General features: G+C 67.6%; 57 protein-coding genes and 1 pseudogene (1 of these 58 cut by a window edge). 30 read left to right on the forward strand and 28 right to left on the reverse strand.

The window, feature by feature from the left end; translation table 11 throughout:
• A pseudogene (locus tag KQ305_RS07325) lies at positions 1–295 on the forward strand (DUF4912 domain-containing protein); the annotation flags it as partial.
• A gap of 24 nt (positions 296–319) precedes the next feature.
• On the opposite strand, the gene KQ305_RS07330 reads toward KQ305_RS07325, so the two are convergent.
• On the reverse strand, positions 320–1,870 hold the full coding sequence (locus KQ305_RS07330) for a bifunctional aminoglycoside phosphotransferase/ATP-binding protein (RefSeq protein ID WP_259724944.1): 1,551 nt from the start codon (positions 1,868–1,870) through the stop codon (positions 320–322).
• On the reverse strand, positions 1,836–2,348 hold the full coding sequence (locus KQ305_RS07335; protein ID WP_259724760.1) for a tryptophan-rich sensory protein: 513 nt from the start codon (positions 2,346–2,348) through the stop codon (positions 1,836–1,838). Before KQ305_RS07335 ends, KQ305_RS07330 begins: the two co-directional genes overlap by 35 nt.
• A 132-nt stretch (positions 2,349–2,480) precedes the next feature.
• Here KQ305_RS07335 and KQ305_RS07340 point away from each other — a divergent pair, with 132 nt between their 5' ends.
• Positions 2,481–2,642, forward strand: coding sequence for a hypothetical protein (locus KQ305_RS07340; RefSeq protein ID WP_259724761.1), 162 nt, complete (start codon positions 2,481–2,483; stop codon positions 2,640–2,642).
• On the opposite strand, the gene KQ305_RS07345 is transcribed toward KQ305_RS07340, so the two are convergent.
• The gene (locus KQ305_RS07345; RefSeq protein ID WP_259724762.1) at positions 2,576–3,052 is read right to left on the reverse strand and encodes a hypothetical protein; all 477 of its coding nucleotides are present in this window, start codon (positions 3,050–3,052) and stop codon (positions 2,576–2,578) included. The two genes, KQ305_RS07340 and KQ305_RS07345, sit on opposite strands and share 67 nt — an antisense overlap.
• Here KQ305_RS07345 and KQ305_RS07350 point away from each other — a divergent pair.
• Positions 3,051–3,272, forward strand: coding sequence for a hypothetical protein (locus KQ305_RS07350; RefSeq protein WP_259724957.1), 222 nt, complete (start codon positions 3,051–3,053; stop codon positions 3,270–3,272). The genes KQ305_RS07345 and KQ305_RS07350 overlap by 2 nt on opposite strands.
• A 13-nt stretch (positions 3,273–3,285) precedes the next feature.
• On the opposite strand, the gene KQ305_RS07355 is transcribed toward KQ305_RS07350, so the two are convergent.
• The 4 genes from KQ305_RS07355 to KQ305_RS07370 all read right to left on the reverse strand — a co-directional run bounded on the left by KQ305_RS07355 (position 3,286) and on the right by KQ305_RS07370 (position 5,205).
• The gene (locus tag KQ305_RS07355; protein WP_259724763.1) at positions 3,286–3,663 is read right to left on the reverse strand and encodes a hypothetical protein; all 378 of its coding nucleotides are present in this window, start codon (positions 3,661–3,663) and stop codon (positions 3,286–3,288) included.
• Positions 3,664–3,673: 10 nt separating this feature from the next.
• Entirely contained in the window at positions 3,674–3,919 is a 246-nt protein-coding gene (locus KQ305_RS07360) for a hypothetical protein (protein ID WP_259724764.1), read from the reverse strand.
• 79 nt (positions 3,920–3,998) lie between these two features.
• Positions 3,999–4,631: a DUF4335 domain-containing protein gene (locus KQ305_RS07365; protein WP_259724765.1), complete on the reverse strand. Its 633-nt coding sequence runs from the start codon at positions 4,629–4,631 to the stop codon at positions 3,999–4,001.
• A 19-nt stretch (positions 4,632–4,650) separates the two neighbouring features.
• Positions 4,651–5,205: a DUF3038 domain-containing protein gene (locus tag KQ305_RS07370; RefSeq protein ID WP_259724766.1), complete on the reverse strand. Its 555-nt coding sequence runs from the start codon at positions 5,203–5,205 to the stop codon at positions 4,651–4,653.
• Positions 5,206–5,272: 67 nt separating this feature from the next.
• Here KQ305_RS07370 and KQ305_RS07375 point away from each other — a divergent pair, with 67 nt between their 5' ends.
• On the forward strand, positions 5,273–5,812 hold the full coding sequence (locus tag KQ305_RS07375) for an adenine phosphoribosyltransferase (protein ID WP_259724945.1): 540 nt from the start codon (positions 5,273–5,275) through the stop codon (positions 5,810–5,812).
• A 3-nt stretch (positions 5,813–5,815) separates the two neighbouring features.
• On the opposite strand, the gene KQ305_RS07380 is transcribed toward KQ305_RS07375, so the two are convergent.
• From KQ305_RS07380 to dapB, 5 genes are all read right to left on the reverse strand, one after another.
• Positions 5,816–6,028: a DUF2949 domain-containing protein gene (locus tag KQ305_RS07380; RefSeq protein ID WP_259724767.1), complete on the reverse strand. Its 213-nt coding sequence runs from the start codon at positions 6,026–6,028 to the stop codon at positions 5,816–5,818.
• A complete protein-coding gene (locus KQ305_RS07385) occupies positions 5,949–7,193 on the reverse strand; it encodes an FAD-dependent monooxygenase (protein ID WP_259724768.1) in 1,245 nt (414 codons plus the stop codon). Before KQ305_RS07385 ends, KQ305_RS07380 begins: the two co-directional genes overlap by 80 nt.
• Positions 7,194–7,247: 54 nt before the next feature.
• Positions 7,248–7,505, reverse strand: a complete 258-nt coding sequence (locus KQ305_RS07390; protein WP_259724769.1) for a high light inducible protein — start codon at positions 7,503–7,505, stop codon at positions 7,248–7,250.
• Between the two features lie 65 nt (positions 7,506–7,570).
• The gene (locus tag KQ305_RS07395) at positions 7,571–8,218 is read right to left on the reverse strand and encodes a hypothetical protein (protein WP_259724770.1); all 648 of its coding nucleotides are present in this window, start codon (positions 8,216–8,218) and stop codon (positions 7,571–7,573) included.
• Positions 8,219–8,252: 34 nt separating this feature from the next.
• Entirely contained in the window at positions 8,253–9,119 is an 867-nt protein-coding gene (gene dapB, locus KQ305_RS07400; RefSeq protein ID WP_259724771.1) for a 4-hydroxy-tetrahydrodipicolinate reductase, read from the reverse strand.
• Between the two features lie 137 nt (positions 9,120–9,256).
• Between dapB and KQ305_RS07405 the strand changes: the two genes are divergently transcribed.
• Both KQ305_RS07405 and KQ305_RS07410 read left to right on the forward strand, forming a co-directional pair.
• Complete coding sequence (locus KQ305_RS07405; protein WP_259724772.1) at positions 9,257–13,279, forward strand: magnesium chelatase subunit H; 4,023 nt, start codon at positions 9,257–9,259, stop codon at positions 13,277–13,279.
• 445 nt (positions 13,280–13,724) lie between these two features.
• Positions 13,725–13,922: a CsbD family protein gene (locus KQ305_RS07410; protein ID WP_259724773.1), complete on the forward strand. Its 198-nt coding sequence runs from the start codon at positions 13,725–13,727 to the stop codon at positions 13,920–13,922.
• Between the two features lie 205 nt (positions 13,923–14,127).
• Here the strand turns inward: KQ305_RS07410 and pstS are convergent, their stop codons facing one another.
• A complete protein-coding gene (gene pstS / locus KQ305_RS07415) occupies positions 14,128–15,135 on the reverse strand; it encodes a phosphate ABC transporter substrate-binding protein PstS (protein WP_259724774.1) in 1,008 nt (335 codons plus the stop codon).
• 142 nt (positions 15,136–15,277) lie between these two features.
• On the opposite strand from pstS, the gene KQ305_RS07420 reads away from it, so the two are divergent.
• The 3 genes from KQ305_RS07420 (at position 15,278) to feoB (ending at position 17,949) form a co-directional block, all read left to right on the forward strand.
• Positions 15,278–15,454 carry a hypothetical protein gene (locus KQ305_RS07420; protein ID WP_259724775.1) on the forward strand — a complete coding sequence of 59 codons (177 nt, stop codon included), beginning with the start codon at positions 15,278–15,280 and terminating at the stop codon, positions 15,452–15,454.
• A 178-nt stretch (positions 15,455–15,632) separates the two neighbouring features.
• The gene (locus tag KQ305_RS07425; RefSeq protein ID WP_259724776.1) at positions 15,633–16,064 is read left to right on the forward strand and encodes a ferritin-like domain-containing protein; all 432 of its coding nucleotides are present in this window, start codon (positions 15,633–15,635) and stop codon (positions 16,062–16,064) included.
• Between the two features lie 97 nt (positions 16,065–16,161).
• Positions 16,162–17,949, forward strand: a complete 1,788-nt coding sequence (feoB, locus tag KQ305_RS07430) for a ferrous iron transport protein B (protein ID WP_399231030.1) — start codon at positions 16,162–16,164, stop codon at positions 17,947–17,949.
• Between the two features lie 38 nt (positions 17,950–17,987).
• Here feoB and KQ305_RS07435 read toward each other — a convergent pair whose 3' ends face one another.
• From KQ305_RS07435 to KQ305_RS07445, 3 genes are all read right to left on the reverse strand, one after another.
• A complete protein-coding gene (locus KQ305_RS07435) occupies positions 17,988–18,221 on the reverse strand; it encodes a FeoA family protein (RefSeq protein ID WP_259724778.1) in 234 nt (77 codons plus the stop codon).
• Positions 18,222–18,340: 119 nt separating this feature from the next.
• Entirely contained in the window at positions 18,341–19,450 is a 1,110-nt protein-coding gene (locus KQ305_RS07440; RefSeq protein ID WP_259724779.1) for a UDP-2,3-diacylglucosamine diphosphatase, read from the reverse strand.
• Positions 19,451–19,682: 232 nt separating this feature from the next.
• Positions 19,683–20,699 (reverse strand): substrate-binding domain-containing protein, encoded by a 1,017-nt coding sequence (locus KQ305_RS07445; protein ID WP_259724780.1) that lies wholly within the window; start codon positions 20,697–20,699, stop codon positions 19,683–19,685.
• A gap of 15 nt (positions 20,700–20,714) precedes the next feature.
• Here KQ305_RS07445 and KQ305_RS07450 point away from each other — a divergent pair, with 15 nt between their 5' ends.
• Positions 20,715–22,499, forward strand: a complete 1,785-nt coding sequence (locus KQ305_RS07450) for a VWA domain-containing protein (RefSeq protein ID WP_259724781.1) — start codon at positions 20,715–20,717, stop codon at positions 22,497–22,499.
• Complete coding sequence (locus tag KQ305_RS07455; protein WP_259724782.1) at positions 22,499–23,260, forward strand: hypothetical protein; 762 nt, start codon at positions 22,499–22,501, stop codon at positions 23,258–23,260. Before KQ305_RS07450 ends, KQ305_RS07455 begins: the two co-directional genes overlap by 1 nt.
• Here the strand turns inward: KQ305_RS07455 and KQ305_RS07460 are convergent.
• Both KQ305_RS07460 and KQ305_RS07465 read right to left on the reverse strand, forming a co-directional pair.
• Positions 23,224–25,446 carry a PhoX family phosphatase gene (locus KQ305_RS07460; protein WP_259724783.1) on the reverse strand — a complete coding sequence of 741 codons (2,223 nt, stop codon included), beginning with the start codon at positions 25,444–25,446 and terminating at the stop codon, positions 23,224–23,226. The two genes, KQ305_RS07455 and KQ305_RS07460, sit on opposite strands and share 37 nt — an antisense overlap.
• Complete coding sequence (locus KQ305_RS07465; protein WP_259724784.1) at positions 25,443–26,453, reverse strand: esterase-like activity of phytase family protein; 1,011 nt, start codon at positions 26,451–26,453, stop codon at positions 25,443–25,445. The genes KQ305_RS07460 and KQ305_RS07465 overlap by 4 nt, the downstream gene beginning before the upstream one ends.
• Before the next feature lie 90 nt (positions 26,454–26,543).
• On the opposite strand from KQ305_RS07465, the gene KQ305_RS07470 reads away from it, so the two are divergent.
• The 4 genes from KQ305_RS07470 (at position 26,544) to KQ305_RS07485 (ending at position 29,591) form a co-directional block, all read left to right on the forward strand.
• Positions 26,544–27,353: an NYN domain-containing protein gene (locus tag KQ305_RS07470; RefSeq protein ID WP_259724785.1), complete on the forward strand. Its 810-nt coding sequence runs from the start codon at positions 26,544–26,546 to the stop codon at positions 27,351–27,353.
• A 9-nt stretch (positions 27,354–27,362) separates the two neighbouring features.
• The gene (locus KQ305_RS07475; protein ID WP_259724786.1) at positions 27,363–28,337 is read left to right on the forward strand and encodes a magnesium transporter; all 975 of its coding nucleotides are present in this window, start codon (positions 27,363–27,365) and stop codon (positions 28,335–28,337) included.
• Positions 28,338–28,361: 24 nt separating this feature from the next.
• Entirely contained in the window at positions 28,362–29,195 is an 834-nt protein-coding gene (locus KQ305_RS07480) for a PhzF family phenazine biosynthesis protein (protein WP_259724787.1), read from the forward strand.
• A gap of 111 nt (positions 29,196–29,306) precedes the next feature.
• A complete protein-coding gene (locus KQ305_RS07485; protein WP_259724788.1) occupies positions 29,307–29,591 on the forward strand; it encodes a gamma-glutamylcyclotransferase in 285 nt (94 codons plus the stop codon).
• Positions 29,592–29,824: 233 nt separating this feature from the next.
• Here the strand turns inward: KQ305_RS07485 and KQ305_RS07490 are convergent, their stop codons facing one another.
• Together KQ305_RS07490 and KQ305_RS07495 are read right to left on the reverse strand one after the other, a co-directional pair.
• Positions 29,825–32,014, reverse strand: coding sequence for a glycosyltransferase (locus tag KQ305_RS07490; protein WP_259724789.1), 2,190 nt, complete (start codon positions 32,012–32,014; stop codon positions 29,825–29,827).
• Positions 32,011–33,285, reverse strand: coding sequence for an HlyD family secretion protein (locus tag KQ305_RS07495; protein ID WP_259724790.1), 1,275 nt, complete (start codon positions 33,283–33,285; stop codon positions 32,011–32,013). Before KQ305_RS07495 ends, KQ305_RS07490 begins: the two co-directional genes overlap by 4 nt.
• A gap of 533 nt (positions 33,286–33,818) precedes the next feature.
• On the opposite strand from KQ305_RS07495, the gene KQ305_RS07500 reads away from it, so the two are divergent.
• Entirely contained in the window at positions 33,819–34,478 is a 660-nt protein-coding gene (locus KQ305_RS07500; RefSeq protein WP_259724791.1) for a gamma-glutamylcyclotransferase, read from the forward strand.
• Here KQ305_RS07500 and KQ305_RS07505 read toward each other — a convergent pair.
• Positions 34,475–36,610, reverse strand: coding sequence for a 4Fe-4S binding protein (locus tag KQ305_RS07505; protein ID WP_259724792.1), 2,136 nt, complete (start codon positions 36,608–36,610; stop codon positions 34,475–34,477). The genes KQ305_RS07500 and KQ305_RS07505 overlap by 4 nt on opposite strands.
• 110 nt (positions 36,611–36,720) lie before the next feature.
• On the opposite strand from KQ305_RS07505, the gene pdeM reads away from it, so the two are divergent.
• Positions 36,721–37,401, forward strand: coding sequence for a ligase-associated DNA damage response endonuclease PdeM (gene pdeM, locus KQ305_RS07510; protein WP_259724793.1), 681 nt, complete (start codon positions 36,721–36,723; stop codon positions 37,399–37,401).
• 10 nt (positions 37,402–37,411) lie between these two features.
• Here pdeM and KQ305_RS07515 read toward each other — a convergent pair whose 3' ends face one another.
• Positions 37,412–37,879, reverse strand: a complete 468-nt coding sequence (locus tag KQ305_RS07515) for a CBS domain-containing protein (RefSeq protein WP_259724794.1) — start codon at positions 37,877–37,879, stop codon at positions 37,412–37,414.
• A gap of 30 nt (positions 37,880–37,909) precedes the next feature.
• Between KQ305_RS07515 and KQ305_RS07520 the strand changes: the two genes are divergently transcribed.
• Positions 37,910–38,461, forward strand: coding sequence for a CDP-alcohol phosphatidyltransferase family protein (locus KQ305_RS07520; RefSeq protein WP_259724795.1), 552 nt, complete (start codon positions 37,910–37,912; stop codon positions 38,459–38,461).
• A 50-nt stretch (positions 38,462–38,511) separates the two neighbouring features.
• Here the strand turns inward: KQ305_RS07520 and KQ305_RS07525 are convergent, their stop codons facing one another.
• The 4 genes from KQ305_RS07525 to KQ305_RS07540 form a co-directional block, all read right to left on the reverse strand.
• On the reverse strand, positions 38,512–39,204 hold the full coding sequence (locus KQ305_RS07525; RefSeq protein ID WP_259724946.1) for a VanW family protein: 693 nt from the start codon (positions 39,202–39,204) through the stop codon (positions 38,512–38,514).
• A gap of 234 nt (positions 39,205–39,438) precedes the next feature.
• A complete protein-coding gene (locus KQ305_RS07530) occupies positions 39,439–40,356 on the reverse strand; it encodes an NAD-dependent epimerase/dehydratase family protein (protein WP_259724796.1) in 918 nt (305 codons plus the stop codon).
• Between the two features lie 43 nt (positions 40,357–40,399).
• On the reverse strand, positions 40,400–41,149 hold the full coding sequence (locus KQ305_RS07535) for a hypothetical protein (RefSeq protein ID WP_259724797.1): 750 nt from the start codon (positions 41,147–41,149) through the stop codon (positions 40,400–40,402).
• Positions 41,150–41,238: 89 nt separating this feature from the next.
• Complete coding sequence (locus tag KQ305_RS07540) at positions 41,239–41,472, reverse strand: hypothetical protein (protein WP_259724798.1); 234 nt, start codon at positions 41,470–41,472, stop codon at positions 41,239–41,241.
• A gap of 67 nt (positions 41,473–41,539) precedes the next feature.
• Here KQ305_RS07540 and hisA point away from each other — a divergent pair, with 67 nt between their 5' ends.
• The 6 genes from hisA to KQ305_RS07570 all read left to right on the forward strand — a co-directional run bounded on the left by hisA (position 41,540) and on the right by KQ305_RS07570 (position 47,348).
• Positions 41,540–42,301, forward strand: a complete 762-nt coding sequence (hisA, locus tag KQ305_RS07545) for a 1-(5-phosphoribosyl)-5-[(5-phosphoribosylamino)methylideneamino]imidazole-4-carboxamide isomerase (protein WP_259724799.1) — start codon at positions 41,540–41,542, stop codon at positions 42,299–42,301.
• A 212-nt stretch (positions 42,302–42,513) separates the two neighbouring features.
• Positions 42,514–42,903 (forward strand): Fur family transcriptional regulator, encoded by a 390-nt coding sequence (locus KQ305_RS07550; RefSeq protein WP_259724947.1) that lies wholly within the window; start codon positions 42,514–42,516, stop codon positions 42,901–42,903.
• Positions 42,904–42,929: 26 nt separating this feature from the next.
• A complete protein-coding gene (locus tag KQ305_RS07555; RefSeq protein WP_259724800.1) occupies positions 42,930–44,606 on the forward strand; it encodes a DUF3685 domain-containing protein in 1,677 nt (558 codons plus the stop codon).
• A gap of 22 nt (positions 44,607–44,628) precedes the next feature.
• Positions 44,629–45,222 carry a thylakoid membrane photosystem I accumulation factor gene (locus tag KQ305_RS07560; RefSeq protein ID WP_399230936.1) on the forward strand — a complete coding sequence of 198 codons (594 nt, stop codon included), beginning with the start codon at positions 44,629–44,631 and terminating at the stop codon, positions 45,220–45,222.
• Positions 45,219–46,601, forward strand: a complete 1,383-nt coding sequence (gene fumC / locus KQ305_RS07565) for a class II fumarate hydratase (RefSeq protein ID WP_259724949.1) — start codon at positions 45,219–45,221, stop codon at positions 46,599–46,601. The genes KQ305_RS07560 and fumC overlap by 4 nt, the downstream gene beginning before the upstream one ends.
• Before the next feature lie 324 nt (positions 46,602–46,925).
• On the forward strand, positions 46,926–47,348 hold the full coding sequence (locus tag KQ305_RS07570) for a type IV pilin protein (RefSeq protein ID WP_259724801.1): 423 nt from the start codon (positions 46,926–46,928) through the stop codon (positions 47,346–47,348).
• Positions 47,349–47,397: 49 nt separating this feature from the next.
• Here KQ305_RS07570 and KQ305_RS07575 read toward each other — a convergent pair whose 3' ends face one another.
• On the reverse strand, positions 47,398–48,777 hold the full coding sequence (locus KQ305_RS07575) for a PhoH family protein (protein WP_259724802.1): 1,380 nt from the start codon (positions 48,775–48,777) through the stop codon (positions 47,398–47,400).
• A gap of 85 nt (positions 48,778–48,862) precedes the next feature.
• Here KQ305_RS07575 and KQ305_RS07580 point away from each other — a divergent pair, with 85 nt between their 5' ends.
• The 6 genes from KQ305_RS07580 to proB all read left to right on the forward strand — a co-directional run bounded on the left by KQ305_RS07580 (position 48,863) and on the right by proB (position 53,992).
• Positions 48,863–50,041, forward strand: coding sequence for a F420-0:Gamma-glutamyl ligase (locus tag KQ305_RS07580; RefSeq protein WP_259724803.1), 1,179 nt, complete (start codon positions 48,863–48,865; stop codon positions 50,039–50,041).
• Positions 50,042–50,138: 97 nt separating this feature from the next.
• Positions 50,139–51,245 carry a hypothetical protein gene (locus KQ305_RS07585; RefSeq protein WP_259724804.1) on the forward strand — a complete coding sequence of 369 codons (1,107 nt, stop codon included), beginning with the start codon at positions 50,139–50,141 and terminating at the stop codon, positions 51,243–51,245.
• Positions 51,246–51,764, forward strand: coding sequence for a Holliday junction resolvase RuvX (gene ruvX / locus KQ305_RS07590; RefSeq protein ID WP_259724805.1), 519 nt, complete (start codon positions 51,246–51,248; stop codon positions 51,762–51,764). It abuts the gene before it with no gap.
• Positions 51,765–51,783: 19 nt separating this feature from the next.
• Entirely contained in the window at positions 51,784–52,332 is a 549-nt protein-coding gene (locus tag KQ305_RS07595) for a DUF3727 domain-containing protein (RefSeq protein ID WP_259724806.1), read from the forward strand.
• Positions 52,332–52,841 carry a YqeG family HAD IIIA-type phosphatase gene (locus tag KQ305_RS07600; protein WP_259724807.1) on the forward strand — a complete coding sequence of 170 codons (510 nt, stop codon included), beginning with the start codon at positions 52,332–52,334 and terminating at the stop codon, positions 52,839–52,841. Before KQ305_RS07595 ends, KQ305_RS07600 begins: the two co-directional genes overlap by 1 nt.
• The gene (proB, locus tag KQ305_RS07605) at positions 52,841–53,992 is read left to right on the forward strand and encodes a glutamate 5-kinase (protein WP_259724808.1); all 1,152 of its coding nucleotides are present in this window, start codon (positions 52,841–52,843) and stop codon (positions 53,990–53,992) included. The genes KQ305_RS07600 and proB overlap by 1 nt, the downstream gene beginning before the upstream one ends.
• Here proB and KQ305_RS07610 read toward each other — a convergent pair.
• Positions 53,977–54,355, reverse strand: the 3' end of a protein-coding gene (locus KQ305_RS07610) for a hypothetical protein (RefSeq protein WP_259724809.1). It continues 860 nt past the right edge of the window; 379 of the gene's 1,239 nt are visible here — the last part of the coding sequence; its start codon lies off the right edge, out of view; it ends in the stop codon at positions 53,977–53,979. The two genes, proB and KQ305_RS07610, sit on opposite strands and share 16 nt — an antisense overlap.

Here is a 54,355-nt window from a genome sequence, read left to right on the forward strand (position 1 = left end):
GGGTGGGGTGGGCTCCCGGCAGCGGTCCTTCTGGCTGGTGGCCGATGCCGAGCTGATTGTGTATGGCGCCACCGATCCGGCCGCCCGCCTCAGCATCGGCGGAGAAGAGGTGCCCCTGTCGGCCGATGGCACCTTCCGGGTGCAGGTGCCCTTCCGCGACGGCCAGCAGCTCTATCCGATCGAGGCCCTGGCCGCCGATGGGGAGCAGAAGCGCAGCATCACCATGGAGTTCCGTCGCTCGACGCCGGAGGCCAACGTCAACACCAGGGAAGCCTCCGTCGCCGAGTGGTTCTAGGCCTCAGGACGGGGTCTCTCGGCCTCAGGACGGGGGGCGTCCCAAGCGCTCTGCCACAGCGGCGATCAGTCCCTGAGGTGTCAGCTCTGCCGAGACCTCCAGACAACGGCCCCGTTCATGCCCGTCCAGCGGCTCCATCCCCCTGAACTGGGCTTCCAGCACGGCCCCATCCGCGTCGGAGGGGTCGCCGCCCCGTTCCCGCCGCTCCACGAGGCGCCGCTGGGCCTGCTCCTGGGAGCTGGAGCAAGCCAGGATCAGGAAGGGAACGCCGTTCCGGCAGGCCAGGTCCTCCATCCGCTGGCGCTGATGGCGGAGCAGGAAAGTGGCATCCACCACCACCGACAGCCCCGCCACGAGAATTCGCCCCACCTGCTCGGGCAGATGCTTGTCGTAGAGCATGGCGCTCACGTCCTGGCGGTAGGGATCGCCTCGAAGCGGTGGGGCTTCGCCCTGTCCCCAGGTGCCGAAGAGTCGCTTGCGCTCCACGTCGGAACGCAGATGGATCCACCCCTGCCGGTGGCAGAGCTGGCGGGCCCGGTGGCTCTTGCCACTGCCGGACACCCCGTGGGTGATCACCAGGGCGGGGGCAGGGGTGGCGGTGGCACGGCTGGCGCCCAGGAGATAGCGCTCCAGGTCCTTTTGAAGCACAACCGACGCGTGGGCGCCCAGGGTCTGCTGGCGCAGGCGCAGGGCACAGACCTTGGCCCGCACCAGGGAGCGGTAGATCCGATACCAGCGCCAGGTGAGCAGTCCGGCGTAGTCGCCGCAGTGGCCGAGCCAGCGGTTGAGCAGCACCGCGCCGAGATCCGGCCGGTCGCGATGCTCCAGATCCATGACCAGAAAGGCCAGGTCGCTGATCACATCGATCCAGCGCAGTTCCGGGCTGAATTCCAGACAGTCGAAGACCCGGAGACGCTCCCCCTCCAGCAGCATGTTGCCGAGGTGCAGATCCCCGTGGCACTCACGGATGCGGCCCTGGCTTCGGCGCCGGTCGAAGCTGGGCCGAAGCAGCTCGAACTGGTCGTCGGTCCAGTGCCGCAGGGCCGCGACGTCCTGCAAAGCAACCAGGCCGCAGGCCTCGAGCACGTCCAGGTTGGCCGCAGCCGGCAGCTTCACCAGTTCGGCTGCCCCATAGGGATCGTTGGGGCCGGCCACCGCGGCTCCGGCATGGAACACCGCCAGATCATCCGCCAGCCCTTCGAGCTGGGCGTCGGTGAGGCCTTGGCGCTCGAGCACGGCGCCCAGCAGGGCGCTCTGGGGAAACTGGCGCATGCGAACAGCCAGCTCAATGGCAGGACCAGAGCCCCGCAACGTGGCCCGCTCGGGCGGGCCATGGATGGCACTGAGCCCGAGGTAGATGTCCGGAGCCAGCCGGCGGTTCAGCCTGAGCTCCTCCTGGCAGAACCAGCGGCGTCGCTCGGGGGTGGAGAAATCGACGAAGCCCAGATTCACCGGCTTCTTGATCTTGTAGGCAAAGGTTCCGGTCAGCAGGATCCAGGAAATGTGGGTTTCCAGGCACTCGACCCGTTCGACCGGATGGTCATAGGCGCCGGGATGGAGCAGGGCCGCGATCATTGGGTCCACGGCCGCTCCGCTGCTTCCTGCGGTTCAATCCAATCATCTGCAAGGTGATGAGAGCTTCCACAGGGGTCCACACCAGCACAGGCACCAGCAGCCCCGCCGCCAGGGGGGAGGAGGGCCGCACGATCAAAGCCAGGACCAGGGTGACCATCCAGCTCAAGAGCCAGAAGGGAAGACCGGCGACCAGGTTGCGCAGACGGCAGATCACCAGGTGATCGATGCGCAGCAGCACCAGCAGGGCCGCGTAGGCCGCCATCCAGCGCCAATCGCCGCTCTTGAGCCAGATGGAGAGCGCCGAGAAGTAGTAGCTGACACTGATCACGAACCAGGCGGCCGGGATCCAAGGCTCCATGCTGATCCAGCGTGGCCATTTGAGGGCGCGATACCAGGCGAAATCCCGCTCCGAAGGATTGATGACCAGCGTCACCACCAGAAGGGTGATCAGGATCAGTAGCCAGGGGGGCACGGGCATCTGCAGACAGAGGCATTATTGGCTGCTGCCGGGGACCCGTCCATGGCGTGGGATGTCGGTTCGTCGCTCAGATGGATCAGATCGCCCGTCGCTCCTACGTTTGAAGGGTCCAACGAGCTTGATGGAGGCCCCATGCATACCCACGACCTCGACAACCACGACAACCTTTACGCCGACGAAGGCACGATGGTGATCGGCGAGACCCGGGCGGATGCCCAGAGCCATGCCTACTGGGCCGTGGGGGCCATCGCCTTGATGGTGGTGGGACTGGGAGTGGCCCTGGTCATTTCCTGAGCACCCAGGAAGCGCTCCCGAAAACAGGGCAGGGGGACGGGTTCACAGAGTCGGATCCAGTCGCCGACTCCCCGTTGCCGCTGCCAGGCGGAGATCCGCAGCGGGCTGGCGGCTCCCCAGCGGCAGACCAGCAGGTAACGATGCCCCCAGGCCTGGGGCCAGGCCATGGGGGCCTCCCTGGCCCAGGGCCAGTGGCCCGGATCCAGCGGCTCCAGATCCCGATGGCGGCGCAGCAGGGCCGGCAGCAGGTGGCCGGCAGGCATCGTCGGGGCGCAGCCGTGCAGGCGCCTGGCCAGGGCGGGTGGATCGCCCCGGTTGGGGAGGATCAGATGCACTCCCCCCCAGCCGGGAAAGCCCAGGCAGGAGAGAAGGGCGCTGGAACCTGGTCCGGAAGCGGTGCCGGGAGCCATGGAGAGACGGATCGCTGACACGCCTCCAGTGCCACCGCCCGTCACGAAACGGCCCACCGGGGGGCCGCACTGGCAGGATCGGCAGGAAGGAATCAACTCCCCTGCCGCCATGTTCGAGAACCGCGAACGGCCCGCCTGGGTCAACTGGCTGATCCTGGCGATCTTCCTGTTGTCGTCCTGGCAGCTGGCCGGGTTCTGGTTTCAGCAGCTGCATCATTGAGGCCGAAGCGCCTTCAGGAGGGGCGACGGGGCCTGGCTGTGACGCCTCGCACCAGCCGGACGCCGCCGCCGACCAGCAGCAACAGAGCCATCAGGGCGAGCAGGGCCACCACGATCACGCTGCCCAGTTGAAGAACTCCCATGCTGAGCCGGCTCAGCCCACCGATCAGGTTGGCGATGGCGTTGCTGACCAGGAGCAGGGCATCAAGCCGTTCCGGAAGTCGCATCAGCCCGACCAGGATCAGGCTTCCCGCCACGATCAGCAGCAGGCCTGCCACCACTTGACGCCATCGGGAGGTTGGACGACGGCGGCGACTGCGCAGCTCCAGGCCCTTCCCTGGCGTCGGTCCCCTCGGTGTCGGCAGATGCAGCGGATAGGGGGTGCGGGGCATGGCTGGGGTGTCAGGGCTCCAGCGGATAGCCGGCACCCCGCATCCACCGCTCGAATTCCATCAGCACCAGCTCGTTGGGGCAATCGATCAGGGACAGGTCGTTGACCGTGCAGTCGCCCTGACCGCCGTGGTGGAGGGTGAGATGGAATTGGGAACCGCTCAATCCGCAGACTTCCGGATCGCTGCGCACCACCACATCAAGGGCTGCTCCCAGCCGTGCGACCCGGCGGCGCAGTTCCGACCAGGTCAAGCCCATTGCATGGCAGTGGAGAAGGTGGATGATCGTCCCCAGTGTGACCAGAGCAGGGGCGAAGTCAACAGCCCGGAGGCTGGGGTCAGGGGCGCGGGGCTTCCGGAGCGGCCTGGGGGGCCGGGGCCGGTGGCGTTGGTGCCGGCGGCACAGCGGGCGGGGGCAGCAGCAGCACCAGAGCCGCCGAGACCGCCAGGGCCGCTGCCCCGCCCAGGGGGGCCGTCAGCCGGCGATGCAGGGGGATTCGCTCCAGCAGTTCTCTGGGTCCGAGGGGCTCGGGCTCGGGAATCTCCAGGGGTAGCTGGACACGGGGATCGAGGCGCAGCAGATCCAGCACCCGCACCAGATCCGCCAGTTCCGCATCATCGAGATGCATCTCCAGAGGGGGTGTGTCGGGTTGGCTGCTGCGCAGCAGCAGCCGGTGGCCGCCCTCGTGGTGGGGGCCGATGTCGACGGGCTCGCCCGCCACGCTGAAGTCGCGGCGCACGCCACTGATCAGATGACGGGCGTAGGGCAGGACCACCTGCATCAGGGCCTGCAGGTGCTCCCGCCGCCCCTCGAGCAGGGGCCGGCCCACCCACTGCAGACTCCAGCCCGTGATGATGCCAAGGGCCGCACCGCTCTGGCCGATGGAGACATCAGGGAGGCCTTCCACCTGCAGTCGGCAGCTGAGCTGATCGAAGACGAGGCTCTGCTTCATCACGGAACTCTGAACCATGGGTGTCACGGGGGAGGCCTCAGGCGACCGCGTCCATCAGGCTGGCCTTGATGCGCTCGAAGCCTCCGTGGCCGGCGCAGAGGCTGAGGCCCTGGACCAGTTGCAGACGCTGGGCGGCCCCATCGGTGGGATCGAGCAGCTTCTGCACGCCGCTGCGGCGGGGATTCATGCGTTCCTGGACCAGTTCCCCCAGGCGCCCCTGGAACAGGGCCCAGCGCTCGCTTGCCACCGCCTCCGGCTCGCTGCTGGAGAGAAGGGAGCGCAGCATCGGGTAGAGGCGATCGGCCATGACGCACAGAATGCGAATCAGGGCATCGGTTTCGTCAACGGGCACCTCGCCGCGCCGACAGGTGCGCCGCAGGGGGTTGTGGCAGCGCCGCTTCCAGAGCTCCACCCGGTTGGGGAAGAGAGCGCCGTAGCCGAGTTGTTCGCTCATCCAGACCATCGCCTCGCCGCCGTTGAGGTCGAGTGCCTCCATGCAGAGCAGCATGAGATCGAGCCGCTCCAGTCCCCTGCGAGGCAGGGGGCGGGAGGGGCGGTCCGGGCTTGCCGCTTCCGAAGTGTCCTTGGCCATGACTGCGATGATGCCAGCGGCGCCGTCCATCCGTCACGTCGCCGGTACCGGTCCCTTCACCAGCACGATGCCCAGCAGCCCTTCATCGATCGATCTGCGCACCTGGGTCCGGGACATTCCCGACTTTCCGAAGCCGGGCATTCTCTTCCGTGACCTCACCCCCCTGATGCGGGATCCCGAGGGCTGGGGCGAGGCCATCCGCCTGCTGGGCCTGCTCTGCGAGCGGGTGCAGCCGGACCTGATCGTGGGCATCGAATCCCGTGGCTTCATCGTCGGCACCGCCCTGGCCACCGTCGTCGGCGTCGGCTTCGTGCCGGTGCGCAAGCCCGGCAAGCTGCCCGGCGAGGTGATCGGGGTGGACTACAGCCTCGAATACGGCACCGACCGGCTGGAGATCCACAGTGATGCCCTCGGCGAAGGCCGGCGGGTGCTGATCGTGGATGACCTGCTGGCCACCGGCGGCACCGCCGCAGCCTGCGCCGAGCTGGTGCTCAAGGCCGGAGGAGAGCTGTGCGGCTTTGGCTTTCTGGTGGAACTGGCGGCCCTGGAGGGCCGCAGCCGGTTGCCGCAGGAGCAGCCGATCGAGTCGCTGATCATCTACAGCTGAACCTCAGCCCTGCTGGTCCTGCCAGGTGAGGACGGTGTCGAACTGCTCGATGCTGATCAGACCGAAACGCCAGAGCACGGCAGGAAGCGGCGCCTGCTCGAGCTGAGACTGCTTGATTCCCAGCTCGAGCGCGTTCTCACTCAGGCCGAGCTGATGGCGCAGGAAGCGCACCATGGCCGGAGAGGGCAGGGGCTGGGGAGAGCTGCTGATCACCATCCGCCCATGCTGGGAGCGTCTGGCGCAGGCGGCAAGGCCCCTCGGTCATGACCCGCAGGGCCAGGGCCCGGCTCCAGCCGATGCGCGACAGGGCTTCGAAGGCCAGGCTTCTCAGGGGCATCAACAGGGGCTGACGATTGGAGAAGAGCCGCACCAGCAGGTCGGTGGCCAGCAGGGTGAGCAGCAGATCGGGCCAGCGCCGGCGCCCATAGGCGGCACCGAGGCGGCGCGGATGCAGGGTTCCCCGAGCGGCCCGCTCGGCGAGCTGATGCAGCACCGCCACGTCCCGCCAACAGAGATTCAACCCCTGGCCGCCCACCGGATGGCAGCGGTGGGCGCTTTCCCCCACCAGCACCGTGCGGCCGCGATGCAAGCGCCGAGCCAGCTGCAGGGCCACCGGAAAGCTGCGGGGCCTCGCCAGCAGGGCCTCGGGCTGGAGTTCGTCTGGGAGGGCTCCCGCCAGCCGATCGAGGAAGGCAGGGTCGCTGAGGGCTTCAAGCTGCCGGCAGCGGGCCGTGGGCGCACTCCAGACCAGCTGAAAGCGACGCTCGCCGAGGGGAAGCACCGCAAAAGGCCCCTCCGGACGCAGCAGCTCCCAGGCTTCATCGTCGTTGCCGCCACCCATCTCCACCTGCACGGTGAGGCACGATTGGGCGTAGCGGTGGCTCCACTGGCGGATCCCCAGGGACCGCCGGGTGGGGGAGTCGGGCCCATCGGCGGCCACCAGCAGATCGGGATCGGCCAGTTCGGGTTCGGCGGTGGCGACCGGCCCCTCCATCCCGAGCGCCAGGCCAATGGCGGTGTGCTGGCCCAGGCGCCGCAGCAGCAAGGCCATCAGGGGCTGGTGGCAGCCGATCCAGCCCACCGCGTCGGCGTCCCCCAGGTCGGTCGGCTCGAAGATCACACGGTGTGCCGTCGCCAGGTCCTGCAGCCGCAGGCGACGGAAGGGGACCAGCTGGGCCCGCAGCTCGCCCCAGAGACCCAGGCGCTCCAGCAACGCACGGCTGGAATGGGTGAAGGCGTAGGCCCGCTCACGACCCTGCAGCGCCTCGGGGGAGAGGGGATCGTGCAGGCTGACGCGCCAACCGGCCTGCGCCAGGGCCAGGGCCGTCAGGGCGCCGGTGGGGCCGGCTCCGTTGATCCGGGCGTGGAGCGAAGGGCGCATGGCCACAAAAAAGCCGCAACAGAAAGTCTGCTGCGGCGATGGGGGTTGCTGTGATCAGCCGATGCCGAGCAGGCCGCGGGTGAAGGCTTCGCCGCCCAGGGCAAATTCGGTGGCGAGCAGGGCAATGAAGCCGAGCATGGCCATGCGGCCGTTGAGCTTCTCGGCGCGCTCGTGGAAGCCCCAGCCGCTCTCGGCGCTCACCACTTCCATGCGGGGCTCGGTGGCGAAGGCGTTGAGGCGGCCACCGTCTTCGGTGGTGACGGTGGCTCCGCGGATGGCGGAACGATCGAGGGCGGTGGGGGTGGCGGCCATGGGAGGACTCCTTGAGAAGTGTTACGTGAATTGTAACGCAATGTTTCGGATCCGTCCAGCTTCCCTCACCCCAGGCGCCTCAGGCAGAGCTCCTCAAAGGCCGGCCGCAGCAGGTAGGGGTACTCGCCGACCCACTGCTTCAGCTGCGGCAGCCAGCCATCCGAGAGGGCACCGATGCGGGAGAAGTCCTTGCGTTCGCTCAGCACCAGGCAGCGGATCACCATCCCTGGCCGGATCAGCTCATGCTTCTTTTCGAGGGGGAAGCGGATCTGGCCCAGGTAGCCCTCGTCGTCCTCCAGCTCCAGGCACAACCAGGTGCGCCGGTTCTCCACCAGCTCAAGCCGTCCCTCGCGGTTGGCCTGCTCCCGCCGGTTCTCCACCACCTCCCGCCGGAACAGGTCGGCCACGACCCCCTCAAAGATTGCGGCCGCCGGGTAGCGCCGCAGCAGCGCATTGCGGCGGCCCGCCTCCACGATCGGTCCCCACAGGACATAGAGAAGGAAGACGAAGCCCACCACCAGGAACACCGGACCGGCCTGGCTCCGGAACAGGAGCACCTGGCTGATCAGCAGCGAGATCACCCCGCCGATCACCGAAATCAGCACGCGCTGCAGCAGTTTGCGCGGATCGCCGCTGCTGGCGCTGAACTGCGAGCCCGTGGCCACCGCCGGGATCAGCCGGACAAGTTCGCCGGGTTTGAGGGGGATCAACATCGACTCACAGGGGGGCAGCTGAGAGGGGGGCAGCTCACAGGAGCCTCTCCAGTCCATAGACCAGGCCCCCCAGGCTGCGCACCTTGCGGACCGTGAGCAAGACCCCGGGCATATAGGCACTGCGGTCAATCGTGTCGTGGCGCAGGGTGTAGGTCTCCCCGGGGGAGCCGAACATCACCTCCTGGTGGGCCACCAGCCCCGGCAGCCGCACTGAATGCAGCCGCAGGCCGCTCTCCCGCAGCCCCCCCCGGCAGCCGGGCAAACTCTCGTGCTCCTCCACCTGGGGGGGGTTGAACGGCTTGCCGAGCTCCTCCATGAGTTCGGCGGTCTTGAGGCAGGTGCCGCTGGGGGCATCGGCCTTGCGGTTGTGGTGCAGTTCGGTGAGCTCGGCGTAGTCGTAGAAGCGGGCCGCCGCCGCCGCCGCTTGCTGCAGCAGCACCATGCCCACGCAGAAATTGGGCACCACCGCGCCCCCCATCGAGGCCTTGTCGGCAAAGGTGGCCAGATCCGCCAACTGGTCGGGACGCAGGCCGGTGGTGCCGATCACCGGATGGACGCCGTAGGCGAAGGCGCCGCGGCAGTGCTCGAAGACGACGCTGGGGTGGGTGAAGTCGACCAGCACCGCCCCGCCTCCCGGTCCGGCCTGGCGCACCGCCTGGCTGGCCTGGCAGAGGGTGCCCTCGAAATCGGCGCTCAGCGCCACCTCCAGCTCCCCAAGACCCAGGGCCAGCCCCACATCCTCCCCTTCGTGCCCAGGCGTGGTGTCGATGGCTCCCGCCAGGGTGCAATCGGGGGCCGCCACCACGGCCTTGATCACCTCAGCGCCCATGCGGCCCAGGGCCCCGGCCACCACCACCGGGATCGGCGCCGGGGCCGCTGGGGATGGGGAGGTCGCGGTCATGGGCAGCTGGCGTTCCTGGCGAGCCTATGAGGCCCGGCCCACCGGCAGGGTGCCTGCCTGTAACGCTGCGCTGCAACCGATCGCGTCCCCGGCGGGAGCTCCGTAGGCTGCTTCACATTGCTCAACGCATCCCCCGCATGTTCACGCAGGTCCGTTCCGCCAGCCGCCGGGTCAGCCCTGCCCCCACCAATGGCGCCGACGACCGGGTGGTGATGAAGGCCGTCTATGTGGTGCTCGAACCCCAGTATCAGAACGCCCTCACCACCGCCGCCACCGGCCTCAACGACCAGAACGGTCCCCTGGCGGTGGAGCTGAGCGGCTATCTGATCGAGGAGCTGCGGGACCCGGCCAACTACGCCGACTTCTGCGCCGACGTGGCCGCTGCCGACGTGTTCATTGCCTCGCTGATCTTCATCGAGGACCTGGCCCAGAAGGTGGTGGAGGCGGTGGCCCCGCACCGAGACCGGCTCAAGGCGGTGGTGGTGTTCCCCTCGATGCCGGAGGTGATGCGCCTCAACAAGCTGGGCACCTTCTCGATGGCCCAGCTGGGCCAGAGCAAGAGCGCCATCGCCCAGTTCATGCGCAAGCGCAAGGAAGCCAATGGGGCCGGCTTCCAGGACGCCATGCTCAAGCTGCTGAACACCCTGCCGACGGTGCTCAAGTACCTGCCGGTGGAGAAGGCCCAGGACGCCCGTTCCTTCATGCTCAGCTTCCAGTACTGGCTGGGGGGAACGCCGGACAACCTGCGCAACTTCCTGCTGATGCTGGCCGACCGTTACGTGTTCGGCAAAGCGGAGCTGGGCCGGCCCCAGCTCACCGTCGCCGACCCGGTGGTGTTCCCCGATCTCGGCATCTGGCACCCCATGGCCCCGGGGATGTTCGAGGACCTCAAGGAATACCTCAACTGGAGCGCCAGCCGCGCTGATCTGAGCGAAAAGGCCCGCCGGGGCCCGGTGATCGGCCTGGTGCTGCAGCGCAGCCACATCGTCACCGGCGACGACGCCCATTACGTGGCCATCATTCAGGAGCTGGAGTACCGGGGCGCCACGGTGATTCCCGTGTTCTGCGGCGGCCTCGATTTCTCCCGGCCCGTCTCCTCCTTCTTCTACGACCCGCTCCAACCGGAGCAACCCCTGGTGGATGGGGTCGTGAGCCTCACCGGCTTCGCCCTGGTGGGTGGTCCAGCCCGTCAGGACCATCCCAAGGCCATCGAGACCCTCAAGCGGCTCAATCGCCCCTACATGGTGGCCCTGCCCCTGGTGTTCCAGACCACCCAGGAATGGGAGGAGAGCGACCTGGGGCTGCACCCGGTGCAGGTGGCCCTGCAGATCGCCATCCCCGAGCTCGACGGTGCCATCGAACCGATCGTGCTGTCGGGGCGCGACGACGCCACCGGCAAGGCCCACACCCTGCAGGACCGCGTGGATGCCATCGCCGAGCGGGCCATCCGCTGGGCCTCGCTGCGCATCAAGCCCCGGGCCCAGAAGAAGCTGGCGATCACCGTGTTCAGCTTCCCCCCCGACAAGGGCAACGTGGGCACCGCCGCCTACCTCGATGTGTTCGGCTCGATCTTCCGCGTGCTGGAGGAGATGAAGGCCAAGGGCTACACGGTGGACGCCATGCCCCGCACCCCGAAGGAGCTGATGCAGGCGGTGCTCAGCGATCCGGAGGCCCTGGAAGGGGCCCCCGAGCTGGCGATCGCCCACCGCATGAGCGTCGAGGAATACGAACGGCTCACCCCCTACTCCGAACGCCTGGAAGAGAACTGGGGCAAGCCCCCGGGCAGCCTCAACAGCGACGGCACCAACCTGCTGATCTACGGCCGCCACTTCGGCAACGTGTTCGTGGGGGTGCAGCCCACCTTCGGCTACGAGGGCGATCCGATGCGCCTGCTCTATTCGCGCAGCGCCAGCCCCCACCACGGCTTCGCCGCTTACTACACCTACCTGGAGAAGGTCTGGGGTGCCGATGCGGTGCTCCACTTCGGCACCCATGGCTCCCTGGAGTTCATGCCGGGCAAGCAGATGGGCATGAGCGAAACCTGCTACCCCGATTCGCTCATCGGTGCCCTGCCCAACCTCTATTACTACGCGGCCAACAACCCGTCGGAGGCCACCATCGCCAAGCGGCGCGGCTACGCCTCCACGATCAGCTACCTCACCCCGCCGGCCGAGAACGCCGGTCTCTACAAGGGTCTCAAGGAGCTGGGTGAGCTGGTGGGGTCCTACCAGCAGCTGCGGGAGAGCTCCAGGGGGGTGCAGATCGTCAACGCGATCATCGAAACCGCCCGCCAGTGCAACCTCGACAAGGATGTGGTCCTGCCCGAGGGCGATGCCGATGCGGCGGCCCTCGACCTCGACGGCCGCGATGGGGTGGTGGGGGCCGTGTACCGCCAGCTGATGGAGATCGAGAGCCGGCTGCTGCCCTGCGGCCTGCACACCATCGGTAAACCGCCCACCGCCGAGGAGGCGATTGCCACCCTGGTGAGCATCTCCGCCCTGGAGCGGGAGGAGGAGGGCCTGCGTTCCCTGCCGGGGCTGCTGGCCGAGAGCCGCGGCCGCACCATCGCCGAGGTGTACAGCGGCAACGATGCAGGCGTGTTGGCGGACGTGGAGCTCAACCGGGTGATCACCGAGGCCTGCCGTTCGGCGGTGGGGGCCATGGTGCGCCAGGTCACCGGCAGCGATGGCCGGGTGAGCCTGCAGCGCCGCTTCGTCTGGTTCTTCGATCTGCTGGAGCGCGTCGGCTACCGCCTGCCCAGCCCCTGGCTGAGCGCCTGCCGCCAGGCGGGCTTCGCCGATGTGGATGTCACCGAACTGGATCGCCAGTTCGCCTATCTGCGCTTCTGCCTGGAGCAGATCTGCGCCGATATGGAGATGGAGAGCCTGTTGCGGGCCCTCGATGGCGAGTATGTGCTGCCCGGGCCCGGCGGTGATCCGATCCGCAACCCCGGCGTGTTGCCCAGCGGCAAGAACATCCATGCCCTCGATCCCCAGGCCATCCCCACCAGGGCGGCCATTGCCGCTGCCAAGGTGGTGGTCGATCGGCTGATCGAGCGTCAGAAGGCCGAGCAGGGCACCTGGCCGGAAACCATCGCCTGCGTCCTCTGGGGCACTGACAACATCAAGACCTACGGCGAATCCCTCGCCCAGATTCTCTGGTTCATCGGCGTGCGTCCGATGGCCGATTCACTCGGACGGGTCAACAAGCTGGAGCTGCTGTCCCTCGAGGAGCTGGGCCGGCCCCGCATCGATGTGGTCGTGAACTGCTCGGGCGTGTTCCGCGACTTGTTCATCAACCAGATGGCCCTGATCGACCAGGGGGTCAAGATGGCCGCCGAGGCCGACGAGCCCCTGGAGATGAATTTCGTGCGTAAGCACAGCCAGGAGCAGGCCGCCGAACAGGGCATTTCGCTGCGGGACGCCGCCACCCGGGTGTTCTCCAATGCCAGTGGCAGCTACAGCTCCAACGTCAACCTGGCGGTGGAGAACAGCACCTGGGAGGAGGAGGGCGAACTGCAGGAGATGTACCTCAGCCGCAAGACGTTTGCCTTCAACGCCGATAACCCCGGCGAGATGAACCAGAACCGTGGGGTGTTCGAGTCGGCGATGAAGACCGCCGATGTGACCTTCCAGAATCTGGATTCGGCGGAAATCTCGCTCACCGATGTGAGCCACTACTTCGACTCCGACCCCACCAAGCTGATCGCCGGCCTGCGCGACGACGGCAAGGCCCCCACCAGCTACATCGCCGACACCACCACGGCCAATGCCCAGGTGCGCTCCCTGAGCGAGACCATCCGCCTCGACTCCCGCACCAAGCTGCTCAACCCCAAGTGGTACGAGGGCATGCTCAATTCAGGCTACGAAGGGGTGCGGGAGGTGGCCAAGCGTCTCAACTTCACCCTGGGCTGGAGCGCCACCAGCGGCGCGGTCGACAACTTCGTCTACGAGGAGGCCAACGAGACCTTCATCAACGACCCGGAGATGCGCAAGCGGCTGATGGACCTCAACCCCCACAGCTTCCGCCGCATCGTCGGCACCCTGCTGGAAGTGAACGGCCGCGGCTACTGGGAGACGAGCGACGAGAACATCGCCCAACTGCAGGAGATCTACCAGGAGATCGAGGACCGGATCGAAGGGGTGACAAAGGAGGCCTGATCGATCAGGCCACGGGCCAGGTGCCGGGATCGCAGGAGCTCCTGGGACGCTGATCGCGGGGCGCACCTGGCGAATGGAGGACGCGTCAGTTGTTGCGAGCTCTTGCTGCTACCGCAGTCGATAACAGCAGATGCGCTGCATTGAGAAAGCTCTTGCACATATGCAAGGAATTCTTAATAATCTCCGCATGGGCCGTGGGCGCTGAGGTTTGCCGCCATGGCCATGCCTGCAGCCCCCGCTGCCTGGGGATCAGCCGTCTGCCGCGCCGAATCCTGCGTAGGACTGAGTTGTGCCATTGCACGGGAAAGGAACCGTGAGAGTTGACATTCAGGCTCAGCTCATCGCCGTCAAGTCAGAGGCAACGCTGATGACTTCATTGCTATCTCAGCCACCTGTAATGGCATCGTCGATCAACCCAACTCCATTCCCTACTCCCCTGAGAACCATGTCAAACAAACTCGACGCCGCAGCCAAAGATGCTGAAGGCAAGATCCAGTCCGCCGTCGGCTCCCTCACTGGCGACAAGGGCCAACAACTCAAAGGAGAAGCCAAGCAAGTCCAGGCCGACGCCATGCAGGCGGAAGCCCAAGTGAAGGAGGCAGCCAAGAAGGCCGCCAGGAAGCTCGATGATGCCACGAATTAGTCAGCAGGCCCTATAGGTCCTGATCATCCGTAGCCAAGCCCATGCCGGGGAGTCTTTCACACTCCCCGGCTTTCTCTTTGAGCGGGCCGGGAGGCCATAGCATTCGCTTCTCTGCCTGTTTCGAGCGAGTGGATCAATGTGCACAAAAAAAGGGGAGCTGAAGCCCCCCCGAATCACCCCGCAGGGATGAGTGAATGGATCGGGATCACTTACCGATCTTGGCCACTTCGGTGCGAGCCCGCTTCAGAACGGCACCGGTCAGGGGTACGAAATCGAGCTGCTTGGCGATGCCTTGACCCTTCGGCGAGAGACCCCATGTGAGGAACTGGCGGAGAGTAGCGGCCTTGTCGCCATTGCCCTTCTGGTAGGCCAGAATCCAGGTGAAGGTGGCGATCGGGAAGGCGTTGGCACCGGCCGGATTGCAATCCTCACCACCCAGGCGGGAATTCAGCTTGACGCCGTTCAGGGCGGCGGCCCCGGTCACATCGTTGGCCAGAACAAACTTGCCAGCTTTGTTCTGAAGAGCCGCAGGAGTTATCTTGCCCTTCACGAAGGCCTGGTTGAGATAACCGAGCGAGCCGGGGGTATTCAGGATCAGGCCTGCCACACCCTCATTGCCCTTGCCACCGACGCCCACGGGCCACTTGACGGCCTTGGAGGTTCCCACTTTGGATTTCCACTCCGAAGAGAAGCAGGAGAGGGAGTTGGTGAAGGCGGCGGTGGTGCCGGAGCCGTCGGAGCGGTGAACCACGTTGATCGGGCCCTTGCCGCATTTCAGCTGCTCCCAGGTTTTGATCTTGCCGAGGAAGATGTCGGCGACTTGGGTCTGGGTGAGCTTGAGGTTCTTGCAGCTGGGATTGTTGTAGGCGGGGGTGACGGTGCCCCCCATCATCGGGATCTGCAGGGCTCCGCGCTGGGCGGTCACCCCCTTGGTGAATTCTCCCTTGGATTCGTTGAGCTCCTCATCGGTCGCTCCAAAATCGACGCTGCCGGCATGGAACTGGCGAACACCAGCGCCCGAGCCCACCGACTGGTAGTTCACCTGCCTCTTGGTTTCTTTGGCGAACTCCACGGCCCAGCGCTGGTAGGCCGGAGCGGGAAAGCTGGCGCCGGCTCCACTGATGGAGTTGCTCTGGGCGATCACCGGAACCGCCAGTCCAGCGGTGACAGCACCGGCAGCGGAGAGAATCAGGGCCTTCTTCGCGAAGGTCATCAGAAATGCCAATTGTGGAGCAGGTCATGAATAGCAACCAGCTCTGCCCATTCGTGTTATGGGCAGGTTAACGGGTCATCAAGGATTGATCTGGACTGGGCCCTTGAGGCTTCTGGAAGGAAAACCTGCGCGGGATTGAGAGGTGGTGCTGCCGCTGCCGGCGGCTCCTGGCGAGGTGCTGGGCCTGGGCGAAACCAACGGGGTGGTCTTCGGCTGGACAGCTCTGCGGCCCTGGCCACGGCCCAGGCCCCTCTGCCCCCCCCACGGACCCGACCACAGGCTGCACCGGAACTCCAGCCATCCAGGTGCTCGGTTGTGATGAAGCAGGACGCTTCATGCGCCAGCGGCACAGATCGGCGTTTGAGATCTACACATCCGGCCGTACCTTTGCTGGGTCTGGATGGCGCCCACATCCGATGTCAGATCAGATCGTGTGAGTGGAACGGCCATGCCATCCCACTTTGGCTATGGATAGAGGGACTGCCCCTGGCGTCCACTTGAACGAGCTCACCAGCGCCATCAACCAACACCTGGCCACTGAGTTTCAGGCCGGCCCCACCGATCTGGCCCTGTCGATCTGGTTGCGGGAGAAGGATCTGGCTGGTTTTTCCGCCTACATGCCTGCCAAGAGCCAGGAGGAGCGAGACCACGCGGCCCGCATGATCGCCTGCCTAGCGGACAGCGGCGAACAGGTGGAATTGCCCACGATCGAGGCCCCGGAAAGGAGTTGGCCGTCGGTGCAGACCTTGTTCGACCAAGTGTATGACAAGGGAAAGGGGTTCACAGCCTCGATCAATCATCTCTATGCCATCGCCGAGACCGTTGGCGAACGCAGTGCCACCGCCAGGCTGCTCCTCGACCAGCCGTTCCTGGAAGGGACAGCCCTGACCCATGTCAAAGGGGGTCTCAGCGGTGCCAGAGCTGCCTGAAGCCTCAATGGCGTCATCCTTTTCCCCTTCCGCTTCCTGCCACGGTTCCCGGGCGCACGACCGCCATGGTTCGGGCGTTCAGATCGCCCTGCTGGGGATGCCCAACACCGGCAAATCGACGCTCTTCAACCGGCTCACCGGCGGCAATGCGCAGATCGCCAACTGGCCTGGTCTGACGGTGGAGCTGCTGCGGGGCCCGATGCCAAACGATGGCCATGGCACCACCTACGAGCTTTTGGACCTGCCGGGGATCCACGACCTCAGCGGCAGCAGTGAGGACGAGGCCTTGGTGCAGCGCTTCCTGCGCGACACCCCGCCCGATCTGGTGCTTGTGGTGCTCAATGCCAGCCAGATCAGCAGCCAGCTGCGGCTGTTGCTGCAGATCCGGCAGCTGGGTCTGCCGGTCGTGGCGGCGCTCAACATGAGCGATGAAGCCAAGCGGTTCGGCGTCGAGATTGATCATCAGGGGCTGTCCCAGGCCCTCGGCCTGCCGCTGCTGCCGGTGAGCGCTAAGCGGAACCAGGGAATTGCCGAATTGCTCGATCAGTTACACCAATGGGGGGAAGCCCCCAGATGTGCCGACGCGGCGCTGCATGGCCTCCCTCAGCCGCAGGTTCCGGCACCGGAGGGGTGGCAGCAGGAGCTGGTGGCCCGTTATGTGACGCTGCCGGAGGGGTTGGTCAACGACCGCACCCGCCTGGTCGATCGCGTGCTGCTGCATCCGCTGCTCGGGGTGCTGATCTTCCTGGCGCTTGTGCTGGCGGTGTTCCAGCTGCTCTATGCGGTGACCACGCCCCTGCAGGATCTGCTCGGATCCGGGCTTGGCTGGATCCGGGGCAGTTGGCTTGTGCCAGGCCTGGAGGTGCTGGGCTTTCCTGGCTGGCTGCAGCACTTCCTGCTGGATGGCCTCTGGCTGGGCGTGAGCACGGTGGCCAGCTTCCTGCCCCTGATCTTCGTCTTCTACCTGCTGATCGGCAGCATCGAAGATTCGGGGTATCTGCCACGGGCCGCCTTTCTCATGGACGGGTTCATGCGCTGGCTGGGGCTGGATGGGCGGGCCTTTGTCTTGCAGGTCATGGGCTTCGGCTGCAATGTGCCCTCAATCTTGGGCACCAGGGTGATTCGGGATCGGGGCATGCGCCTGCTGGCGATGTTGTGCATTCCCTTCGCTCTCTGCCAGGCCAGGTTGACCGTTTTCCTTTTCATGGCCGGGGTGTTCTTCCCCAGGCCCTGGTGGGCGCCAGGACTGGTGCTGTTCGGCTTTTATCTGATCAGTTTTGCAGCGGCCGTGATCACTGGTCTGGTGTTCAAACGGGCCTACCCGAGTGACGGGGCCTTCGTGCTGGAGCTGCCGCCCTATCGGGCCCCCAGCCTGAGCACCATCCTGCGCCGCGGCTGGACGTCGATGCTGAATTTCATGGTCACCACACGCATGTTCATCATCGTGGGTGCGGGTGCCATCTGGTTACTCACCAACCTGCCTCCGGGCGTCACGGAAGCCTCCGGGGGGTCGCTGGCGGCGGGGATCGGCCATCTGTTCCAGCCCCTGCTGGGTCCAATCGGCATGAATCCGGAGCTCACCGTGTCGTTGTTCTTTGGTTTCATCGCCAAGGAAATTCTTCTGGGGGCGATGGCGGTGATCTTCGGGACCAACGAATCAGGGCTCGCTGGTGCGATCCAGACCGCCATCACACCGTTGCAGTGCCTCAGCTTCATGACATTCGTGCTTCTCTACACCCCTTGCCTGGGAACCGTGGCGGCCCAGATTCAGGAGTCCGGGAGCCGCAACTTCGCGCTGCTCTCGCTTGGCTGGTCCTTGTTGCTGGCCTGGGTAATGGCCTTTCTTGTTTATCAGGGGGGGGGCTTGATCCTGTCCCTGCGCTGAGTCGACACGACAGCTGCGCCGCACCAGATGGCGATCACTCAGCCTGGTGGGATCAATGTCACCTCCATTTCGGCCGCCTGTTCCTGGCGCAGCATGAATTCCACCAGCCCACTGGCAAGATGCAGAATTCCGCCGGGTTTGCCACGGCGCAGTACCTCGATCTCCACCCCTGGTCTGACCCCCATCGCCAGCAGACGACCTTGTAGTTCCGGATGCAGTGGCAAACAGTTGACCCATACACGTGTACCTTCCGGAACCTGACTGAGGGGCATCAATCTTTCTTTCCCAAGGAACCAACCTAGGACAGATCCTGTCAATCTCCGATCTCAGAACGTTGTGCTCAAGCGGCTGTTTGTGACAGGTAGTGGTTCCGACTGATTCGCCTGGACGATCACTCAGCCTGCAGGTCCGCCACCCCCAGACCACACCCCGGGCAGGGCCGCATCGGATAAGTGTTGAAGGGGAAGCGGGGGGGCTGGAAGGGTTCGATGCCCTGGCGTCGATCGAAGCGCACCATCCCGACGGTGCCGTTGGCGGCCACCACCAGCGCTGTGCGTCCCAGCCGGCGCTGGCTGCGGGCCCAGCTGCCGGTGTTGTAGTACGTGATGTGGCAGGGGCCGCCGCCCTCGCTGAGCGGCTCCGGCAGGCCCAGGGGTGTGGCTTCGGGGATGTGGGTGTGGCCGTTGATCAGCCCGTCGAGGGCCTGCGGGCCTCGCCCTTCCCGTTGCAGGTGCTGGACGATCCGGCGCTTGATCAGCCGGTCGTGCCCCGTGCGGCTCTTGAGGGCACTCTCGAGCACAAAGGCCAGGGAGAAGCCACCGGAGGAGTTGAGCCCCCGGCTGATCGGGATCGGCCACTCCTGGTGACTGGCGAGCAGATCCACGGCGCCCTGCAGGATGCCCTCCGCGTTCCAGCCGGCTGGCAGTGGCCCGTTGGCCGGCCGGGTGAAGGGTGACAGCAGGCCATTGATGCCGGCGCTGTAGTGCTCCTGCAGCCGGGCCAGACCCTCGGCAGCACCGGCGTGGAAGCGGATCAGCCGGTCGTACTCATCGCCGTGGCGCACCAGCAGCCGCTGGCCGGCGGGGGTGCGGTACATGTCCTGACGGCGAATCGAGAAGCCTGGACGCTCCAGGCCGGCATGGCGGCGCAGGTAGGCGTCGTGGTTGCCGGGGATGTAAGTGATCGCCACCCCGTTCCGGTGCAGGGCCTGGAGGCGCTCCAGCACCCGGCGGTGGGAGGCCCGCAACAGCTGGGCCTTGAGCAGCTTCTCGCTGGCCAGGGGATCGTCGTCCACCCCGGCCAGAAGGGAGTCGATCAGATCGGTGAGAAAATCGGCATCGACATTGGCATTGAAGCGGATCGCCTGCAGGTCGATGATGTCGCCGACCAGAAACAACTGCCTGGGCCGGATGCACTCCAGAAAGGCCGCCAGGTGGCCGGCTTCGCACTGATTGGAGCCCAGATGCAGATCCGAGATGAACAGGGCGTCGCAGGTGAGCACAACCTTCCGGCAGGTGGATAGGCGCCCAGATGCTTGGCGCGATCAGGCGTGAAGCCCCGTCATGGTGCCACGATCCCGGCGGGGATCACGGCTGGGCCTGCATCAGCGAACAAGGCGGAATTCTGTCGGGTGCGCATAGTTTTTTGGGCACGCCACCCCTGCGCCCACGTCCGTTGTCTGCCGCACCATCCCAGGTGATTGGAAACACGCGGCGACGCGCGCCCGACATCCTTCAGCCAGCCTGTTGCCAGAGGCGCAGCAGCTCTTCCCGGTCGCCCGGCGAGGGGGGCGGCAGGCGCTTCACGCCGCGGGCGGCCGGGCTGCCGCCGCCGCCGCCTGCGCCGCGGAACCCCAGGCGCCTGAGTACAGCCTGGCCTTCCTGGGAGAGCAGAAAGGCCACAAACCGCTCGCCGTCCTGGTGCCCGCCGGCCGCTTGCCCCCGCAGCACGGCCGCTGCCAGCACCGTCTCGATGGTGGGATCGGGAACAAGAAGCACGTAGCCCCCCGGCTGCTGGCGGCCGGCCTCCTGCTGGCGAGCCAGGGCCGAGGCTTCGTACACCAGGGCCAGGTCGCCTTCGTTGGGGCCGCCGCTGATGAATTCCTGCAGCAGGATGTCGGTGGAGCGGGCCGGCCTGTAGACGGCGCGGCGCAGGGCGGAGGCACAGTCGGCGCCGTTCTGGTCCCGGCACCAGAGCGCCAGGGTGAGTTGGCCCGAGTTGGAGCGCATCGGATCGGCGCTGCGCAGGTCGACGCTGCCCCAGTTTGCCGGGGCACCCAGGGCCCCCCATTGGCCCGCCGCCGTGGCCCGCCGCAGCTGGGACCAGGAGAAGCGGCCGTCCGGGAACAGCCGCTTGGCCCGCTCGGGCCAGGCCACGGCCACCAGCAGGGTGCGGGCGACGGGAACCGGGGGTTGCAGGAAGGGTGCCGGCTCCCCCTGGGCCTGGAGCTCGCCGGACAACTGGTTCAGCAGATCCCGGTTGGCGGGGATCAGCACCCGCGGCCGTTCCGGCCCCTCCTCCCGGGCGCGGTTGACCATGTCCTGGGAGCCCTGCACCGTCCAGTTCAGGTCGATGCCGCCGTGGCGGCGCTCGAACAGGGGTTCAAGTTCGCCCATGGCGCCGGCCAGCTCGGACCCCACCGCTACGAGCAGCGGCCGCCGCAGCCCGGGTAGGGGTGCGGTCGCCAGGGCCAGGGAAGCACCGGCGATCAGGAGCGAAAGCAGGCGCCTGCGGCTCAGGGTCGCTTCCAAGGGGGGGCGGTCCAGGTGCGATGCAGTCTGAACGCGGCGGCGGCAGCCGCCATCGGCTCCGCTGAAGCCACCGGCCCTTGCCAGCAGAATGGCGGCACCTTTCCGTTCAGCTCCATGGCACGGGCCCTGCGGTTGGCCGGCTTCACCACCGCGCTCCTCGCCCTGCCGATCGGCGGGTGCAACCTTGGGGCCCCGCCGCCCCTGGAGCTGGAGATGCTGGTGGGCAGTGCCCTGAAGGGCTTCTGCCAGGAGGCGGCCAAGGCCATGGCCCAGTCGCCGCCGCGGCTGGCCGATCGCACCCCCGTGCTGCTGCGCTGTCGGGCCGCCGGCAGCGGCGATGTGGTCAGCGAAATGGAAACCCACGCCCGGGGGGTGCTCCAGGGCGGCCAGGCGGCCGAGGATGCGCGCATCCCCACGTTGGTCTCGGTGGATGGCGAGATCTATCTCGACCTGCTGCGGCATCGGCTGCAGCGCCTGGCGCCCACCCGGGAGCTGATTCCGGCGCCGGCCGATGCGCCGGCCCTGGCCTCCAGTCCGATGGTGTTCATGACCACCGCGGCCCTGGCGAAGGGGCTCGATCGGCCCGATCCCTTCACCGCCCTGGCCCGCAGCAGCGACCACCGCCAGCTGGATCCGGCCGGCCCCTCTCAGCCGATCCGCTACGTCCACACCGCGCCGACCCGCTCCAACTCGGGCCTGCAGACCCTTGTGGCAATGGTGGCTGAAGTGGCCGGCAAACGGCCCGAGGTGCTCACCCTGGCGGATGTGCAGGCCCACGGCGAGAAGGTGGCGGCGATCGAGCGCCATGTGACCCGCTATGGCAGCTCCACCGACGAACTCGCCCGGGCCATGCAGCGCAACGGCCCCTTCTGGGCCTCTGTGGGGTCGGTCTATGAGTCGTCGGTGGTGGCGGTCAACGCCTCCCGCCAGCCCGACCAGGAGCCCTTCAAGGCGGTGTACCCGAGGGCCACCTACGCCAGCACGATGCGGGCGATCCTGCCTGACGGCCCCTGGGTGTCCCAGCAGGAGAAGCAGGCGGCCCTGCTGATCATCGAGCGGCTCCAAAGCCCCGAGATCCAGCGCCTGGCGGCCGGACAGGGTCTGCGGCCGGCCAACCCGGCCGTGCCCCCCAGCCGCGTCACGGCGGCCTACGGCGCCGATCCACGGGCCGTCTACGACTCCCTGCGGGCGCCGAAGCCGGAGGTGGTGGAGGCGATCATCACCCTCTGGCGCAACCAGGCCAAGAAGCCCTCCCGGGTGGCCCTGGTGGTGGACAGCTCCGGGTCGATGAAGGGGGAAAAGCTGCCGGCTGCCCAGCGCAGCCTGCAGGCCTACCTGGCCCAGATCGGTCCGCGGGACACCGTGGGACTGTTCGATTTCGACAACCGGCTGCGGCCACCGGTGGTGGTAACAGGAGGAGGCCCGGGCAGTGAGCCGGTGGGCCGTTTCATCGCCTCGCTGGAGGCGGAGGGCGGCACCGTGCTCTACGACGCCATCCAGCAGGGCCGTGATTGGTTGCGCCTCACCCGGCGCCCCGGCGAAATCCTGGCGGTGGTGGTGCTCACCGATGGCCAGGACAACGGCTCGCGCCTTTCCCTCGACGGGCTGGGCAGCGAACTGCAGCGCAGTGGCTTCGCCAGTGATGAACGCATCGGCGTGTTCACCATGGGCTACGGCAACCAGGGGGACTTCGATCCCGCTGTGCTGCGCCGCATCGCCGAGAGCAACGGCGGCGATTTCACCACCGGCACCGCGGACAGCATCCGCCGCCGCATGGAAGATCTGCAGATGGCCTTCTGATGGCGGCACTGGGCTGGGCCAACCCTCTTGACCATCCCCTGGCGGTCGCCGCCGGCGGTGTCGGCCTGGTGGTGCTGGTGCGCGGCGTCGGGTGGGCTCTTCCCCTGGCGATCGTGCCGGCCGTCGCCCTCAGCGTGGCCGGCGCCGCTCTTCTGGCCCGGGGTGGGGCGGCCGGACGCCGCAGCCGCACGCAGCGGCTCCATGCCCAGCGGCTCGATGCGGGTCTGGAGGAAGCCCTGGATCGGGCCAGCGGCCTGGCGGTGACGGCCATGGCATTGCGCGAGGAGGCCGTGGTCCGCTTCACCGACCCCGGCCATCTGGAGGCCCTCGGCAGCGTTCAGCTCTGCTGCGAGCGGCTGCAGCAACTGCCGGAGCGGCTGCAGGAACGCCGGCCCCTGTTGGAGTCGGGCGGGGGGCGGCGCCTGGATCCCGACGACCTGGCCCGACGCCTGGCCCGGGAAGAGAAATCCCTGCAGCGGGAGGCGGAGGGCCCCCTGCGCCAGGAGCGGCGACGGCTGGTGGACCAGCTGCGCCGCAATCTGCATGCGGCGCGCCAGGGGATGGACGAACGGGAGGCCCGCTTGCTGGCCCTGGCCACCCGGCTGGAGGCCATCGATGGCGGCCTGCAGCAACTGCGCCGTCAGGTTGATCACCAGTGGCCCAGCACCGAGGCCAGCGATGCCGCCATGGCGACGGCGATCGAGCCGCTCGACGAGGCCCTCGATCAGATCGAGCGGTCTCTGGACGCCGGCACCGCCTGATCGGCCAGCAGCGGCCCGCCAGCGAGCCGGCGGATCGCCACCACCCCGGGGCGGGGTGACCGGCCCGGCACGCCGGAGGGCCAGTTGGAACCCAGCGGCACCCAGCGCAGCTGCTCGAAGGGACGCCCGGAGCGATCCACCAGCCGGTGGGCCTGGGCCTCACGGGCCTCCGCAGAAGGGCGGGTGCCGTTGTCCTCGCCCGGGTGCTGCACCGCCAGGAACAGGGTGGATTCGCCGCCGTCGAAGCAGGGGCCGGCGAGCTCGCACTCCATCGGCCCGATGGCGAAGCAGAAGGCCTCGCCGGCGTGGGGGCCACGGCTGGGCAGCACCCAGCAGCTGTTGTTGCCGAACAGATCCAGATCGGCCGATTTCGTCGAGCGGTCGGTCACCATCCAGATGGCCCCCTGCCGGTCGATGGCGAGGTTGTCGGGATTGGCAAAGCCCATCCCCCCCTGCCACGGGGCCCCGCCGGTGGCCACCATCCGCCAGCGGAAGGAGCCAGCCCGGGCCGGGCCGTCGTCGGCCAGGCGCATGATCCAGCCGAAGGGCCAGGAGGCCTGACCTTTGGGCCCACGGAAGATGGCCGGGTCGGCCCGGCCGTCGTCGCTGCCGCCCCCGGCGGTGAAGGCGATCAGCAGGTCCCCGTTGAGCGGATCGATCACCGTGTCCTCGGGCCGGGCCGCGGGGGTGGCCCCGATGGCGCAGGCGGCCAGGTGGGCATCGATCAGGATCGCCCCCATCCGCTCCTCCCCCTCGCCGGGGTAGAGGTCGGCCAGGGTGGCGAACCGGCGCCGGTAGGCCGCCACGGCCGCGTCGCTGGCGAAGGCTTCGGCGCCGGGCCTGCGGCGGTCGCTGTGGGGCAGCAGCACCGCCTGCTCCACGCCGTGGCGGGCGAAGTGGCCAGGGCCGAGCGGTGCCACAGGGGTGGAGGGCTCCAGCGACAGCCAGCGGCCCCGGCCCTCGCCGCCGCCGGCGCCCGGCGGATCGAACCTGGCCACCTCAAGGCGTCCGGCAGCGAACAGCTCCGAATTGGCCGGGTCGGCCGGATCGCGGATCGGTTTGTCGCTGACGAAGCGGTAGAGGTGACCGCCGTGGCGGTCGCAGCCGGAATAGACGATCAGGGGCTGGCCGGCGACGGCCTTCACGGCCACCGCCTCGTGCCGGAAGCGGCCCAGCCAGCTGTGCTTCACCGCGGCGCGCTCGGGCCGGCGCGGGTCGACCTCCACCATCCAGCCGTACTTGTTGCCCGCCAGGCCGAAGGGATTGCCGAGGCCGTCGAGGCGCTGGCCGTCGTAGGCGAAGGGACGGGCGGCGGGGGAGACGGAGGAGCCGTCGGCGTGCACCGCCTCGGCCACCTGGCTCTGCATGTTTTCCTCGGCGCTGAGCACCGTGCCCCAGGGGGTCTCGCCGCCGGCGCAATTGGCGAAGCTGCCGATGATCGCGTCCCCCAGTCCGTCGTCGTAGCCGAGCCGCCCACGGCGCCGGAACACGGCCGCCGCTGGCCCCGAGCTGCGCAGCCGCTGGGCGGGATCGCGCCAGCCGCTGAGGCCGGTGATGCGCCGATCGAAGCGGCCGGGCCGCCGTCGCCAGGGGCCGCCCGGCTGCCGCTCCAGCTCGATCACGCCGATACCCAAGTCGGCCATGCCGGCCGCCGCCAGCTGGCGGATGGTCTCCAGCAGCGGGTCGTCCGCCGCCAGGCTGGCGGCATCCACCCGGCCGCCCCGGGCCGCCAGGGCTTCGATCACGGCATCGAACGGCAGCGTCCCGCCCACGGCTTCGGCATAGCCCTCGCGCCAGGCCTTGGCGCTGATGTATTCGAAGTTGACCGTCAGCAGGGCCCGATCCGCGGCCAGGGCCAGGAAGGCGAGGTGATCGTTGTTGAAGCCGAAGCGGCCTTCGGCCACAGGATCCCCCCAGACCGCCACCACGTCGGCCCGGAAGCCATCCGGCAGCACCAGCCGGTCCTCCAGCTCGATGCGGGCGTAGGTGCGGCGCTGGCTGTCGGCATCAAGCCCGTCGCTGGGCACCGGCAGGGGGGTGGGCACCACCGGGAAAGGGCTGTCGCCCTTTCGGGGAGCCGCCGACAGGCTCGTCGCCGCCGAACCCGCTGCCGCCGAGGGCAGGGCCGCATTGGCGAAGGAGCAGGCGCCGATGCCGAGCAGGGAGAGCAGATCGCGGCGGTTCATCGGTTCCGGTGGCAGGGGGCGCTGCGGCGGGGCACCAGCAGGGCCAGGTGGTTGTCCTGGTTGGCGTTGAAGTTGTCGTCCGACGCCAGCAGCAGGCTGCCCCGGCCATCGGCCTGGGCGGGCCCCGGGGTCAGGGCCTCCCAGTTGTCGGGAGGCAGGCCGGCGGCGATCAGGTCCCACTGGTGGATCGGTTCCAGCACGACGCCCGGATCAGCCCGGCCATCGGGAAGCGGGTAGTGGGCCAGCAGCACCTGCCACTGATCGGGGGCCTGAAAGCGGCGCAGCAGGGCCAGCAGCCCCGGCGTGGGCGTGGCAGCGTCGACAGCCAGCAGATCGGTCAGCCCCCAGCCAGCGCCTCCGGGAATGGCCAGCCGGGCCAGGGGCCGGGAAACGGCTCCGAAGGGGCCAAGGGTCCAGCCCAGCAGCCTCACCTGGGCCGGGGGATCCTGCAGCAGGGGTGATTCCGAGGCCATCAGCAGTACGTCCGCCTGAGCGGTCCGGCGGAGCAGTGCCAGGGATTCCGGGCCCTGGTTGGCGCCCAGCCCCCGTCCTGGGGCCGGCTGCCAATCGGCGGGCAGGGGATAGGCGCGCTCCAGCTGGCCGCTGGCCCGATCAAAGGCCAGCAGCTGGGCCACACGCCCTGCGTTGCGGCGACCCTCGCTGGCCACCCAGAGCCGGTCGCCGAGCACCACCATCCCTTCCCCATCGATCTCCGCCGGCAGCGGCGCCCGGGGGGACCCCAGCAGATCCAGCTGGAAGAGGGGCCGCAGGGGTACTTCCCCCAGCTGCCGCACGCCGCTCCAGGCGGCCACGCTGCCCTGGGGGGCATCGCTGAGCAGCAACAGCGCATCGGTATCGCTTTGGTAGCTGGCGGCGGAGAAGCCTCCCGAGGGTTCTCCGTTCGCCCCACGCCTCGGCAGGCGCGCCTTGGCCACGAGCTCCCAGCCCGCTTCAGCCGGACAGGGCAGCAGGGGGGGTGGGGCGCCGGCGGTGAGCAGCAGAACCATCGGCCGATTCTCCTGTCGGCGCGGGGTGATGGCGGCATCCGGGGACACGCGCTTTTGGGCGGTTAGGGTCGACGTCCGCAGGGGTGAGCCATGAAAACCCCAACAGCAACACTCCCACCGACGGGCGGCCTGGGAGAGGACAGCGGCAAGCGCCTGGCGGTGCTGATCGATGCCGACAACGCCCGGGCGGCGGTGATCGAAGCGGTGCTCGAGGAAGTGGCCCGCTTCGGAGAAGCGATCGTGCGGCGCATTTACGGCGACTTCACGTCCACGCAGAGCGCCTCCTGGAAGGGATTACTGAACAAGTTCTCGATCAAGCCGATGCAGCAGTTCGCCTACACCGTGGGCAAGAACGCCACCGACAGCACGATGATCATCGATGCGATGGATCTGCTGTACACCCGCCGCTTCGATGGCTTCTGCCTGGTGACCAGCGACAGCGATTTCACCGGCCTGGCCGTGCGGTTGCGGGAGGAGGGTCTGCTGGTGTACGGCTTCGGTGAGGAAAAGACCCCGGCGGCTTTCCGCAACGCCTGCCACAAGTTTCTGTTCACCGAAGTGCTGCGGACCGCCGCCCGCCACGGAGAAGATGCCGCTGCCGCGGAAAGCTCCCGCCGCCCCCAGGACAGCGATCCCCCGGCCGGTGGCCATCCCGTCATCCCCGCCGATTTCCTGATGGAGGCCCTGGACCGCTCGGTGGATGAATCGGGCTGGACCCAGCTGGGCACCTTCGGCAGCTACCTGCAGAAGATCCAGCCCGACTTCGACACCCGGCTCTATAGCTTCCGCAAACTCTCCGATCTGGTGCGGGGCTGTCCGTCCCTGTTCGTGATGGAGGAGCGGGAGGCCCCCAGCGGCAACCGCACGATCGTCTACGTGCGGGCAAGGGAGGACGACTGAGGTTTGCCGGTGCTGGACACCCTCCACCTACCGATCACGACCATCGCCCGCCGGGCGGTGGCCTGCCTTGACGGCCAGCAGACAGTGGCGGAGGCGCTGGCCAGCCTGCGTCGGCGCGACATCGCCGATCGGATCGTCTACTTCTATGTGCTCGATGCGGAGCAGCGCCTGATCGGCGTGCTGCCCCTACGGAGGCTGCTATCGGCGGCCGAGGAGATGCCGGTGGCCGCGCTCATGGTGCGCCGTCCGGTGACCATCCCGGAGCACGCCACGATCCTGGAGGCCCACGAAGCCTTTGCCGATCACCGCTTCCTGGCCCTGCCGGTGGTGAACGCCCAGCAGCACGTCATCGGTGTCGTCGACGTGACCATGTTCAGCGAAGAGGACTTCCTGCCCGACCAGCCGGCCCAGGCGGCGGCCCTGTTCGAGGCCCTGGGCTTCCGCGTGTCCCAGGTGCGCGGCGCTTCGCCGCTGCGGGCGTTCCGCTTCCGTTTCCCCTGGCTGCTGGCCACCATCGCCAGCGGCCTGGCCTGCGCCGTGCTGGTGAGTGTGTTCCAGCTCACCCTGGCCAGCAGCATCGCCCTGGCCTTCTTCCTCACCCTCGTGCTGGCCCTCGGGGAGAGCGTCAGCATCCAGAGCATGACGGTGTCGATTCAGTCGCTGCAGCTGTCGCCGCCCACCTGGCGCTGGTACCGGGCCAGCCTGCGGCGGGAGCTGACCACGGCCCTGCTGCTGGGTATCTCCTGCGCCGCCCTGGTGGCCCTGGTGCTGGTGCTCTGGCTCGGCCTGGGGCCGGCGGCCCTGATCGTGGCGGCCACGATCGTGCTCAGCGTGACAGCCGCCTGCTTCTACGGCCTCACCATTCCCGCCCTGTTCCATGCCCTGCGGCTCGATCCCAAGATCGCTTCCGGTCCGCTCACCCTGGCGGTGGCGGACATCACCTCGATCGCGCTCTACTTCGGCCTGGCCAGCAGACTGCTCTGAGCACCTTGGAGGCCCGAACCAGGCATGTCACTCCTGCACCTTGCGGCGTTCAGTGACGGTGATCGGGGCGGCAATCCCGCCGGGGTGGTGATTGCCGAGCGCCTGCCCGAAGCGCGGGAGATGCTGCGGATTGCGGCCGAGGTGGGGTATTCGGAAACGGTCTTCGCCGCCCCGCAGGGGGACGGCTGGCGGGTGCGCTACTTCTCTCCTGCCGCCGAGGTGTCCTTCTGCGGTCATGCCACCGTCGCCCTCGGGGCCGCCCTGGCCGAGCGCTTCGGGGATGGGGTCTTCCCGCTGACGCTGAATCAGGCCGAGATCACGGTGGAGGGCCGGCGGCAAGGGGAGCGCTGGAGCGCCGCCCTGCAGTCGCCCCCCACCGACCAGCGCCCCGTGGCTCCGGAGCTGCTCTCGGCAGGACTGGAGCTGTTCGGCTATGGGCCGCTGGATCTGGATCCCGCCCTGCCACCGGCGATCGTGCATGGCGGCGCCGACCATCTGCTGCTGGCCCTGCGCCGCCGCGAGGACCTGGCGGCCATGCGCTATGCCATGGAGGACGGGGCCCGGCTGATGGCGGCGGCGGGGCTGCTGACTCTGCTGTTGGTGTGGTCGGAAGGCCCCCAGATCTTCCACAGCCGCAATGCCTTCGCCATTGGCGGCGTTTACGAGGATCCGGCCACCGGTGCCGCCACCGCGGCGCTGGCCGGCTACCTGCAAAGCCTCGACTGGCCCCACGGCGGATCGATCACGGTGGTGCAGGGGGAGGACATGGGTTGCCGTTCCCTGTTGGCCGTCGAGATCCCGGCGGAGCTGGGTGGCTCGATCCGGGTGGCGGGCCAGGTGCGCGCGCTGGAGCCCTGACTCAGGAGGCCTTCTCGAGCCGCTTGACGATCCAGCCCATCAACACCAGCGAACCCAGCAGCGTCGCGAGCAGGGCGATCGTCATGGAACCGGGTGCAGTTTCGTCGCATTATGGCCACAGGCCCCTCAGCCCTGGCCCGAACTGTGAACAGCACTCCCGAGCTGGTCTTCGTGTACGGCACCCTCAAGCGTGGCCACGGCAACCACCACTGGCTGGCTGAGGCGCCCTTCCATGGGGAGGGCACCGAGGGCGGACTTGTGCTGCACGACCTTGGCCCCTTCCCCATGGCGATCCCTGGAGCCGATGCCCCTTACGGATGGGCGCTGGGCCTGGCTGATGGCTCTGGTGCTGGCGATCGTCCCCGCCAGGGAAGGCAAGATGCGCCCGGGGAATGAACTGGGTGCGGTCCACTAGCTGACGCGGCACCACCTGGACACCTCACCCGTGGGGCCCAACCACTTTGCAACGGTCGCTGAGGTGGCGTTGACGGTTCTACAACGCCCCGGAGGAGGCAGGAGTTCGTCGAACAGATTCCTTCCTGGCCATCAACTTCCGCGGCATCAAGAAGATCTTGGTCTGGGTCCAGCCGCAACGCTTCCTCGCAGCCAACGTCATTGCCAGACCATACCTAGCGAAAGCGTCGCACCAGCGGTTCCGCCCGCCACACACTGCTGATCAGGATCAGAAAAGAATCGAGAATGCCGACGCGATTTAATTTCTGGAACCAAACATTTTCGTTGTATAGCAGACGGATCAGGGCCTCTTCCTGCTCAACCGATTGCAAGCGAAATTCAAGGCCGAGCACTGGGTAACCATGCTTGCTGGTCTGCCGCACGATTCTGGAAGGAAGCGTGAGCTTGCTCTGGGGCAGGTCCAGCACGGCATCACTTCCATCCAGTGTCACCACGCGGTCGGTCAGGGCCATGGTCAGACCACTTTCGGACACATCCTGTGTCACGCCCCAGACTTCCTGGCTGCCGATTTGAAGCCGGGCGATGGTTTCGAGCGGAAAACGATCGTGCCGGCGCCGTACTGGACGATCGATGCAGGCCAGCACACAGATGAAAATAATCATCGCGTTGTACATGTTCCAGGCCAGCATCACTTCTTCCCCCTCAAAGGGGGATCGCATCCAGGCCGGATCGATCAAGGGCAAGCCGTAGCGCGACAGTACGGCAACAGTGAAAATCGCCAGATAGGCCAGCAGAGGCCAGGCCAACCGCAGATCCATGCTCTGGCGCAGGTTCACCGCGTCTTTGTTGGTCACCAAGCTGCCGAGATGGCCCATCGGATTCCCGATCATGCGGGCCAGTCGACCGAGAGCGGGAAAACAGAATAGTGATTCATAGATCTCCGTCCACAATTGCGAATAGTGACTGTTACTTTGCCATGATAAGATGCCATGCAACATGATCGTGAAAGGCAGACCATAAAAGAGATATTCAGATGGCGGGGCCGCAATCAGGCTGAAACCGATCACAAAGCTCATCAAGGGAAGAATGATGTAGCCGGCGCGAAAAAGTGGCATGAAGCAATAAAGGGCCTGGCTGACGAAAAAGGATTTCTGCCAAACACCAAGCTTGGTCCAGATCGGTAGGTCTCTCCAGCAGAAGTAGATCTGCACATTGCCCTGTAACCAGCGCAGTCGCTGATCGAGATAGTCGCGGAAGGTGCGCGGCACTTCGCCGAGGCTGAGAATCTCATCGAGGTAGACGATGCGCCACCCCTTGATCGCGAGACTGGTGCCTGTCTGATAATCTTCCACGATGCACTTGTTGTAGTAACCACCCACCGAAACCAGTGCCTCCCGCCTGGCCACGTAGGAGGTGCCGCAGCAGATCACCGCATTGAAGTGATCACGGACAACTTGGTTGTAGTGGAAGAAACTATCGAGATCGCTGGGCATCAGGAAATCAAGTCCTAGATTACGCAGATGGAAGTCAGAATTGAAGTAATGCTGAGGGGTCTGAACCAAGGCCACTTTTGGATCACTGAAGAAGCCAATGGTGCGGTAAAGAAACTGCTTGAATGGGATGAAATCACAGTCAAAAACGGCGATCAGCTCTCCCTTGGTACAGCCAAGTGCATGGTTCAGATTGCCGGCCTTGCGGTGCATATTGTCTGGTCTGCAAATATAATTAATGCCCAGTTCAGAGGCCAAATCGGCCATGACGGGCCTGCGACCATCATCCAGAATGTAGATGGTTTTGTTCGGATAATCGATGCCGCGGCATGCCAGTGCGGCGCGACGTACCATCTGGACGGATTCATTATAGGTTGGGATGAAGACATCCACCGAAGGAGGATTCTCGATTCTGGATCGAAAGTATTTGTTGGCCTGTCGGATCCTCGTTGTCGGATCGAAGAAAATTGATGGATAGAACTGAAGGCCAATGCTCAGCAGTGAGATGACTTCGATCAGAAAAAGGGCCAGGCTGCAGGCAAAACTGAAAGGATGCGCTGTGTTCAGCGTCGTGGATCGCCAGATGAAATAGCGCAGGCTGACTCCAGTCAGCAGGATCGATCCCAGCAAGTAGCCCCAGGGACGACGGGGGACAAAGCGCATGCCCAGCACAATGCCCACGGCGACCATGATGGGCTGAACGGCATGGATCCAGTCGTTCTGAACGCCCCAGCGCTCTGGAAGTTCGCGGGTTTCGAGCGGATTGAGCAACCCGGGCGCCACCAGAGAGAACTGCAGGTTTGCCAGTACCAAGGCCACGAACAGGCTCAAAGTGGCGATCACCAGGAACCCCCACACCCACGGGGAGATGCGGCTTGGCCCAATCGCCTCGGGAAAGGGGTTGAGGAACTTCATCGCTCGAAGATCACGCGCCCCGTGTACCCCACGTAGCAGAACTGCAGCGGAGGGGCTGGAACATCGTTCAGGATCCGCACCCGCACCTCACTTTCCCTGGCCAGGTTGATCGGAATCGGAACCAGCGGGTCATCACCCAGCTGCAACCGCCCGATCCCGGAGCGGATCGACTCCACCTCCCCACGCAGGGTCATCCGCCTTCCCACCAACTCGATCCGGGCCCTATCTCCGATCCGCAGCCGGTTCAGATCGTTCTCCGCCACGGTCGTGGTGACCCAGCGGTTGTTGCAATCGATCAGTTTCATCACGGGCTGGAGCGCCTCGAGCAGATCACCGGCCTGCGCCTGCAGTTCCCAGACCACGGCCTGACGTGGGCTGCGCAAGATGCTCTTGTGCCGCTTCTCCCATTGCTGACTGGATGCGGCCAGTTGCCGCCCCAGGCCTGCCACCCGCTGATCCTGCGTGCTCAGGTCGCCCTGCAGGGCCTGGAGGCTGCGCCTGGCCTCCTGCAGACGCACCACGGGATCGGAGCCACTGCGGTTGTTGCGCAGCACCAGGTTGTTGGTCGCGGCCTCCAGGTCGGTGCGGCCGCCGGCCAGCCTGGCTTCGAGGCCCGTCAGCTCGCGACGCCGCTGCTTCTCGGTGGTCTGGGCGCGGTCGTAGACGTTGGCGGCGACGGCGCCGGTGCGAAACAGACGTTCCACGCGTTTGGTTTCCCGCTCTGTGAAGGCCAGCTCGGCCCGGGCTCTCTGCAGGTCGGCCGTGGTCTGATCCAGATCCTCGCGGTTGCGGCGGATCTCCAGGGCCTGCTGGCGTCCGGCATCGAGCTGAACCTCCGCCACCAGCTGCTTCTGCGCCAGGACCTGGCGACGCAGATCGGCCTGCCGGCTTTGGGCCTCCTGACGCTCGGTGGTGAGTCGTTCCAGTTCATCGCGGCTGGCGCGGGAGCTGCGGATCACGGCCAGCTCCTGGTCCAGGCGCACCGCCTGGCCGGCCTGCACCGGCAGCGACTGCAGCGTGCCGGTGATGGGGGTTCGAATCGCAATGGGGGTGGCGTTGATCACGGCATCACGAGATCGGGCCGTGAGGAAGTTCAGCGCGATGATGCCGGTCAGCACCAGCAGACCGGATCCGATCAGAACGATCAGAATTTCAGCCCCACGGCTTCTGGTCATCCGCTCGCCGCCGGGCTCGATCGGGTCAGTCTCGATCGGTTCGGTCTCGATCGGGTCGGACTCTGCGCTTGGCTCGCGGACGGACAGCTCAGTCACCTTGGATGTGTGCTCTCAGCCAGTGTTGAGCGACTGGTCACAGTGGCTCAACACAACCATAGTGGTGAGGACTGCCTCCAACACCATTGACAAGCGACGTTGATCTTGAGGCGTGACAATGGAATGGCAGCCTATTTAGCCCACTCCCGTCGGTGACATCAGTTGTGCGGGTTCAAAGCTGCCCGAATGCTGCGCCTCTCGTCGCGCTCGCGCAGACATTTGGTTGTGGTCGCTTCGTGAAACGCTCGCCACAACAGACCTGCTGATTCAACCTGTCGTAGCGATTGTTGAAGCCTCCAGTAGGTCTTCTGCTGAGGACAACTCGGCTGAGGTCGCCGCCAGCAAAGGGTCATCAATCATTCCTCCGCCGTGCGGTCTCCTCGATGTCGCGGTCGAGGCCAGTGAAGGCCAGCTGCTCAGGCCACCAGCCGACCCCCCCCGTCCCCAGGGCGATCAGCAGGGCGAATGTCAGCGGAGGCTGCGGAGAATGGAATTCCGCCCGATCATGGCGGCCGGAGCCGCCGTTGCACGCCATGCCCACTCCCGCCGCCGACAGTGGGGAGGTGTTGGTGTTCGTCTACGGCACCCTGAAGCGGGGACACGGCAACCACCACTGGCTGGCGGGGGCGCCCTTCCAGGGGGATGTGGAACTGACGGGAGTGGTGCTCCATGATCTTGGGCCTTTTCCGATGGCCGTGACAGGAGAGGGGACGGTGCGGGGTGAGGTGTATGCCGTGGATGCCGCCGGCCTGGCCCGGCTGGATCGGCTGGAGGGCTATCCCCGCCTCTACGACCGACGGCCCCTGCCCCTGGCCGATGGCCGCCGCGCCTGGGTGTATCTGGGCCGGGCGCACCAGGTCCGCCATGTGTCCGCCATTGCCGATGGCTGCTGGCTGGGTCCGGCGCCGGGTGCGGCCCTGCGCCGCAGCCAGATGGGCCTGGCCGTGATGCTGGTCGCCGGCGGGGTCGCGCTCCTGTCCGCCGTTCTCCCCTGCCCCGCCCTGGCGCTCGACACGCTCGCCAGCTGCAATGCCTGGCGCGGCAGCCGGGGCACCGCACGGATCCTGCTGGGCAACAGCATCGGCGCCGCCCACTACCTCACCAAGATGCAGCGGCTTCAGGACAGCTCCGCCGATGCCCCCGTGGCGCTCTACAGCGACAGCGACCTGCAGCGGGCCTGCGGGGGCCGTTAACCCGCCACCACCAGCCAGCGGCCGCCGGCCCCCAGACCCAGCGCCAGCCCGCCCAGGGCCAGCCAACCCCAGCGCAGGGGCTGCAGCAGTCGCCGCAGCAGCACCACAGAACCTGCCACACCCACTGCCACCACAAGCGTCTGGCAGAAGGCGATCACGTGGCCGTCGGCGCTCCAGGCGGGCAAGCGGGTGGCCAGCTGGGGCCACCAGGGGCTGGCGCTGACCGGCAGCACCAGCCCCGCTTCCGCCATGCCCAGGGGCAGATGGTCGACCAGCATCAGCGCCCACAGCAGCGGCAGCAGGGCGTAGAGGGAGAGCCGCAGCCGCGAGGCGGCAACCTCAGGACGGCGTCCCCAGCCCCGCTGGTGCCGCACCAGCAGGAAGGCCCCCGCCGGCAGGGCCAGGGCCAGGGCCGCGAAGGCCAGCCGCGGCAGCAAGGGGCCTTCGTGCAGGTTCGCCGGGGCCAGGGCCACTCCCCCAAGCAGCCTCCGCCAATGGTGCAGACACACCCCACCGGCCAGCACCAGGATCAGGCCCGCCTCGCCGGCCGGAGGCTCCATGTCGCGTTGCAGATCGGCGGCGGGCGGCCGCAACCGCAGTTGCACGGAACGGTGCGGACAGGCCTGGGCGCAGGTGAGGCACAGAACGCAATTGCGGTTGTCGGCCAGGTAGGCCGGATGCGTGCCCAGCGGACAGCCTTCGGTTTCCATGCCTTCCCCTTCGGCGGGGCCTCCCTTGAAGCAGGCGTAGCTGGTGCAGCTGCCGCTGCAGGTGCCCGCCTGGGCCCGCAGCTCGCTGATCGCCAGCTTGGCGAACAGGGCGTTCATTCCCCCCACCGGGCACAGATAGCGGCACCAGAAGCGCTTCTCGAAGCGCAGCGAACCGATCACGGCCCCGGCGGTGATCAGCAGCAGCAGACAGCTGCTCAGCCAGGCCGAATTCTCGAGGTTCCACACCGCCTCCCAGAGCAGGATCGCTGCGAAACCGGCCGCCAGGAGCGGCGCCGCCCAGTCGTCGCTGTCGCTCCGCGGCCAGCGCGCCGGCTGCCAGCCAAGGGCCCTGGCGATCCGCTGGGTGATCTCCCCCCAGACCATGAACGGGCAGAACGAGCACCACAACCGTCCCACAACCGGGTAGGTCAGCAGGATCAGCGGCCACCACCAGGCCCAGAACATGTTCAGGGCCCCGTTGTGCTCCCGATCCTGGGGTCCCAGCCAGAGCCAGACGTTCACCAGAACGAACACCCAGCTCACGACGCCGAACAGCAGGCCGTTCCAGAGCCGCGGCGAACGCATCACGTCCCGCAGCTGGGGTTTCCAACGCCAGAGATCGAAACGGGCGCGCTGGGGGCGGCGCCCGGTCCAGAAGACCTCGTCGGGCAGGACGGCTGGACGGCCGGGAGCGCACTGGCGCAGGGCCCGCTCGATCACCAGGGTGAGCTCCCGGATGTTGCCTGGGAAGTCGTGGATCTGGAGCCGCTTGACCAGCCCCTCACTCACCGCGGGGGGCGTGGCCCACCCCAGGCTGCGGGCCTTCAGGCGCACCCCGTAGCGCAGCCATTCGCCCAGGTCCTGGCGCCGCACCCGCAGGGGCGGCACGCGGATGTGGGAGCAGCAGGCATCGAAGTCGGGAGTCTTGGCTTCAGCGGTGAGGAACACCCGTCCCGTGAAGTGATGGACGCTGCCGTCATCGGTCGAGACCCAGCGACCGCTGCGGGCCAGCTCCAGCAGGGCCTGCCGCAGCTGCGGATCGGCTTTATCGATCTGATCGAGCAACAGGCCGCCGGCACCGAGGCAGTCGATCAGGGCCAAGCCATCGGCCCCGGCCGCGAACAGCTCGGCCCCATCCGCCCGCAGCAGGGCGCAGTTGAGCTGCACCAGTAGCTGCTTGCGGGCCGCGGATCCGAAGTGGATCAGGGCCGCGAGGTTGTCCTTCTCCAGGCCCGGCTCGCCACTGATCAGCACGGGGCCGCCAGCGGCATCGGCGGCGGCGTCACGGATCGCCTCCCGCAGCTTCTGGGCGTAGCGGCTGCTGCCGACGACGCCACGCCGGGCCCGGCCCAGCAGGAAGGGCGCCAACCGCAGCAGGCAGGCCCTCGCGTTCGCTGCCGCATCCGGCTGGGTGGACGTCATCGGGGAGCGCCTCGCTGAAGAGAGTCTGGGCGGAGAGAATGCCAGCGTTCCAGTTCGTCCTCCGATCGCGCCATGTCCGTCACCCTCTACGGTGCCCCGAAGACGCCGGCGTGAACCCTCCTGCCACCGCTGCGTTCCCCTGGCGGGGCCACCGTCTGGAGCTGCTGGCGGAGAAGGCCGCCTGGGATCCGGAACAGCGGCTGCTGATGCTGGCAGACCTGCACCTGGGCAAGGCCGAATCGTTTCAGTGCCAGGGCATCCCGTTGCCCAGCGATGGCGATGCCGCCACGTTCAATGCGCTGCTGGCGGTGGCCCACCGGCTCCAGCCCCGCCAGGTGGTGGTGCTCGGCGACCTGATCCACAGCCGGCTCGGGCTCACCGAGGAACTGCGCCAGAAACTGGCAGCCCTGCCCTCCCTGCTGGGCTGCCCCCTGAGGCTGGTCGGCGGCAATCACGAGCGGGGCAGCTGGCTGGAGGGCCTTGTCCAGGAGCCCTCCCTGGCCATGGGGCCCCTGTGGCTGAGCCATGCCCCGGAGCCCAGAGCAGGCAGGCTGAATGTCTGCGGCCATCGCCATCCGGTGGCCCTGGTGGGCCGTGGCGCCGACCGGTTGCGGTTGCCCTGCTTCGCCTACAACCAGACGCTGGAGCACCTGGTGCTGCCGTCTTTCGGCGCTTTGACGGGAGGCCACCCCTGCCCACGGGGCGAGGTGCTCTGGCTCGTGGCCGACGGTGCCGTCATCCCCTGGACCCCTTCTCACCAGCTCCCGAGAGCCCACAGGCGTTCCGCCTGATCTGGAACGTTCAGCTGGCGGAGGCCAGGGCCCGCACCACGTCGCCGCGGGTGAGCACCCCCACCAGGGCCTCCTGGGCGTCGAGCACGAACAGGCGCTGGGTGCCGCGGTCGTGCAGCTGGCGGGCGGCCTGGGGCAGGGATGTGCTGGCGGGGCAGCTGTGGGGCTGGGAGCCCATCACGTCGCCCACGGTGCTGCCCAGCACCTGGTGCACCTGCTTGTCCCAGTCGAGGGGGTTGCGCAGGTAGATGACGGCATCGAGCAGCATCACGTAGGGCCCGGCATCGAAGCCGCTTTCGCGCACCATCAGATCCTGCTCACTGAGCTCGCCCACCAGCGCCCCCAGCCCGTCGAGCACCGGCAGGCCACTGACGTGGTGGTCGCTCATCAGCTGCACCGCTTCCTGCAGGGGCGTGGTGGTGGTGACACTCAGCACGGGGCTGGTCATCACCTCGGCCACGCTGCGCTCGACGACCATGCGGATCTCCTCGGTGATGGCATTCTGCTGGTGAACGGGACCCCTCCCCTGCGACGCCTCGCCGACCTGCTGACGCTTGCCCGGGCCGTGCTCGGCTTGCCGCTGCTGCTGGCCCTGGCCAGCGGCAAGCCCTCCCTGGCCTGGGTGTTGCTGCTGCTGGGCGGCCTCAGCGATTGGGCCGACGGTGCCCTGGCGCGCCGGGCTGGCGGTGGGTCGGTGTGGGGGGCCCGGCTTGATCCCCTTACCGACAAGATCCTGATCAGCGCCCCGTTGCTGTGGCTGGCCCATACGGGCGGCCTGCCCCTCTGGGCCGTGTGGCTGCTGTTGGCCAGGGAGCTGTTGATCTCTGGCTGGAGGGCCGGCCAGGGCAGCGGCGGCCCCGCCTCGCTGGGGGGCAAAGCCAAGACGATCTTGCAGTTCCTCTCTCTGTTGTTATTGCTCTGGCCACCGACCTGGGGCCTGGGCCAGGGCGCGGCGGCCGTATCCCTGTTGCATGGTGCCGGCTGGTGGCTGTTCTGGCCGTCGCTGCTGCTGGCACTCAGCTCGGCACTGGGGTACCTGCGGGCCGATGCACGCAGCTGAGACGGGCGCATGCCGTCAGCGATGACAGCGAAGAGCGCAAGACCGTGGGGTTAGGTGACGGTCTGCAGGCCTTGTTTCTGTTCATACACCGTGGAGACCTGAAGGCGCTGGTTGACCATCGTGTTGACCTGAATCCATGGCCTTTTGAGGTTGACACGAACAAACTCGACGTGGCGGGCCGTCAGGTTGGAATCGGAGAGGAGCTCGCCAATCAAACGGTTCCGCTCGACTCTGAATCCAAAGGCGACAGGAAAGGGGTGGGGATTGTGAAGTCGTAGGTCCTTGAATCCCCACACCACCGTGGCGTCGGCACCCAACGGGGTGAAGCGTTGATCCTCTTCGTAGATATCCAGGCTGTGGGAATGGCGTTCCAGCACGGTCAACCCACCCAGCAGGGCCAGGTGGTAGACCATCGAAGACAGCTGGCAAAGCCCACCACCGCTGAGGGCAACGAGCTTGCCCTTGACAATGTTTCTTCCCGGAAGAAATCCATTGGCTGCATTGGGACGGCTGACGCGGTGCCAGAAGGACCATGTCCTGTTGGCACCAATCAGCCCGTCATCAAGCAAGGCGGCCCCCCGGGTGATATTGGTGATCTTGTTTTCAAAGAAGTCACTCGGCATGATCGGCTGGGTAAGCCCAACGGCGGAGCACCGTTCCAAGGGTCCCGTTGCATGGTGGAACGTCATCCCGTTCAGGCGGTCATTCCAAAGGCGCCAGCAATGGCGGATCTCCTGACGCATCGCCAAGGGCAAAAGACGTCTCATGACAACATTTCGTTTTCACTTGCTGGCGTGAATCCCGCAGCGATCGGCAGGGTGGCCTGGCTGGTCATGACCACGGACCACTGGCCACGCCCATGGGGTGGGACCCTCCCTGCGTGGGCGAACAAATCCCGGCAGTCCTGAGGGCCCACAGTCGAATTGGATCAGAACCGTGTGGGGAATCGTCCACTACCGCAATACATCGTCAATTCCTCAACCCAGCAGGGCCTCGTCGCCGCTGAAGTCGGGAGCGGTCGGCATTTGCTGGGCGTAATCGTTGGTGTAGCTGTCAGCGAGCGTGGCCTCCAGGTCGAAGGCGGGCTCCCAGGCCAGCTCCCGCCGCACCCGGTGCGTGTCGGTGAGGAAATGGGCCAGGCGCAGCGGGAAGGCCTTGCGGGCCTTCTTATCGAGGCCGGCGGGATCGAAGCTGCGGATCTCCACGGCCGCCGGATCGGTGCCGCAGGCCCGGGCGGCGGCGGCCACCAGCCCCCGGAAGCTGATGCCCTGGGAGCCGGTGCAGTTGTAGATGCGGTTGGTGGCGGCCTCCACCTCGATACAACGGGCCATGGCGGCGGCCAGGTCGCTCACGTGGCCCAGCTGGGTGATGGTGCTGCCGTCGCCGGGGAGGGGCACGGGCCGGCCGTGCACGATGCGATCGAAGAACCAGCTCTCCACCGGGTTGTAGTTGCCCGGCCCCACGATGTAGGTGGGCCGGAAGCTGGTGAAGGGGATGCCCTCCTGGCGCAGCCAGGCTTCTGTCTCCAGCTTGCCGGCGTGGCGGCTCTGCGGGTCGGTGGGGGACTCCTCGTCGAGGGGCCAGAGCTCGCTGTCGGCGTACACACCGGCCGAACTCACGTACACCAGCCGGTGGGAGGGGGCCCCGGTGCGCGCGATCACCTGGCGGGTGTCCTCAAGGGTGCGGCCGGAGCTGTCGACGATCACGTCGAAAGGGCGATCCTGCAGGGCCGCCAGGCCTTCGGCGCTGCTGCGGTCGCCCTGAAGATGTTCGATCCCCTGCGGCAGCGGTTGGCGCCCGCGGGTGAAGAGGCTGAGCTGGTGGCCGGCGGCCAGCAAGCGGCCCACCAGGGGGCGACCCACGAAACGGGTCCCGCCCATCACCAGGATCCTCATCGCCACTCCGCATCGATGAGCGCCATTCAAGCGGCCTGGGGGATCAGGGGCCGCAGGGGAGGGGCTGGCCCAGGCGCTCGAAGGGCAGGGGCAACAGTTCCAGCACCACCGTTCCCGGGGGGCCGGTGCTGGTGCCTTCGGTCGCCGGAAGCGGCACCGGCCGGTAGCTGCGGCCATCGAAACGCAGCTCCTTCAGGCCGTCCGGGGCGCCGTGCAGGCTGGCGGGCAGGGTGAGATCCAGCCAGCCGCGGTGGCGGTTGCTGATCACCGTCAGGGGCGATTGAAACAGGCCGTTCTCCGCCACCAGTTCCAGCACCCCGTCGACGTCACGAAACACCAGAAGGCTGCAGCCGCCGCTGGCACAGGCGAAAGAGCCCACCACCACGGCGACGGTCTCAAGCCGGCCGTCGCCGTCGAGATCGATCCGGTTGTGGAGGTAACGCAGGGGCCCCACATCGGCGCAGACGGGGCGCTGGGCCGTGGCACGGGCCTGTTCCCATTCGGTCTGGTCGGGATCGCCGGCTGCCGCGGGGCTGGGCGCCACCGGGCCGGCGAACAGGCGGGCCCGCAGCGCCGCCTCCAAGCGGGCATCGGAGCGGTTGATGGGGGGAATCACCGAACCGGGCGGTGCCAGCGGGGGGGGCCTGTCGCGGGGATCGGGGCCATCGGGACCCAGCAGGGAGCGCGGTGGCGGCAACGGTGCCGCCAGCGGAGGCGGGGCCAGGGGCTGGGCCAGGACAGGGCTGCAGCAGCCGATCAGCAACAGAACAGCAAGCGGCCGCAGCGGCGACATCGGGGAGGGATGGGGGCCTGGCAAATGCCCTCGGCCACGAATGGAGGAAAGTTACGTCGTTCAGGGGCAAGGCGCTTCAGCTGCGCCCCTCAGTCGCCAGTCCTTTCGCTCTCCAGATCGATCCCGCACGCGCTGAGCTGCTCCAGGTGGGCCTCGATGCGATCGGCCAGGGCCAGGCAGCAGTCCATCTCCTCCCAGAGCAGTTCCCGTCTCCGGGAGGTCACCGCATAGGAGCGGTGATGCAGATCGCGGCCCTGGTAGCGGAGCGCATCCCGGAGGCGGCGCCAGTCGTCCGGTGCGAGCGCGGGTGGGGAGAGCGTCATCGGGTCAGGGCCAGCGGGTCGGCGTTATGGCACAGGATGGATCCCAGAGCGGCCCTGTCCCCTTTCCATGCAAGTCATTCCCGCCATTGATCTGCTCGACGGGCATTGCGTGCGTCTGCATCAGGGCGACTACGACCGTGTCACCCGCTTCAGCGACGACCCCGTGGCCCAGGCCCTGGAGTGGCAGCGCCAGGGTGCCAAGCGGCTGCACCTGGTGGATCTCGATGGGGCCAGGAGCGGAACCCCCTGCAACGACGGCGCCGTCCAGGCGATCACGGCGGCCCTGGCGATTCCGGTGCAGCTGGGGGGTGGCGTGCGCTCGGCGGAACGGGCCGAACAACTGCTTGGCTGGGGTGTGGATCGGGTGATCCTGGGCACTGTGGCCGTCGAGAACCCAGAACTGGTGCGCCGCCTGGCCGGCCGCCATCCGGGCCGGATCGTGGTGGGGATTGATGCCAACGAGGGCAAGGTGGCCACCCGGGGCTGGATCGAGCAGAGCACGGTGGTGGCCACGGCCCTGGCCGCCAGCTTCGAGGGCACGGGGGTGGCGGCGATCATCAGCACCGACATCGCCACCGACGGCACCCTGGAGGGCCCCAACCTGGCGGCCCTGCGGGCCATGGCCCAGGCCTCCTCCCTACCGGTGATCGCTTCAGGGGGCGTGGGTTGCCTCACCGATCTGCTGAGCCTGCTGAGTCTTGAACCCCAGGGCGTGACGGGGGTGATCGTGGGACGGGCGCTGTACGACGGCCGGGTGGATCTGGCTGAGGCCCTGCAGGCCATCGGCGACCAGCGCTTGCAGGATCCGTTGCAGCTGCCGATCGCCTGAAGCCCGCCGCCGCCCGGAGGGTGACCCGTGCCGGTGTTGGTGTAACTGCCCTATAACAGAACCATCGTTTATGGCGGCAGCGGTTGCATCCCACCACGACCACCCCCTCCACCACGGGCGGCGCCAGCCGCAGCGAAGGTGGTGGTCGTCAGCCGGTGCCCCGAGGCCTGAGCCACGTCGAAGAGGTGTACCAGCGCTGTCGTGATCTGGGTATGCGGCTGAGCCGTCAGCGGCGCATGGTGCTGGATCTTCTTTGGGCCGAGAAAAGCCATCTTTCCGCCCGTGACATTTTCGAACAGCTCAACGATCAAGGTCGCCATATCGGCCACACCTCCGTTTATCAGAATCTTGAGGCCCTGCAATCGGCCGGCGTGATCGAATGCCTCGAGCGGGCCAACGGGCGGCTCTACGGCTATCGCGCCGATCCCCACAGCCATCTCACCTGCACCCAATCGGGCGAGATCCTTGATCTCGATGTTCTGCTTCCCGCCAACCTCCTCCAGCAGATCGAGGCGCAAACCGGATTCGCGATCGAGTCGTACACCCTGCATCTGTCCGGCCATCCCCAGCCGGCACTGGAGAAACGCGTTCGCCTTGGTTAGGGTCGGGCCAACACTGTCCTGGCAACGTGGGTCGACGTTCGGCACAGCCCCTTCCCCTGCTGCTGCTGTTCGCTGAACCCCTTCAGCAGGCAGGCCTAACCAGCTGGCTTGAGCCCGATGCCTCCAGCGGCGATCCCAGTGGCTGGGTCGGTTGCAAGGTGGTGGGCAGCGATGAGCTGCAAGGGTCACCCCAGCTGATTGTCTGGTGCCTCGGCGTCCTGCCTGAGCCCCAAGCTCTCGACGCCGAGAGCCGTCGCCTGCTGGAACGCTGGCATCCGGCGCCCCTGTTGCTGCTGCTGCCTGACCACCAGCCCTATGCCAGTGATTTCCTCCTGCAGCTCCCAGCCCAGGGTCTGATCGAGGGCGCCGATGCCAACAGCCTGCGGGAGGCCATCAGTACGGTGCTGGCCGGTGGCCGGGTGCTGGCCATTAACGCGGCGCGCCAGGCCGTTGCCCCCTCCCCTGCCGTTCCCATGGGCCTGGGCCAATGGTTGTTGCTGAGCGGCTTGCAGCAGATCGACGCCGAGCTTCGCCTTTGTCTGCGGCTGCTCGATCCAGCGCCTGTCCAGCTGCTGCCGCTGTTGCTGCTGGAGGGACGGGTGCGGGAGCTGCGGCTGGCCCGAAGGCTGCTGCTGTGGCTGTGGGGTCCGCTCAGCCTCGCCTGGGGCGAGCCCATGGGCCCTGAGCCCACAGCCCCCACCCCTGCCGATGGTCAGGACTCGGCCAGGGGCCATGGGGTGGCGATCACCCTGCGGCAGCGCACGGCCGAGGGACTCTGGGAAGCCCTGCGGGACCGATTGACGCAGGCCGCCGCCGCAGGGCCTAGGAACAACAGCGGCCAGCTCCTGGCCCTCGACGGTCTGCATGACTCCCGGCGCAGCGATCTGCTGCTGGGGCTGCTGGAGCAGTTCGACCGGCTGCGCCGCCGACTGCTGCAGGCTGATGCCGCTGGCGACCAGCTGGAGCTGCTCTGGAAGGAGATGCAACCGGAGCTGCGCCAGCAGGCGCTGCGCCACATGGCCGGCTCCTACGTGCAACTCCCCATGGCCGGCAAGCTTTGCCCGGTGGCGGAGACGCTCCTGCACCGCAGCGAGTTTGCCACCGACGACCAGGAGCTGCCCGATCCATTGGCGATGCTCACCCCCCTGCTGCAGGCCCATCCGCTGCTGGTGGATGGCCGCTTGCTGGCCCCGGATGAGCCCCAGGCCGTCCTCTATCTCGAACTGTTGCTCAGTAACTGGCTGGTGCGCAGTGCCGAGCTGATCAGTGCCGAGGTGCTGGCAGCTTGTGCGGAATGGCCCGAACTGCGCCGCTACCTGTTGCGCCCCGAGCTGCTGGCCACCCGCAACCTGGAACGGCTGCGCAACCAGCTCAACGCCCAGCAGCGCTGGACCAGTTGGTTTGACCGACCGATCCACGTCTATGAGAGCCGGCGCCCCCTGTTCCGCCTCGGTGCCGGCGCCATCAACTGCGTGGATCTCACCGAGCCCCGGGATGCCGAACTGCGCCAGCTGGGCTGGGTGCAGCAGGCGGTCACCCTGGCGCTGGAGGCTCGGGATGCCCTGGGCCCCCAGCTCCAGAGCTTCCTGAAGCGCCTGGGCGATCTGCTGGTGGTGCTGTTGACCCAGGTGCTCGGCAAGGCGATCGGCCTGGTGGGTCGCGGCATTGTCCAGGGGATGGGCCGGAGCCTCAACCGCAACTGAGGCGGCCGGTGTCCACGGCACAATGACCCCAGACGCCCGTTTCCCCTTGCCCCGTTTGCTGTCCCGCCGCTTCGCCGGCCTCTGGGCCCTGATGCTGATCGTGGCGATGGGCCTGCTCTGGGCCCCTGGCCCGGCGGCGGCCAGCCTCGAGAACGACCGCTACGACGGCAACATCTTTGCCCTCTATGCCGGCAACGGCTCCCTGGTGCCGCCCCGCAGCAGCCTGGCCCAGTCCCTGGCCGACCATCGAGTGGCGGTGGTCGTCTATTACCTCGACGACAGCAGCGTCAGTAAGCAGTTCTCGCCGGTGGTGTCGGAGCTGCAGCGGGTCTGGGGCAATGCCGTCGACCTGATCCCCCTGGTCACCGATCCGCTCCAGAACCGGCCCGATGGGGGCGCCGGTGATCCGGCCCATTACTGGGACGGGTTGATCCCCCAAGTCGTGGTCATCGGCAGCGATGGCCGGGTGGTTTTCGATCGCCATGGTCAGGTGAGCGTCGATGCCATCAACACCGCCGTGAGCGAGGCCACCGGCATCCCGATGGCGCCTGGCTCGGGCAACAGTGCCACTTTGAGCTTCAACGAACTCAACAGCGAAGTGGTCGCCTCCCGCTGATGCCTGCCACCCGAACCGAAACCGACAGCCTCGGCCCGGTGGAGGTGCCGGCCGAGCATTACTGGGGCGCCCAGACCCAGCGATCGCTGCGCAATTTCCCCTTCGGCGCGCCGATGCCGATCACGCTGGTGCACGCCTTCGGCCAGCTCAAGGCCGCGTGCGCCGAGGTGAACGCCGCCAGAGGTGTGCTGCCTGATGCCCTGGCGGTCCTGATCATTGCGGCGGCCGAGGACGTGAGCCAGGGCCAGCTGGATGGAGAGTTCCCGCTGCGGGTCTGGCAGACCGGATCGGGTACCCAGACCAACATGAACGTCAACGAGGTGATCGCCAACCGGGCGATCGCCGCTGCCGGCGGCGTGTTGGGAAGCAAGCTGCCGGTCCATCCGAACGACCACGTCAACCTGAGCCAGTCGAGCAACGACACCTTCCCCACCGCGATGCATCTCGCCGTGGCGATTGAGCTGCACCAGCGCCTGATCCCCAGCCTGGAGGCGCTGATTGCCGCCCTGCGGGCCAAGGCGGCGGTTTACGCCGGCCTGATCAAGATCGGTCGCACCCATCTGCAGGATGCGGTGCCCCTCAGCCTGGGCCAGGAATTCGGTGGCTACGCTTCCCAGCTGGAGCTGGGACTGGCCAGCTTGCGGTCCACCCTGCCCCAGGTGCTGCAACTGGCCATCGGTGGCACGGCGGTGGGCACCGGGCTGAATGCCCCTGCCGGCTTCGGCGAAGCGGTGGCGGCCCGGCTGGCCGAGCGCATCGGCCTGCCCTTCACCAGTGCCCCCGACAAGTTCCAGGCCTTGGCCGGTCAGGAGGGGCTGGCGGCGGCCCATGGGGCCCTGACGGTGCTGGCGGGCAGCCTGATGAAGATCGCCAACGACATCCGCTGGCTGGCCAGCGGGCCCCGCTGCGGGCTGGGGGAGCTGGTGCTGCCGGAGAACGAGCCGGGCTCCAGCATCATGCCCGGCAAGGTCAATCCCACCCAGTGCGAGAGCCTCACGATGGTGGCCGTGCAGGTGATGGGCAACAACACCGCCGTCCAGATGGCCGCCAGTCAGGGGAACTTCGAGCTGAATGTGTTCAAGCCCCTGATCGCCCACAACCTGCTGGAGAGCATCGACCTGCTGGCGGGGAGCTGCGGCACGTTCCGGGAACTCTGCATCGAAGGACTGCGGGCGGATGTGGCCCACATCGAAGCCCAGCGCGACCGCAGCCTGATGCTGGTGACCGCCCTGACGCCGGCGATCGGCTACGACCGGGCCTGCGCCATCGCCCGCCATGCCCACCAGCACCGGCTCAGCTTGCGGGAGGCGGCCCTGGTGCTGGGGGAGATCAGCGGCGAGGAGTTCGATCGCTGGGTCAGGCCCGAGCAGATGGTCTGAAGGCGGCCAGCCTTGATTTCCCGCTGATCTTCCGTAAAATCTTTGAGAAAATCAAGAAGTACTCACCTGGCTGAATTGCCTTGGTGAATGCGCTGATGGACATCAGCACGTGCGCGTCCTACAGAGTTGATCAGGTCTAACCCCACCCTGCTGACCTTGCCGATGTGCGCACACATGGCTTGTGCTGTGCCGAAGTCACTGATTCTGTCCTGCACCAGGGTCGTGTTTCGGACAAGCGGGCGCCGGCCTGAGATGTCCTCCTCCAGATCTCGGCACTCCAAGCATCGATCTGTTCAGTCCGGTCTCACCTCGCAGTGCCTTGGCTTGGCTCGTTTGGGCCGCAGGCATCTGATCTCCACCGTCATGCCTGGGTTCACGCTGCTGGAACTCATGATTGTGGTCGGCATCGTGGGGATCCTCAGCGCAGTTGCCCTGCCGCAGTACCGCCGCACACTTGCCCTGGCTGAAGCCTCCAGCAGAGTCCTGGAAACGGTGGCCTTTGCTGAACAGTGCGCGGTGGCCCATAAGTCGGGGCTGCCGGTCGATGTGCCGGTCGTGGTGGGACAGACCTCAAGGGGGGTACCTAGAACCTGCAACGGCACTTCGACCATCCAAATCAGCAGTCGACGCTGGTCGGGGGATGCAACTGGTGTGTTGTGCCTTAGTAACGTGGCAAGCGTCAGCCACCGTCAGGCCAGGCTGAGTGTGAACATTAGCGGTGACGTCCTATGCACCTTCTTGCCCTGACGTCCAGATGCCGTTCCTCCCTGCTCCCTGAATGGCGCAGGGAGGAATCTCAGAGCAGATTGGCGGCCAGTTCCGCCAGCTCGGAGCGTTCCCCTCGCATCAGGGTGATATGTCCTGAGAGCAACTGGCCCTTGAAGCGTTCCACCAGCCATGTCAGCCCGTTGCTCTCGGCATCCACATACGGATTGTCGATCTGGTAAGGGTCGCCGGTGAGCACGATCTTGGTGCCCTCACCCACCCGGGTCACGATCGTCTTGACCTCATGGGGGGTGAGGTTCTGGGCCTCATCCACCACCATGAACTGGCGGGGGATGGAACGGCCGCGGATGTAGCTGATCGCCTCCACTTCCAGCAGTCCCATGCCCTTGAGATCGCTCCAGTTGCTGCGCGGCGGCCGATGGCTCCCCCGGGCCGGTTGGCTGTCCTCGCCACCGAGCAGGAAATCAAGGTTGTCGACGATCGGTTGCATCCAGGGGGCCATCTTCTCCTCGAGATCCCCCGGCAAAAAGCCCATTTCCTTGCCCAGGGAGATCACCGGGCGGGTCACGAGAAGGCGTTCGTAGAGGTGCTCATCGGCCACCTGATGCAGCCCCGCCGCCAGGGCGAGCAGGGTCTTGCCGGTGCCGGCCTTGCCCACCAAGGTCACAAGGGCCACCGCCGGATCAAGCAGCAGATCGAGGGCGAAGGCCTGCTCCCGGTTGCGGGGCTGGATGCGGCCCATCTTGGCCTTGGCTGACTTCTGCAGCGGTTGCAAGGTTCCGGTGCGGCCGTTGTAACGGGCCAGCAGGGTGTGGGCCGGCTGGGCCAGGTCGACGAGGGTCACCCCCTCGTTGGCCTGCAGCGGCAAAACGGGGACCGGCTGAACGGGGATGGCGTCGGCGGAGAGGCCCTCGCCGGCCTTCACCAGATCCATCTGCTCGGCGTTCATCCAGCGCTCGCAGAAGCCCGGATAAAGGTCGGCCATGTCCACCTTGTCGGTGGTGTAGTCCTGGGCGATCAGCCCGACGGCATCGGCCTTGATGCGCAGGTTGGTGTCCTTGGTAACGAGCACCACCGGCGCCTGGCCGGCCACCACCTCCTGCAGCCGCTGCTCCAGCGCCACCGCCAGGATGTTGTTGTCGCCGTTGCCCCCCTTCAGCTCGGGGGGCAGCTGGCTCAGGGTTTCGCTGCGGCAGAACACCACCTTCAAGCTGCCGCCGCTGTTCTCATTGATCGGCACGCCGTCCGCCAGGTTGCCCTGTTCGCGCAGCTGGTCGAGCAGGCGGGACACCTGACGGGCGTTACGTCCCTTCTCGGAGGGGTCCCGCTTGAAGCGGTCGATCTCCTCGACCACCTCGATCGGGATCACCACCTGGTTGTCTTCGAAGCGGTTCAGAGCCTGGGGGTCATGCAGCAGCACATTGGTGTCGAGCACGAAGGTCTTGCGCATGCCAGGGCCTTGCCGGTTGCATGGGGCCGAAGCTAGGTCCACGGGCGCATCTACGCTCCGGCCGGACATTCCCTGGCGTATCGGCTTGCCGTTCCCCGTTTCCTTCCTGCTGGTTCTGCTGCTGCTCCTCGGCCTGGGGCTGGTGGTGCTCGAACTGCGCCACCGCCTGCGGCCCGCCTCGCCCCTGCAGCTGCTGCCCGGTGCCTTCCAGGTGCGGCGCCGAGCCCAGGGCCTGGAGATCACCGGCGAAATCAGCATCCGCAACCCCCATCCCCGCATGGAGGTGATGGTGCCGGAGATCACGCTGTTCCCCACTGTGCTGGGCCGTAGTGACGTGAGCCAGGTGCGCCACGAGCTGCGCATCACGCCCCTGCACCCGGACGAAGAAGCCCGCCCCGACGGTTACTGGGCCGCGTACATCGTCAAGGGCCGCAAGACCACCGCCGCCCACATCCGCCTCAACCTCACCGGCCCAGGCGGCCTGGATCTGGAGAGCGTGCTCGACACCCTCTGGATGGACATCCACTGGGTGAACTACGGCCCCTTCGGGCGGCTGCAGCGGCGCCAGGGGATCCTGATGCCCCTGCAGAAACCGCAACCGGGCGACCCGGCCGCCCCCGGCTGGCGCGAGGGCGAGGGCTGCCGGGTACTGCCGGTGCGCACCCACCTTCTGGGAGTGCTCGACGATTCGCTCGAGGTGCTCCGTCGCTACACCGATGGGCTCCTCCAGCCCGGTGACGTGCTCACCATCGGCGAGACCCCCCTGGCGGTGATCCAGGGGCGGTACCACCACCCGTCCACGGTGGAGCCCTCCTTCCTTGCACGCCTGCTGTGCCGAGCGTTCCACCCCACCAGCTCCCTGGCCACCGCCTGCGGGCTGCAGAGCCTGATCGACGTGTCGGGCCCGGCACGGGTGCTGGGGGCCTGGCTGGTGGGCACTGCCCTCAAGCTGGTGGGCAGCAAGGGCTGGTTCTATCGGCTGGCCGGAGAGCAGGCCCGCCTGATCGACGACATCACCGGAACCACACCTCCCTATGACCAGACGATCGTGCTGGGTCCGGACAAGCCGGAGGCTTGGTGCGAGCGCATGGCTGCAGCCCTCGGGGTGGCCGTGGCGGTGGTCGACGTCAACGACCTGGGCCGGGTGAAGGTGCTGGCCGCCAGCGGCGGCACTGACGAGGCCCTGCTGATGCGGGCCCTGCGCCCCAACCCCGCTGGAAACGCCAACGAGCGCACGCCCCTCGTCCTGGTGCGACCCACGTAGAATTATGGGTACGAGGGTGCGTTCTGTGCCGTCGTTCCGGTTCCGCCTTCCAGAGCCTCACCTCACCCCTCCGTCGTCTGCCGTGCCAGTGCCTGCCGTGCCAGTGCCTGCCCAGGGCAGAACCTCCTCCAACTGGACCGTGGAGGCGCTCCAGGGCTGGCACCTGCCTCTGCTGGATGATCCCGCGTTCCTGCCGCTGCAGCCACTGCTGCAGCGCTCCCTGCTGCTGGCCCTGCCGGAGCAACTGCTGACGGCGGTGACCAGCCGACGCCCCCTGGCCGCCCAGGTGCTGGTGGCCCTGCAGCGCCAGGGGCTCACCCGCCAGCAGGCCCTGGGGCTGATCGTTTCCCGCCGTCTCAATCGCAGCGGTACCTGCTGGCAGGTGCAGCACCTGCGCCTGGCCCTGGCCGCCAGCGAAGCCACAGCTCCAGACGCCTTGGCGCCAAGCCGGGCGGCCCTGGCCGGGGATCTGCTGCGGCAGGCCATTGGCCGCGTGAAGGGCGCCGCCAGCTGGATCGCCACCGCCTCCAGCCTTGACACCTCCCGGCTGGCCACCTTGCGGGAACAGGGGTTCCAGCCCCAGCGCACCGATCGGCTCTGGCGCTGGCAGCCAGCGGCGGATCGCTCCGTCCCGCCCCTGCCGGCCGATCTACAGCTGCGCCAACTCAACCGCCGCAACGCCCCGTTGCTGTGGCACCTCGAGCAGGCCACCTGCCCGGCCCATCTGCGCCAGCTGCAGGACCGCCGCATCGAAGACCTGCTCGACCAGAGCCGCAGCCATGGCTGGATGCTGGTGGATGCGGTGCGCAATGAAGCGGTGGCGGGCGTGCGCTGGCTCGATGGGCACCCCGGTGGCGGCCAGGCGGTGGAGCTGAGCATTCACCCCGGCTGGGCCCATCTGCTCGGGGCGGCGGCTGAATCGTTGCTGTTTCGCATCGCCAAGGGCGGCGCCAGCCTCTGGCTGCGCTGCGAAGTGAGCGATGGCGAGCGCCAGGGGTGGCTGCAGGCCCTGGGGGCCGAGGCCCACGGCGAGGAGGTGCTGATGGCCCGAAGCGTCTGGCGGCGCCAGGAGGGTCAGCCGGCCAAACGGGCGGCGCGGCGCCTCGAAGCGGTGCTGGAGCAGCTGCAGCCCCGGCGGCGGCCCATGCCCACCCCCAGCGGTCCCCTCGGCAGCCTGCCCACGGCGCCCCTGCTCCCCCGCTGAATGGCCCCACCCCGGCCGCGATCGGTGCTGGCCATCGATGTGGGGCGACGTCGCATCGGCCTGGCCGGTTGCGATCCGCTGGGGCTCACAGTGACACCACTGCCGGCCCTGGCGCGTGGGGAGTTCCAGGCCGACCTCGAGCGTCTGCTGGCCCTGGTGCGACAGCGGCGGGTGGAGGCGCTGGTCGTGGGGATGCCCCTCGATGCCGGCCAGCGGCCCACCCCCCAGGGGATCCATTGCCGCCGCTATGGCCTGCGGCTGGCCCGGGCCCTGCAGGCCCTCGGCCAGCCCCTGCCCCTGGCCTGGGTGGACGAGCACGCCAGCAGCTGGGCGGCGGGAGAGCGTTTCGGGCTGCACGGCGACCGCAGCGGCCGCCTCGACAGCGCGGCGGCCGTGTTGTTGCTGGAGCAATGGCAGCGGGAAGGCCCCGAACCGCTGGACCTGACGGCGTTGAGCGACGATCCGGTCGCCCCGGCGGCCATCGCCGTGGGCACTCGGGCCGGCGTTGATTCATTCTGAGTACACCCGCTTCCCCTTGATGGCCTCCGACCCCCCTGCGATGACGGGCTCCGGTGACGTGCCCACCGTGCAGGTGAGGGATGGCAGCGGCCGGCAGCTGCTGTGTTTCCTGGAGCAGCTGATCCCCCTCGATGGCCACGACTACGCCCTGCTGACGCCGGTGGACACCCCGGTCTGTCTGTTCCGCCTCAGCGACGACGACGATCCGGAGCTGGTGGAGACCCTCAATGCCACCGAGCCGATCCTGTCGGTGGCGGATGTGGTGCTGCAGGAACACGACCTGACCCTGGTGCGTTCGGCCGTCACGCTCACGGTCAGTGGGGAACTTGAGGAGCCCGATCCCGATGACCTCGAGGATGAGGAAGGCGACGACGACAGCGAGACCTACGAACTGCTGGTGAGCTTCATGGCCGGCGATGAGGAGTACGGCCTGTACATCCCCCTGGATCCCTTCTTCGTGGTGGCCCGCATGGAGGGGGCTGACGCGGTGATGGTGGAGGGAGAGGAGTTCGAGCGGGTCCAGCCCCGCATCGAGGCCGAACTCGACGAGCGGGAGAGCGACGACTGATGCTGCGCGACCTGCTAACGCCCGACTGGGTGCCGGGGACGTCCCTGGCCCACCTGCCGCTGCAGGAGTTGGTCGACCGTGGCATTCGCGCCCTGGTTCTGGACGTGGACCGCACCCTTCTGCCCCGCCGCCAGGCCACCATGCCCGTCCAGGCTGAGCTGTGGCTGCGCCACGCCCGCGAGCAGATGCCCCTGCACCTGCTCAGCAACAATCCCTCCCGGCGCCGCATCGGAGCGGTGGCCGACACCATGGGACTCCCCTACACCACCTCGGCGGGCAAGCCGCGCCGGGCCGCCCTGCGCAAGGTGCTGCTGGATCTCGATCTCCCCCCCGCCCAGGTGGCCCTGGTGGGGGACCGTCTGTTCACCGATGTGCTGGTGGGCAACCGCATGGGCCTGTTCACCGTGCTGGTGAAGCCGATCGATCCTGACGGCGAGCCCTGCCGCCAGGACCGGCTGCAGAACCTGGAGCTGCGCATGGCCCGCTGGGTGGGTTCGGTCCCCGGTTGATGGCAAGCTCCAGCACACCCGCGAGCGCCGGCGGCGGACTGCGGCGGGTGATCAAGGTGGGCACCAGCCTGCTGCGGGGCAGCCCCGAACGGCCCACGGCGGCGGTGATCGCCGATCTGGCGGCCAGCTTCAGCCGGCAGCAGCGCCAGGGCGATCGCCTGGCCCTGGTGACCAGCGGGGCGGTGGGTCTGGGCTGCGAGGCCCTGCGCTTCAGCAAGCGCCCCACCGAGGTGGTGGCCCTGCAGGCCGCCGCCGCCGTGGGCCAGGGCCGGCTGATGGCCCTGTATGAGGACGCTTTTGCCGTGCGGGGCCTGGCGGTGGCCCAGGTGCTGCTCACCCGCAGCGATCTGGCCTCCCGGCGCCGCTACCAGAACGCCTGCCGCACCCTGGAGCAACTGCTGGAGTGGGGCGTGCTGCCGGTGGTGAATGAGAACGACACCCTGGCCACCGACGAGCTGCGCTTCGGCGACAACGACACCCTCTCGGCCCTGGTGGCGGTGGCGATCGGCGCCGATGAACTGGTGCTGCTCACGGATGTGGATCGGCTCTATTCCGGCAACCCCCGCACCGATGCCGACGCCAGCCCGATCGAGGAGGTGCGGGACCTGGCCGAGCTGGAGCGCCTCAGCCACGTGGCCGAGGGGGGTGGCCAGTGGGGCACCGGCGGCATGACCACCAAGCTGGCGGCGGCCCGCATCGCCACCTCCAGCGGCATCCGGGTGCGGCTGGCCGATGGCCGCGATCCGGCGGTGCTCGACGCCCTGTTCGCCGGCGAGAAGGTGGGCACGGTGTTCCAGCCCAGCACCACCCCCCTGGCCGATCGCAAGAGCTGGCTGGCCCATGCCCTGCTGGTGAAGGGCAGCGTGCGGGTGGATGCGGGCGCCGAACGGGCCCTGCTGCAGCAGGGGGCCTCCCTGCTGGCGGTGGGCATCCGGGCGGTGGAGGGTCACTTCTCCCGGCGCGATGCGGTGCGGGTGCTGGCCAGCGATGGCCGCGAACTGGGACGGGGTCTGAGCACCCTGAGCAGCGAGGAGCTGCGCCAGATCATGGGCCTCAGCAGCGAGGAAGTGCGCCGCCGGCTGGGGCCGGTGGGGGATGCGGTGGTGCACCGCGATCAGCTGGTGCTCACCTCCCGTCAGCCGCGCGATTGATCCAGGGCCGCCTGCAGCTTCTCCAGCAGCTCGGCCCCTTCCCGCTCACTGGAGAGCCCGTCCACCACGATCGGGGGCCGGCGTTCGCTCCAGAGGATCACCCGGGGGTCGGGGCCGGGCAGCAGCAGCGCCCCGGTGACGAGCCGCAGCGGCAGCTGGCGGCTGGCCTGGCCTGGGCGCCGGAGGCGGAGCTGGTCGCCCGTCAAGGAAAGCTCCTGGGGACGCCAATGCCTGGTGCTCCCGACGCCGGCGGCGCCGAGGGCCGCCACCACCAGCAGGGCCTGGATCACAGTCCACTCCGGCAGGGCCAGTGAAAGCAGACCCGGCATGGAGGGATCCAGCATCAGCGTTGTGGGTTCACTC

This window comes from Synechococcus sp. CS-1332, from assembly GCF_025127995.1.
Classification (GTDB): domain Bacteria; phylum Cyanobacteriota; class Cyanobacteriia; order PCC-6307; family Cyanobiaceae; genus Cyanobium.

Excerpts from the sequence above, each read along its gene's own strand:
- KQ305_RS07335 (WP_259724760.1), bottom strand. The coding sequence starts at position 2,348 with ATGCCCGTGCCCCCCTGGCTACTGATCCTGATCACCCTTCTGGTGGTG.
- KQ305_RS07410 (WP_259724773.1), top strand. The coding sequence starts at position 13,725 with ATGTCAAACAAACTCGACGCCGCAGCCAAAGATGCTGAAGGCAAGATC.
- KQ305_RS07460 (WP_259724783.1), bottom strand. The coding sequence starts at position 25,446 with ATGAACCGCCGCGATCTGCTCTCCCTGCTCGGCATCGGCGCCTGCTCC.
- feoB (WP_399231030.1), top strand. The coding sequence starts at position 16,162 with ATGCCCAACACCGGCAAATCGACGCTCTTCAACCGGCTCACCGGCGGC.
- KQ305_RS07560 (WP_399230936.1), top strand. The coding sequence starts at position 44,629 with ATGACCCCAGACGCCCGTTTCCCCTTGCCCCGTTTGCTGTCCCGCCGC.
- KQ305_RS07595 (WP_259724806.1), top strand. The coding sequence starts at position 51,784 with ATGGCCTCCGACCCCCCTGCGATGACGGGCTCCGGTGACGTGCCCACC.
- proB (WP_259724808.1), top strand. The coding sequence starts at position 52,841 with ATGGCAAGCTCCAGCACACCCGCGAGCGCCGGCGGCGGACTGCGGCGG.
- KQ305_RS07505 (WP_259724792.1), bottom strand. The coding sequence starts at position 36,610 with ATGACGTCCACCCAGCCGGATGCGGCAGCGAACGCGAGGGCCTGCCTG.
- KQ305_RS07525 (WP_259724946.1), bottom strand. The coding sequence starts at position 39,204 with ATGCGTCAGGAGATCCGCCATTGCTGGCGCCTTTGGAATGACCGCCTG.
- KQ305_RS07465 (WP_259724784.1), bottom strand. The coding sequence starts at position 26,453 with ATGGTTCTGCTGCTCACCGCCGGCGCCCCACCCCCCCTGCTGCCCTGT.
- KQ305_RS07375 (WP_259724945.1), top strand. The coding sequence starts at position 5,273 with ATGCCCAGCAGCCCTTCATCGATCGATCTGCGCACCTGGGTCCGGGAC.
- KQ305_RS07490 (WP_259724789.1), bottom strand. The coding sequence starts at position 32,014 with ATGAAGTTCCTCAACCCCTTTCCCGAGGCGATTGGGCCAAGCCGCATC.
- KQ305_RS07350 (WP_259724957.1), top strand. The coding sequence starts at position 3,051 with ATGGAGAGACGGATCGCTGACACGCCTCCAGTGCCACCGCCCGTCACG.
- KQ305_RS07485 (WP_259724788.1), top strand. The coding sequence starts at position 29,307 with ATGGCCACAGGCCCCTCAGCCCTGGCCCGAACTGTGAACAGCACTCCC.
- KQ305_RS07405 (WP_259724772.1), top strand. The coding sequence starts at position 9,257 with ATGTTCACGCAGGTCCGTTCCGCCAGCCGCCGGGTCAGCCCTGCCCCC.
- KQ305_RS07380 (WP_259724767.1), bottom strand. The coding sequence starts at position 6,028 with ATGGTGATCAGCAGCTCTCCCCAGCCCCTGCCCTCTCCGGCCATGGTG.
- KQ305_RS07515 (WP_259724794.1), bottom strand. The coding sequence starts at position 37,879 with ATGGTCGTCGAGCGCAGCGTGGCCGAGGTGATGACCAGCCCCGTGCTG.
- KQ305_RS07365 (WP_259724765.1), bottom strand. The coding sequence starts at position 4,631 with ATGGTTCAGAGTTCCGTGATGAAGCAGAGCCTCGTCTTCGATCAGCTC.
- KQ305_RS07340 (WP_259724761.1), top strand. The coding sequence starts at position 2,481 with ATGCATACCCACGACCTCGACAACCACGACAACCTTTACGCCGACGAA.
- KQ305_RS07480 (WP_259724787.1), top strand. The coding sequence starts at position 28,362 with ATGTCACTCCTGCACCTTGCGGCGTTCAGTGACGGTGATCGGGGCGGC.
- KQ305_RS07535 (WP_259724797.1), bottom strand. The coding sequence starts at position 41,149 with ATGTCGCCGCTGCGGCCGCTTGCTGTTCTGTTGCTGATCGGCTGCTGC.
- KQ305_RS07530 (WP_259724796.1), bottom strand. The coding sequence starts at position 40,356 with ATGAGGATCCTGGTGATGGGCGGGACCCGTTTCGTGGGTCGCCCCCTG.
- KQ305_RS07345 (WP_259724762.1), bottom strand. The coding sequence starts at position 3,052 with ATGGCTCCCGGCACCGCTTCCGGACCAGGTTCCAGCGCCCTTCTCTCC.
- KQ305_RS07455 (WP_259724782.1), top strand. The coding sequence starts at position 22,499 with ATGGCGGCACTGGGCTGGGCCAACCCTCTTGACCATCCCCTGGCGGTC.
- pstS (WP_259724774.1), bottom strand. The coding sequence starts at position 15,135 with ATGACCTTCGCGAAGAAGGCCCTGATTCTCTCCGCTGCCGGTGCTGTC.
- KQ305_RS07470 (WP_259724785.1), top strand. The coding sequence starts at position 26,544 with ATGAAAACCCCAACAGCAACACTCCCACCGACGGGCGGCCTGGGAGAG.
- KQ305_RS07330 (WP_259724944.1), bottom strand. The coding sequence starts at position 1,870 with ATGATCGCGGCCCTGCTCCATCCCGGCGCCTATGACCATCCGGTCGAA.
- KQ305_RS07575 (WP_259724802.1), bottom strand. The coding sequence starts at position 48,777 with ATGCGCAAGACCTTCGTGCTCGACACCAATGTGCTGCTGCATGACCCC.
- KQ305_RS07360 (WP_259724764.1), bottom strand. The coding sequence starts at position 3,919 with ATGGGCTTGACCTGGTCGGAACTGCGCCGCCGGGTCGCACGGCTGGGA.
- KQ305_RS07395 (WP_259724770.1), bottom strand. The coding sequence starts at position 8,218 with ATGTTGATCCCCCTCAAACCCGGCGAACTTGTCCGGCTGATCCCGGCG.
- KQ305_RS07500 (WP_259724791.1), top strand. The coding sequence starts at position 33,819 with ATGCCCACTCCCGCCGCCGACAGTGGGGAGGTGTTGGTGTTCGTCTAC.
- KQ305_RS07355 (WP_259724763.1), bottom strand. The coding sequence starts at position 3,663 with ATGCCCCGCACCCCCTATCCGCTGCATCTGCCGACACCGAGGGGACCG.
- KQ305_RS07385 (WP_259724768.1), bottom strand. The coding sequence starts at position 7,193 with ATGCGCCCTTCGCTCCACGCCCGGATCAACGGAGCCGGCCCCACCGGC.
- KQ305_RS07600 (WP_259724807.1), top strand. The coding sequence starts at position 52,332 with ATGCTGCGCGACCTGCTAACGCCCGACTGGGTGCCGGGGACGTCCCTG.
- hisA (WP_259724799.1), top strand. The coding sequence starts at position 41,540 with ATGCAAGTCATTCCCGCCATTGATCTGCTCGACGGGCATTGCGTGCGT.
- ruvX (WP_259724805.1), top strand. The coding sequence starts at position 51,246 with ATGGCCCCACCCCGGCCGCGATCGGTGCTGGCCATCGATGTGGGGCGA.
- KQ305_RS07435 (WP_259724778.1), bottom strand. The coding sequence starts at position 18,221 with ATGCCCCTCAGTCAGGTTCCGGAAGGTACACGTGTATGGGTCAACTGT.
- KQ305_RS07390 (WP_259724769.1), bottom strand. The coding sequence starts at position 7,505 with ATGGCCGCCACCCCCACCGCCCTCGATCGTTCCGCCATCCGCGGAGCC.
- KQ305_RS07370 (WP_259724766.1), bottom strand. The coding sequence starts at position 5,205 with ATGGCCAAGGACACTTCGGAAGCGGCAAGCCCGGACCGCCCCTCCCGC.
- dapB (WP_259724771.1), bottom strand. The coding sequence starts at position 9,119 with ATGACCGCGACCTCCCCATCCCCAGCGGCCCCGGCGCCGATCCCGGTG.
- KQ305_RS07540 (WP_259724798.1), bottom strand. The coding sequence starts at position 41,472 with ATGACGCTCTCCCCACCCGCGCTCGCACCGGACGACTGGCGCCGCCTC.
- KQ305_RS07550 (WP_259724947.1), top strand. The coding sequence starts at position 42,514 with ATGCGGCTGAGCCGTCAGCGGCGCATGGTGCTGGATCTTCTTTGGGCC.